This is a genomic window from Microbulbifer maximicatervae (SeqCode) (genome assembly GCF_052467385.1).
On sequence record NZ_CP174311.1, the window covers coordinates 2,017,229 to 2,074,899 of the forward strand.

The window sequence follows — 57,671 nt, forward strand, 5'->3', positions numbered from 1 at the left end:
ATAGTGTTGGTGGTGTTGGCATTCCTGGCCTTCAACTGGATGATGCGGGAAAAACCGTCGGTCAGTCGCGGTGAACGCAAATCACCTCCGCCGACAGTCGATGTAGCTGTTGCTGAGCAGGGTCGTTTTCCTGTAACTCTGAGCGCGCTGGGTAAAGTGAGTGCCCGTGAGTTAGCGGAGTTGGAGCCTCAGGTACAGGGGCAGGTGCAATGGCTCGACTATGATCTGGGCCCCGGAGCCGTAATGCCAAAAGGGCGGGTGCTGTTGCGTATTGATCAGGAGCCCTACCAGTTGGCCCTGATGACTGCCCAGAGTGCCCTCGCCGAACGCCGTGCTGAATTGCAGCAGGAGCAAGGACAGCAGCAAGTTGCTCAAGAGGAATACGAGCTTCTCGGCACAGCCCTGTCTGGAACGGATAAGGCTCTGGTGTTGCGCGAGCCTCAGAGAGCAGCAGCAGAGGCGGCAGTAAAATCCGCAGAGGCAAATGTGGCCTTGGCTAAACGCGATCTTCGGCTTACCGAGATTCGCGCCCCATTTGATGCCCTGGTAGTTGAGCGTGATGCCGACGTCGGTGATCGCGTCTCTCCGGGTGATACTCTCTACAGCCTCGCTAGTGCCGACCGTTTCCAGATAGCCGTTGAGATTCCCGCGTCACAACTGCACCGGCTCGGACGCGGTGATGTTGAAGTTCGAATTTATGGCAGCCAGTGGCCGCAGGGCGTCTACCGCCGCGGTGAGTTTGTCCGGGTTATCCCGGTACTGGAAGAGCAGGGTCGTCTCGCCAGTGTGTTGGTAGAGCTGGAAGACCCGCTTTCCGTCCAGGATCCGTCCCAGCCGCAGCTGCTTCTCAACGATCTGGCGAAAGTAGAGATCGTTTCCCAAAGTGAGGATGAACGTGTGCGAATCCCCCTCACTGCGTTGCAAGACGGCAACAATGTGTGGGTGGTTCGCGAGAACCGCACCACGGTTCTGCCGGTAGAAGTGGCCTATATGAGCGGCGACTTTGCAGTCCTGGAGCAGGGGCTCAGCGGTGGAGAAGCCTTAGTGACGACCCGGTTGGTAACCGTTACTGAAGGCATGCCGGTGCGAATTGCCGGAGACAGTAATCGCCAGCAGCGTCCGCCGATAGATGCGGCTGCCTCTGCGGAACGGCCGCCAAGACGCGGCCCCGGTGGACCCAACGCTGGGGGCGCAGATGACTGAGCAGAATAGATCCAAAGATAAGGTCGATACCCGCACGGGAGCCATCGCCTGGATGGCGCGCAACCACGTAACTGCCAATTTGTTGATGTTGGTCTTCTTGATTGGTGGTTTGATTTTTTCGACCATCGTTAAAAAGGAAGTTTTCCCGGAGTTCAGCCTGGACACTGTGAGCGTGTCCATTTCCTATCCCGGTGCCAGCCCTGAGGAAGTCGAGCGCGGTGTACTGGTGGCTGCCGAGCAGGCGGTGCAGGGCTTGGTAGGCATCAAAGAGATGACCGCGAGAGCCAATGAGGGTAGTGCCTCGTTAACCCTGGAGCTGGAAGGCGATGCTGATGCTGCCTTGGTGTACCAGAATATTCAGCAGGCTATCGATTCTGTTACCACCTTCCCCACAGATATTGAGCAGCCCCAGGTCAGTCTGGCCGAGCGCAAACGGGATGTGCTGGATCTGGTATTACACGGCGATCTTACCGAGCAAAACCTGCGCGCGTTGGCGATGCAGGTTTACGATAAGCTCGAAGCGCACAGTGGTATTACCCAGCTGGAAGCGCGAGGGATGCGGGACTTGCAAGTGGCGATCGAGATTCGCCGCGATGACCTGCGTCGCTATGGGCTTACCCTGCTGGAAGTGGCAAACATCGTAGAAAATGCAGCGGTAGATATTCCCAGCGGCAGTGTTAAGTCTGATGCGGGGGAGATATTGGTCCGGGTGACCGAGCGCCGCGATTGGGCTCGTGAGTTTGGCGATATTGTTATTGCCCAAGGTATTGGTGGCGGTGCCGTTTATTTAAAGGATGTTGCCAATATCAGCGATGCGCTTGAGGAAGAAGCGCGCAATATGGTGTTTAACGGCGAGCCAGCTATCAGCATCAAGATCTACCGAGTGGGCGACCAGACACCAATGAGTGTCAGTGAGGCTGCCCATGAAGTCGTTGATGAGGTCAGGGCAAGCCTGCCCCCGGGTGTGACCCTGACAGTTCGCGATGACGACTCGGAAATTTTCAAAGCGCGTCTGACCCTCTTGCTGAAAAACGGTTTTATTGGGCTCTTGTTAGTATTTGTTGTGCTCGGAGCCTTTCTGGAATTGCGGTTGGCTTTTTGGGTAACACTGGGCATTCCTACCAGCTTCCTGGGGGCATTGCTATTCCTGCCTGGGCTGGATATTTCCATCAGCATGGTAAGTATGTTTGCCTTTATTATCGCCCTTGGAATAGTGGTGGATGATGCAATTATTGCCGGTGAGAATATCCACGAGTGGCGACAAAAAGGCTACAGCAATCTGGAGGCTGCCGTTGCCGGTGCCCGCCAGGTATCGGTGCCGCTCACATTTGCAATCCTGACCAACATTGTCGCCTTCCTTCCATTGATGGCCTTACCCGGCTTTATGGGCAAGATCTTTGGTGTGATTCCCTTTGTGGTGGGCTCGGTATTTATTATTTCCTGGGTGGAAGCCCTGTTTATTTTGCCCGGTCACTTGGCCCACTCTCGTCGCGGCTATAAAAGTCGCCGGGCGCGCCGCTTTGCCGCGCGGCAGAAAATGCTGGCGCGGGGATTGGATCGTTTTGTACAGCAGCGCTTTAGGCCCTTCCTGGATATATGTATCAAGCATCGCTACACCACTATTGCGGTGGCAGTTGCGGCACTGATGGTGGTTGGTGGTTATGCCGCTAGCGGCCGTATGGGCTTCACCCTGATGCCCAGGGTGGAGCGGGACTCCGGTCGCTTTGCCGTCACCTTTCCCACCGGAACGGCCCAATCCCAGCTGGAAAAAGCGCGCTCGCAGATTATTACTGCTGCCGATAAGGTGCTCGAGCAATACGATAAAGAGAAGGTCTTCCTGGGGATTCGCGGTTTGATGGGTGATGACGCGATTATGGTGGACGCTTTCTTTGTTCCCGCAGATGAGCGCCCTTTTTCCACCGGTGAGTTTATTCGCGCCTGGCGCCAGGAAGTGGGGCCCATTGCCGGTGCGCTTAGCGCGACAACAGCTTCTGACCGTGGCGGTCCCGGCGCTGGCTCCTCGTTAACCGTGGAGCTTCGCCATACCGACACGGATACCTTGGAGCAAGCTGCGATACGTTTAGGGGATGAGTTGGAGAAATTCCCCAATGTCAGTGATATCGATCCCGGTATTTCCCTCGGTAAAACCCAGCTGGACCTTACGCTGACTGAAACGGCCAAAAGTTTGGGTATGTCTGCGGAGGATATTGGTCGCCAGTTGAGGGCAGCGTTGTACGGGGCTGAGGCCCTGCGCCAACAGCGCGGCCGGGATCAGGTGAAGGTCATGGTGCGTTTGCCTGAGGATGAGCGGGCCAATATCAATGATGTGAATAGCATTATGATCCGGGCAAGCAATGGACTTTGGATGCCCCTGCCAGATCTGGTAAAAATTGATAAAGGGCGCGCCTATGCCACGATTAATCGCCGGGCAGGCCGCAGGGTTACAACAATTACCGCCAATGTGGAGCCCAGTGACCAAGCGACGCTTGTGATTAATGAGCTGAATGAAAGTGTGGTCCCCCAATTGAAAGCCGAATTCCCCGGCCTAAGTGTTTCCTATGAGGGACGCCAAGCGGAGGAGCGAGAGGGATTGGCAAGCCTGGCGATGACCTTTGCCCTTGCGATGGCGGTGCTGTACTTGCTATTGGCAATTCCCTTAAAGAGTTATGTGCAGCCGTTGATCGTAATGGTGGCGATTCCCTTTGGTGTGATCGGTGCGTTACTTGGCCACTTGGGTATGGGGTACGGACTCAGTATGGTGAGTCTGCTGGGTATGGTGGCACTGGCTGGAGTTGTGATTAACGATACTCTGGTAATGATTGAGTACAGCAATCGTCTCCGAAATGATGGCGCCGATTTGGAAAGCGCGATCAAGGGGGCGGCAGCGCGGCGTTTTCGCCCGATCGTATTGACTACAGTAACGACTTTCTGCGGCTTGATGCCGATGATTTTTGAAAGTTCGGTGCAGGCGCGCTTTATGATTCCGATGGCGATCTCGCTGGGCTATGGAATACTCGCTGCCACAGCGATCTCATTGTTATTGGTACCCTGTCTCTATTTAATGATGGGTAAAGATATTCCCCAGTTGTTTGCAAGGTTGAAAAATATCATCGCTCGCCTTGGTCGTAGCGGTGCAATCGCACAGAAATAAATTCACTAGTAGCCGGTATCTTCTTATCGGCTATTTTCCTCAGAAATTTAATTTTATGACTGATATTTAACTATCAGTTTCCAAAATACGTTCCTGTCTCCCTGAATACCACCTTCATTTAATTTTCCTTTATGACTTGGAACTGCGTTAGCTGAAATACTGCTCCAGTTCAATGTTATGAAATTATTTCCCGGCATACTTCCAATTTAGCAACTGATTTTCAAGTAGTTCAAATAACAGAAAATTTTGACCAAATTTGAAAGACAGAGAAATGAATTGAAAGTTAGTTTTCGGATTTTAATAAGTATAAAAGGTAATGTTCAGTGTGCAGCTCAATAAACAAACATAACGCCCAGTCCTTAGATTTTGAATCGGGAGAAATGGGCGCTGTATCATCAGGAGATACAGTTTGCGATTTGATCGAAAGACAAAAGCTAAAGAATCCTGATCAGGTCGTTATTATCGATGGCAACACAGAAATAAATTTCACTCGCCTGATGAAACGGGTCGATGGGATTGCCGCTGATTTGGTAAATCGAGGGGTTGAGCCTGGTTCCTTGGTTGGAGTCTGTATGAGTCGATCCTGGGAGCTGGTCGCGGCTCTACTTGGCGTAATGCGTGCAGGTTGTGCTTATGTCCCACTGGACCCGACTTATCCGCTAGAGCGGGTACGATATATGCTCGAGCACTCCAGAGCTGCCGCAGCAATCGTTGATTGTGACGAAAATGCAAACTTGTGCCTTGGCGTGAAAGAACTAGTATGGATCGATGAGTTACGAGAGCAGGCACCGGAGTTTTTACCGGAACATACCAGGCCGCAAACGAGTGATTTAGCCTATGTAATCTACACATCCGGCTCTACTGGAAGCCCGAAAGGGGTTGCTATCGAACACCGAAGCCTTATCGCTCTCATTAAGTCCATGAGTGAGCTGTTGAGCGAAGGAGAGCTAGAAGGCGTTTTGGCTTCGACCTCAGTTTGCTTTGACCCCTCGGTGATGGAAATTATCGGGACTCTTTCTCTGGGCGGCCGAGTTATATTGTCGAAGAATATTTTGGAGCTGCCAAAACTTCCCTTTCGAGAGCAAGTGCGAACTTGTATCACCGTTCCATCTGCGATTCAGGCTTTACTTTCGATAGACAAATTACCTCAGGGAGTGCGTTGCCTGATTTTTGGGGGTGAAGTACTTAAGCAATCCCTGGTCGAGCAAATATACGCGGGGGCTGAACAACTGCGGATAGTTAATGTTTATGGCCCCACAGAGGACACGGTTTACTCAACTTATACAGAAGTTAGCCCCGATAGCGACCAAATTACGATCGGAAGGGCGGTTTCAAGTTCCCGCGCATATATTTTGGATGAGAGATTACAGCCAGTTGCTCCCGGCGAGGAGGGGGAGTTGTATTTGTCTGGTGATAAGCTAGCTCGAGGCTATTTAAATGATGAGCATCTGACCGAGGAGCGTTTTATACAGCCTGTCTCCAACCCCCGAATTTCCGACCAGCGCTTGTATAAAACGGGAGACCTGTGCCGATGGACAGCAAGTGGAGAAATAGAATACTTGGGGCGCGCCGATTGCCAGGTGAAGATTAGGGGCTATCGTATTGAACTTGAAGAAATAGAATCGGCAATTGAGTCTATACCGGGTATTGATGTTGCCGCTACTACCGTTATAGATGGCGGGGCGGGGCAGAAGATCCTGGTGGCTTATATTGTTGCTAGCGAAAAGACAATTACCGAGGTAGCAGTAAAAGAGTTTCTTGAACAGCGCCTTCCTAAATATATGGTCCCCCAGTTTGTCAAGCACCTGCAAGAGTTACCCCTGCTACCCAACAATAAGCTGGATCGTAAACGATTAGCCCTCCTTGAAGCGGAGCTTGTCGTTCCAACTGAAAGCAGTTTGGCTGCAAACGATGATATTAATCAAAGCAGTGGAATGCGCGAGCACTTCGCAGGTTTATCAGTAGACAGCGAGGCAATTTTTACTTCGATTATCCGTGGTGAGATGGCTTCCATCATGAACCACCCAGATCCGGAGGTTGTGCTCCCAGAGATAGCCTTCGACAAGCAGGGCCTGGATTCGCTGACAACATTAGAATTGGCTAGCCGATTGAGTCATTGCATTGGACACCCCCTATCTGCGCAAACAATCTTCGATTATCCCACACCGAAGCTATTGGCTGGCTATATGCTTGATTTGACGGAAGGTAAGATCAGTGGTGAGTCAGCTAATGAGGTTGCCAAATCTGAAATTGATGCGCTGGCTAATTTCCAGTCCCAGCTCCAGTTGAGCCATCCAACTTTCCAGGCCGCAAAGGCATCATCCTGGTCTGCCTCTGACAAAAGTAAGTTGGTGCAGGCGGTGATAGCCATGGCAAATAATCAGAAGAGGAATCCTTACAGTAAGGTTTTACGGACAGGTAGTGGGACCCACGGCACTGTTACAGATGTTTATAACGATGATACCCAGGATGCAATTATTTGGACGACCAATCTCTACCTTGGCTTGAATAGAGATAAAGAAGTTATCGAACAAGCATCATCTGCTGTAAAGCTTTTCGGAACAGGAATGGGCACTTCAGCGGCGGCATCGGGCCTGACGGACCTTCACCTCCAGTTTGAAACGGAGTTTGCTGATTTGGTAGGCAAGTCAGGAGCCTGCTTGTTTCCAACGGGTTATACGGCCAATGTCGGGGTGGTGGCAGGAATATTAGGTAAAGATGATGTTGTGGTTATAGACCAACTTTGCCATGCCTCAATTGTTGATGGGGCCCGTCTCAGTGGTGCCAAAATCAGAACTTTCCAACACAATAATGCCTCTGATCTGGAGTCGGTGTTGGAATCTGAAGCATCTCCCTACCGAACAACGCTAGTGGTGCTCGAGGGCGTTTACAGTATGGGGGAAGGTGCTGCGCCGGTAGCTGAAATCGTGCGTGCAGCAAAGAAATACAACGCCTTGACCTTAGTTGATGAGGCACACTCATTCGGTTTTTATGGTGAGCGTGGTGCCGGTATCTGTGCGGCTCAAGGTATTACTGATCAAGTTGACTTTATTATGACAACACTCAGTAAGTCGCTCGGTAGCCTTGGGGGTGTGGTTGCTGCGAGTAAGGAGTACGTTGACTTGCTGAGGTCCTCAGCCAGGGCATATATCTTTCAGGCTTCTATCAGTCCTGCAGATATTGCAGCCGCATTGACTTCTTTGCGTCGGATTAAATCTGACGATGGACTGCGTGATCAATTGTGGGATACGACCCGCTATATGCGCCGGAAATTCGAGCAGGCCGGATACGATTTGGGAACAGGTGATGGGCCTATTATCACACCCCATTTTAAAGATAAAGATAAACTATATGGGATAGTCCAAGCGCTTTATCAGCGCGGTATTCAAACCTCGGCTGTCACTTACCCGATAGTTGAGAGCGGCCGCGGCCGCCTGAGGTTGATCTGCTCGGCAGCTCACACGAGGGAGGATGTTGATAGGACCGTGGAAGCTCTTATTGAGGCTGAAAAAGAGGCTGATGCTCAATCCCAGGAAACAAAAGAGGAGGCTATGGATTTGGGGCAAGCCCTCGCTGAAATTGGTGAGTGGGCAAATACCTTTTCTAACTTCCTGCAGGAATATATCAATCGACTATCCAGCCTTGTGCCCAACTTGTGCTTGTCTGTGAGTGTTACTGAACAGTTTGAGCCGGTGAGAATTTTAATTGATGGCGGCAAAGTAACCTTGAGTGATCTCTCGGCCAACGACGTTCCTTTTTGCTCAGTAACGCTAAGAAACCAGAGGTCTGTCACGGCCTTACGGCTTCACGATGTTCAGTCGCTGCTTGATGATATTTGTACAGGTAGCTGCACCTTAAGCGGTCAGGTTGAGCCATTTATATGGTGGATCGCCCGTATTCTAGATTTAAGTGTGGAGGTAAATAACCCTGTAGACTGTGGATCAACTAGAGAGCGGGCGATTCATTAACTAATGAGGGGCGAGGTATAAAGTTATGGGCCTTTCAGCTTATCCTGAAGGGCCCACGTCTGGTGTCACTGGCAGAGTAGGTCGGTTACTTATTTGCCTGATTTTTCACTATGCTACGCCAGGGAGTTTGCGCCAGCTCCACCGGATTAAAACAAATACTAATATCGATGCAGCTGCTGTAATGTAAAACGGTAGGCGGATATCAACTTCCATTGCCATGCCCCCCGCGAGCGAAATCAAGCTTGCTACCAGCGTGAAGCCCGCAGTAGCTATTCCCATTACCCAACCCTGTTCCGTTTCATCGACACTATTGGCGAATATATTCAAGAGGGCGGGGTAAGCGAGCCCAAAGCAAAGGTACGCGAAGAACACACTGAGATAACATAGCCAAATATGGCTGCTGAATACGAAGACTAACGCACTCGCTCCCATCACTAAGGCGGAAACTGTAACTACCAGGGGTTTAGTCCAGCGGGACAAAACAGGCTTGACCATAAAGAGGCTGGAAATTGCCACCGCAATACCCATAGTCAGCATGGCCATACTGGTTATTAGCAGGCCAGCTTGGAATCTACTGCTTAAATAGTTTGTGATAAATATATAAAAGCTGAGATGCAGCAGCATGAAACAGAGGTAGGCAGGGCAAAGTCGGACAACCCGAGGACGGTCCTTCAGATGTATAAACTGAGTAAATAGATCCAGAAAGCGAAGCCTAAGCTGCATCGGGGCTTGCCGGGTATTGTGATAAAAGGTCAGGATCAAAAACAAAGTAATAGCGACAAGTACCAGAGCAAAGTAAAAGGGCAGTTGGATACTGGCTATGCTCCCCAATAGCTCCCTGTCTGCCAGGACTCCTGCCATAATCGGTCCAGCTACAGCCCCAGCACTCATTCCGGCTACCAATAACCCTAGGTTCTTGGAGGCTTCCAGCTCACTTTGGCTGGCATCAATCATTGCTGCTTGAGCAATAGGTTGGTTTCCCGCAGTAAAGCCGCTGATCACTCGTCCGAGAATAAGAAGCCAAAGGCTATTGCTTAGCAAAGAGAGGACAGTGATAGCGTATCCGGCCATGGCCCCCACCAAACACAGCACCATGGCAGTTTTGCGTCCAATACTGTCAGATAGTTTGGCGATATATACGGACCCAACAAACCACGCCAGAAAGAAGCTGCTGATCACAACTCCATAGTACAAGTGCCGAGTTGATTGTGGCGTATCAGTAGGTAGGAACTGGAATTTTGTCGACATAACCAATTCATTGATGATCGGGAACAGCAATCCCTGACCCATCAGATCTACAAAAACTACTGCCAAAAGGGCTAAACGGCACATGGCAGACATAACCACTTCCTCCCCCAGCTTCAGCTTTGCTGCCTAAAGCAAGATAGCAGGTGATGAATAGGTGACGGGGCCTGTCATTGAGCAGCGTAAGCCAGGTAAGAGCGATAGAGCTATTTGAGACTAAGCGCACGGTTAGTTACCCGGGAATAAAGGCGGTTAAGACAGTTGAGGCTTGCTCTATATATCAGAATTCAAGAGAAGCTTCTCCTATTTCTGGGGGTGACGAACTATCTCTTTGATTTTTATAGGGTTGATAATGTTATAAAGAGCAGAAAAAGCAGGTAGATATATAGCGCCTGCTTTATATCTACCTGTTGAGAATTATGTCAAAGCTCTTAACTTTTTGATATTATTGGGTTTTTGAGGTTATCTTGAAAGAAGTGAGTAGAATTATATAGAAGGGTGATATAAAAACGCTTCTTTTGAATTAACTGTTATAGGGCTAGAAATTGAGCCAAATTCACAAAGACCAAAAATTAAGTGTATATCTTTGGAAATTCATGGTTTGTCTTTTTGCTTCAAGCTTGATTCCCATGGCATATGTACTTTGGGCAGTTTCACCAGGGTTAAAGGGAAACTGGTTTGGTGTTGCTATGGTTTCAGCAGTTTGTTCAGCATTATTGACGGCGGCTTTACCGGTAAACAACGCTCGTTACTATGTTCCAAGTAGTGTTGTGGTGGGCGTGTTATTTTATGGGATAATTCAGGGTTACTTATTATACAATGGGGCCCCATAACTAGGCCAAGCAGGCTCGCCCAGCCCCTATGGGGCTAGGCTGGACAGCCTACGCGGCGCGCTTCGCACGCAAACGCTCCGGCTGCCCCTGTTGGCAACGTTAAGCGATAAAGGAGACTAAATGCCACCGAGCCACCATAGAGAATTAGCAATTTTCTTGAAGGAGATAGTTGGAGGTACTCCTACTGTTACTGCATATCGTGATAACAGTGGTAGTAGACCTATCCCAATTGGTCACTTCGGGGAGGTTTTTTTCTCGACAATTGGTGCATTTGAAATGGGGCTGTCATTACCTGCAGGTAATTTTGAGTTTACTGCGGTGGGTTCTGAACAATGGTTACCGAATTCGTTGGCAAGCTCTATATACTGGTTAGCTGAGCGTAGCTCCGATGAATGGCCTTTGGTTTGTGAAGATGTGATTAGAATAAATGGGAAGAGTGCCTACAGGCATATGGCTTATGTTCCGTCTCCATTTGATTTAAAACTATCAAATGGACAGTCGGTAAAATGGCTGTTGGGCGTGCCTATCACTGACAAGGAAATAAGTATTTCGGAAAAATCGGTTATGAATAAGGCAAAAGAAATATACCCTGATTGGCTGTTCGGTGAAGGCGCTTAACAAAGCCGGGCAATTTACTCCGGGCCTGCGGCCCTCCGCGGGACAGCTTACCTTGTGCACCTTTTGCGCAGGTCGCTTCGCTCCCATTTTCGCGCAAAACGCGCACAAGGCAAGCTGCCCCTGCCGGCGGCGTTATGCATCAGTAATGAAAAAATTCGTACTTACACTTAGTTTGGTCTTTTCTTCAGCGATCTCAGTTGCCCAAGAGGCAGTTGAGGAGGTAGAGCCAATCTACCCAATGCCTCCATTTTGTAGAGAGCTATCAGGATCAGTAAAGCTAGCCTTCCAAATTGATGAAGCTGGAGAAGCTAAAAACATAAAGGTCGTCAAGGCAGAAACGGAAATATTCAATAGAGCTGCCATCAAGACGCTAAGTAAGTACCGGTTCAAAAAAGGGACCTACGTTGTAGGTGACACGTACAACAAAGTCCTAGATTTTAAGCCCAAACATAAGTGCCAGCGCAATGCATAACAAGCAGCGGCAGAGCGACAGCCAACGCTACACACCTTTTGTGTTACTCGCTGGCGCACAAACATTAACACAAAATGCGCTCCGCGCTGGCTGCGCCTGCGCTGGGCGTTATTGTGGCGGTCAATATTTAGATGTTTTGTAGCTGCTGCAAGCATCAATCTCTATCTGAGCACACTTTTCCTGAGAGTTTTCTTGCAAGTTGGTACCGCGATTCCGTTCCAGTGCCTTCGCTTTCAGTCAGTAAGCCCTACAAGCCTGCTAGGCCATCGTTGAGTGCCAATCGGATAGTTATCCGTTGGGAAAAGTATGGTATTTTCTCCTGTAAATTTATCGGGCAATGGCCAGCCAAAGTTGGCTGGCAGAGAGCAAGTAGGTCGTTCAGTGCGCGCCAGCTATAACTAGGCCAGGCAAGATCGCCCAGCCGGAGGCTGGGCTGGACAGCCTACGCTCCGCTTCGGCTGCCCTTGCTGGCAACGTTATGTGTTTTAAGAAGGGACTGAGCTTTGCCAAAATATCAAATCCCCAGGTCAGCCGGAGAATTTGAGATTCTTGAATCTAAATCTGGTAATCCAATGATATGGAATCGGAAAAAAGGTAAAGGAAAGGTTATGATTCCATGCAGAGATCGTAATCATGCTGAAGAAATATTAGGGAAGTTAAAGGATCTCAAAAATGGAGGTGAACTATGGATTTAAAGCTTGAATTAGACGGTTCGGCGGGTACACATAACCAGTTGCTGTAGTACGTTCCGGCCACAAAAGACGTGGTCTCCACCGGACAGCCTGCACTGTGTTTCGGCTGCCGCTAAGCAAGGCGTTAAGCATCACGAGGGATCGAGTGGAAATCTACGAAATAATTACAATGACTTTGCTTTCTACCTGGCCGTCTCTTCTGGTTGCGATAGTCGCCGGATACAGCATCTTAAAGCAAAGCTCGTCCTCCTCCGGGTTGTTTATCATTGGCCTCACCATAATGCTACTGCCTAGCATATTAGCAATTCCTACAATGGAGTGGCTGTGGGCTACTTACCCTGATTCATTATCTAGCTCACCCACTTACACTGCTATTTCCGTAATGTCTTTTGATTTTTTATATTCCGTAGGGCTGGCTATGTGTGCCTATGCATTTTATAAGAGAGGTCATCATGCTTAACAAAGCAAGGCAACACCGCCCACTACGTGGGCTGGACCTACATTCCGCGGCTTCGCCGCTACATTTCGGCCGTTGCTTGCGGCGTTAAGTGGCTTTAGAGAGTATGCGCAAACCTTCGAGATTTATGCCAAAGTATGTCGAGAAATCAACTGGTATTTCAGGTTGGCTGATTGCTTCCGCATTTTTTTTGATGCTAGGCTGGTTTATCTACAAAGCCCCAGTAATTCTCGCGATTGTGCCAGTATTAGTTGCGGTAGAAATTAAAAACTCCAAAGCTAGAAAGTCTCACTTTTCAAAACTACGAGAGAAACGTAATAAAGATTCAATTTGTACATTTTCTCGTTATTTTGACTGTAAATCGATTGATACGTGGGTAATACGTGCTGTCTATGAGCAGCTCCAAAACTATATTAGCTCAGACAGCATCGCTTTTCCAATTAAGCCCACTGATAATGTATTCAAAGATCTTCTGATAGATGATGAAGACTTCGAACTGGACATAGTAGAAGAAATCGCACAACGTACAGGAAGAACGTTAGACCATGCAGAAAATAACCCATATTATGGTAAAGCTAATGTGGTCGAGAATTTGGTGTACTTTTTTAATGAACAGCCAGTCGCCACTTAACAAGGGCCAGCACAATCGCCAAATGCAAAAAGCGCATTTGGCTGGACTCGCTAAAAGCGCTCGCCTGTGTGGCCGGCGTTATGTGAGTACGGCAAAAAGATGAGTGGATTTAAATGGGCAGACTTACCGGAATTTGAGCAGAGAAATTATCTCTTTAGGTGGTTCTGGTCTGAAATACGTGAGGAAGGCGAAGTTAATCTTGTCAATATTCTCAAAGAACATCCTCCTCTGGCTTTGTTAATTCCGGAGGTTGTAAAAGATATCGCGGAACTCTTATGTGTAGAAGCAGATGAAGTAGAAAAACATATAGTGCGTTAAGATCAGTTGTGATATTGGTAGCGGGTACAATAAATTATTATCAATGAGCACATAACAAACCGCTCAAAGTTCAGCCGCGTTGCGGCTTGGACCTCCGTTCCGGCGCTCGTTTTGGGGTTTACGCTACGCTACCCCAAAAAGTTTGCCTCCACTACGGCCCTTTAGCGGGGCGTTAGGCTACCACTTATCTGAGAGCCAGGATTTTGAAAATAATTAACATATCTTTGTTTTTTCTCTCGAGTTTTGGCTTCTTCGCTCTGCTTACAATCGTGTCATATTTGTATTGGCGCATTCAAAGTACTGGAGTAGCGGATGGGACGGTCTATGCCGGTTTCCCGTTAAGGTTCATGTCTAGTGGTGGGATATCAGGTGGGGCTACTTTCTCACTTGTTTATCTGCTTCTAGATATTGCGTTTTCACTACTGGTAGTCGGTGCTCTATGGTACAAAGGTGGCCTACGTGCCAAGTACAAGCCTAACAATCACGGGCAGTGAAGCTCCGGCCCTTCGGGCCTCCGCGGGACGGCTTACCTTATGCACGTTTTGCGCGGTCGCTACGCTCCCATTTTTGCGCAAATCGCGCATAAGGTAAGCCGCCCCTGCCGTGGGCGTTATAGCTATTTAAAAAGCATCTCTTTTACCCAAAAACAGTCAAACACCCATAGCTGCTAATAGGGAGTACAGTGTTGAATCGTCAACCTTATCCGCTATTGAAAAATCACGCCCATATTGCCAGTACCAGATTGGAGGGCAGTTGCAGAATTACCGGATGTTGCCTGACCGATTTCATGCACATTAGATGTGCCAATCTGGGATTGACTGGCAAAGTTGGATATCCCCGTCTGATTGGTTAGTGCCATATTCATCATGCCAGTTTGGTTGGTATCAACTATGCCAAAATCAGAAGCATCTTGATTAACTTCCGACATATTCATCATGCCTGACTGGAATACGCTCACAGTATTATTATTTGAATTATTTAACTGTGTAACAATGCCATCATTGCTATCTCCGTCTTGTTGAATAAGTAAGCTATTAAAGTCGCCGTCGTTTTGAGCCATGCCAGCGATATTAGCAGTTCCATTCTGGATCATAACTGAGGTATTTGAGGTACCGCTAGATTGGAAACCAATAGCACTATTGGCCATTCCTGTCTGGTTCACTATAAAACTGTTAAAGGAGGTATTGAGTTGAGTATTACCGGAAATTTGGGAATCTCCAGATTGCAATACAGAAATAGTATCGCTATCTGACATTATCTGCGCACCGCCATAGCTATTGGTATCCCCAATTTGGTTAACAAAAACAGTACTTAACTGAGAGTCAACTTGCGACATGCCTACCTCATTAAGATTGCCCTGCTGAATTGCCGTAATCTGGGTAGAGACACTGTTATTTTGTAGTAAGGCAGGAGCGGTATTTAGATTTCCAGTTTGAATATGAATAATAGTGCCATTTTGAGTGGCATTCTCCTGTACCGGTGCAGATTCGTTGAAATCACCATCCTGGGTGATTGCGATCAAACTGTCCATCGTTGCGGGATCACTTTGGTCCGGGTTAGCCATATTACCATTTCCATTCTGGTTCACTATGGCAGTATTCCCATTTGCGAATGAATACCCACTAATTACTAAGAAGATAGCTGCCGCTATCGGGGTGAAAGCTTTCATGATGATCCCTTAAAAATCAAGCGATTAATTTTGTTACAGACTGTTGATCGATTTGGGACTCAGCTGAACAGCTAATTAGGCGGAGAATGCTCTCAAATCTTTGTCATTAAAGTTGAAGTGGAGTCACCAATACAGGATTTCATCCTTAGAGAGTTCCTACTGCTTGTCTGGCTGTCTAGGTAAAATAGAGGTGACACGGGAAGTATAGGGCTGGATTGCGGTAGTTATCTTTAGGAAGATGATCTCAAAAAGCTGGGAATAAAGTTTAAACATATAGGGATAACTAGTTTAGTAAGAAATTCCTATATTTATATTGTTTACAGAGTGCCAGGCTTGGCAATTTGCCTACATCATCGACGACCGCCACTGTACTGGTACGATTGTGCGATCTGCAATCACGCAAAAGGCTGAGCCCGCAAGCTCCGAAGCTCAAGCCGTCGCCGTGCTCAAGTGCGTTATTGCTGTGATTGATGATCAGAACAGCGTGCAGACCGATGCCCGATGGATCGGGTCTATGTGACAACGAAGGCACTCACCACAGATGCAGGGCAGGCGGTCAATGTGATTGACGAGGCAGCGGGCCTTGTTTCTGACTGCACTGGTGAAGTGGCGAATCGCATGACTGCGCACAGTTCTATTGCGGTGATGGCGATTCCGAGTGGTGAGTATGGTTGCAATTAACTGCGGTAAGCGAGTTTATGCGGATGATGGTGAGTGGGGTGTTTGTAACGATGAACTGACGCGCTTCTACAGATCGAAGTGCAGGGCATCCAAAATGATCCCCCCGACTCCCCCAGCGATGGCGACCGCTACATAGTGGCCAGCTATACCGGAGACGGGGCAAGCCAAGACGGCCAACTGGCCCGCTATGTAGCAGACCCCGGCTACTGGAAATTCTTCCCCGCTAAGGTCGCACTCAATCAGGCGGAGGGCCTGCTGTATATCAACGGCAGTAGAGGCTGGCAGGTAGCCAGCCGTCCGGCGACTCTGCCGCAGATCACTGGGGATACCAGCACGGATCTGGCCGGGGTGGTTGGGCAGGTGTTGGCAGCGTTAAACAATATTTACTGGGATAACCAAGTCACCTAGCCTGCTTCGTATATCTGGGATCAAAAGCATCTGCATCTTATGCACAGGAAAAAAGGTGTTAACTTTCTGACTTTTAAGGGGGTTCCAAAAATATATAGAGCACCCCAAATGTCTGGATATAATGCAGTTGCAATATGCCCATTTGTGTACATTGGTACCAACTGTCGATAGGTTAATGTTACTTAAAGGCTTTTTATATCGTGGTCGAAGGAATTTTGTGGGTATAGTGGTGGGTGATATATTGCAGCTGCTTTTGAATACACTGTTAAGCGTTCAAGGAAGAGCATTGAAGATAGCTACCATATTAGCGCTAGTAATAATTAGTAATCCTGTTTGGGGGAATAGTCTTAATACAGTCAAGAAAATACAGGAAAGTATTTCTGCTAATCTATCGCAAGGCGATAGCAAAGAAATAATTGAAGAATATTTAGCCTCAGCTAACATTGTGTATTCTTACGACAAGTATTCTTTTAGATATCAGGCCGTAGTACGAGAAAATGAGGCTGACTGTAACGTTGAATCTATATTTCTTTGGCTATTCTATGAATGTGCCATTCAAATATATATCAACTTAAATGAGCGAGGGGACTACAAAGATCATGAGGTTTTCCAAACTTATTCTGGCTTATAGCGTTGCAATGCTTAGCAAATACAAGCAGGTTGCTACGGGCCTTCGGCCGCCCCTGTTGTAGTCGTTCAGGCTGTAGAAAAACTAATTTATGTCTTTGCTTTCTTAGGTGTGATCAAATATTAACCATAAATGGTGGTTCTACGTGAATTCTGATCTAGCTTTCACTGATGAGTAGGCTATTTTTCACGTAGAAGCACAATACGAAAAGAGGGCTGAGTTTTTCTACACCCTCGTTAGGCAGTAAACGAATCCATGACTTCTCTAGATAAAGCGATAAGTAATCTTGGAATTAAACGCACCATAAATTTCTCTGGCAAGCAGATTAAACTAGCCTGCTTACTTCGGGAAGAGGATAGGCGCCCCTTACAAGCAGACTGGTGGAAAGGTAAGCAATCAACCCTGATCGGAGTTGATGATAATGGCAATTTTTTGGTCAGGCATTGCGGTGGCTATATATTCTATTGGTGCCATCAGGCACAATCCGAAGAGGTAATCGCAAAGAGCGAGGGTGAATTCCTCAAATTAATCGAGTTCGGAGAGTAGCCCATGCCTAATATATGCAGCAAGCAACGCCCAAGCAAGCTTGGGTTGGGCCTACATTCCGCAGCTTCGCTGCTCCATTTCGGACCGTGTTGGCGGCGTTAGGAGTAAGACTTACCCACGTTTAGTAGACACCCTGTATAGTTAGGTTTAGGCCTAACACGGAGGTGTATCATGGGTAAGAAAAGAACTCAGGCGTATACGGAGGAGTTCCGCAGAGAAGCAGTTAAGAGAGCGGAAAAGCCTGGAGCAACAACGGCTTCTGTGGCGCGAGAGCTAGGCGTCAGCGCACAGCAGATCTACAACTGGCGTCGTCAATTTAATCGACTGTCTGATAAGCAGTTCAATAGTTTAGACGGTGTCGACTATTCCAAACAGGAAAGCGCTGAAGTTCGCAAACTCAAGAAGGAGCTGCATGAAGCTCGTCAGGAGGTTGAGTTTCTAAAAAAGGCAGCTGCGTACTTTGCGAACCACCAAGAGTAAAGTACGCATTGATACAAGAGCATGTAGGGTCATTCCCGGTTAGCTTGATGTGTCGGTGTTTAGAAGTCTCAAGATCGGGTTATTATCGATGGCGGGGGCGATTGCCATCTGCTCGCACGATTAGAGAGATACGAACAATCGAGAAAATCCGAGAGACGTTTGCTGAGTTTAAAGGTCGTTATGGCGCGCCTAGAATTGCTTGCGAGCTTCAAGAGTTAGGTGAGCCATGCTCGCGGAACTACGTCGCTAAGCTTATGCAACAGGAACATATTAAAGCGAGAAACGGCAAAGGCTTTCGATATAGTCAGCCCGTGGAGGGGAGCATTAACGTCTCCGCCAACTTACTTAAGCGTTGCTTTGATGTGGATCGACCAAATTGCCGCTGGACCAGTGACATTACGTATATCTGGGTTCTGGATAGGTGGCTATACCTCGCGGTAGTTATGGATCTGTACTCTCGACGTATTGTAGGTTGGGCATTCGACTCGCAGATGACCGATGAATTGACACGTCGAGCATTGAAAATGGCCCTAGAGCGACGACCAATAAAGCCTGGACTGCTAGTTCACTCTGACAGGGGTGTGCAATATCGATCGCAGAAATACCAGGATCTCTTGTCCGAAAGCAAGTGCAAGCCGAGTATGAGTCGCCAGGCTAACTGTTGGGATAATGCGGCAATGGAATCATTCTTTAGCAGGCTAAAAGTCGAGCTGGTCTATGCCGGAACATTCGAAAGCGAAGAGCAAGCAAAATCTGAGGTGTTTGAATACATTGAGATTTTCTACAATAGGGTTCGTAGGCACTCTGCATTGGGCTATGTAAGTCCAGCAGAGTATGAGCGAAAATACGCATAGTTAGAGTGTCTACTTTTTGTGGGCAAGACCAGAGTCTCGATGGATCAAGAATTTGAAAATTTTAAAACGCTATATGATGAAGAGCTCCACCAGGAAACACCGACTGCTAATTTTATTGTGGACGCAGCTTTTGGATTTCTCACGGAAGGAAATGTTATAGATATTCTCAAACTTTTAGCCTCAGATGAGGTTGGGGCCAATGAGGTGTTCTGGAAAGAGATTAACAGATCGCCAGTCTCAGACGTAGACTGGGAGAAGTGGGTTTATATAGTGGGGGAGGTAAGCCATGAAGAGTATAAGAGAAACATGCGAGAAAAAATCGAACTCGTGAGGAATAATATTTTTTCGCTAGAAAAAAGCTGCAATTCAATGTTCAGGGCCCAGTGATGTGTGGAGTTCCTAACAAAGTGCTGCTAGGGCCAAACCTACGCTATGCCTCGGTTTCCCCAGAGCACGAGGTTAAATGTACAGAGAGCTATGACAGAACGACTTGACAAGTTGATGGGGCTAGTTGATCCAATAATTGATAAGTATTTGGAGGCTGGATCAGAGAGTCTAAATGAGCATGAGTTAGTGCTAGTTAGTGTATGGGTGTTGGAAGCGGAAGTGAATAACGGAGGGTTTAATCAGTTCTTTTGGAATTCCGCTGGAGATATCTCCAGCGAAACTGTTGCGTCTTTGCATAAAATTGGTGCGTCAAAAACGGCTAGTATTGTCGAAGCGGCGAATGCTAATTTTGGTGAGATGGGTCCACCTAAAGACCGAGAAGTTCGTCAACAGGAACTTGTGGCGCTTGAGGAGAGTGGGGCTCTAAAATTAGATTCACTAGATTCTGATTTTTATAAATATCCTAACAACTTGGAAGAGTTGATGTACGCATATGCAAAAAACAACAATCTCCTGTAAAACATTTAACAAAGCTAGACAAGTTCGCGCTTCGCGCTGGACCTCGTCGCTTAGGCTCCTCAGCCCTTGCTAGTGGCGTTAACACTCATGAATAGATTGGTGGTTAGATCCCTCAGTATTATCTTCTTTCTGTTGCTCGCTTATGGATGCACACAAAGCGGTCAGGTGGTAGATTCTTCGGGCGTAGAATATAGTGAATATTTTCAGTGTCTTATCTACTCAGAAGACAATACCATCAGCTTTGACGCATTCATCACCCTGGGTAAAGAGCGCCTACCAAATACATATGCTCTTTCCCCGGGCCAAGAGGAGTACCTCTCATCCCCGGACACTATTCTCTCGGTGAATGAAGTCTATATCCGAAATCATAGTGAGGATCCAGTTCAGCTGTCCAATTTAGTTATTGGGGAAGGGGTAGGAAGCTTCACTAGGCGGTACCAACCTCAAGCAATTAGGGTGCCATCAGGGGCAGTAGTCTTATCTAGCCCTATCGTAGATGTCACATCAATATATGGTCCGTCCGAATTACCATGCAATATAAGCTACGAAATCCAGGGGGAGTCCTACTCACTCACAGGTAAATGGAAACGGCTTACTATCAGAGAACTTAAGCGTTAACAAAGCAAGGCATGGGACAAAATGCTGCGCATTTCGCCTATGCTCGCAGCGTTAACCAAAAAAATAAAGCATGATTTCTGAGAGAGAAAATACGATTATTGCGGCAGCATTTGAATACTGGATCGAAAAGTGGAGCTCGGAATGTCTGGCTTTGTTTGGTTTTGAGAAAGAAACGCTGGAATCGATAAGAGCCGCTTGGCCACAAAGTATATCGGAGTGCTCATGTGAGTGTGCATTAGCCATAAATAGTTCATTCGGTGAAATCTTGTATGGAGCTTCTGCGCTAAACGTAACTAAGTTCCATTCTATCTTGGGTTTTGAGCGTAATGAGATTGAGGTGTTGTTTAAAGCCCTTCGGCCAGAATTGGAATGTAAAATTGATTAACAAGACGAAGTAGCATCGACCCTCCGGGGCTGGACCTCGCTATGCTCGGCCACTATTGGGAGCGTTATCCCAACCTCTTCCAGAGTTGCTAGCTACTCTCAATGACCGAATGAATATGCTTGCGAAAATTCTCCGGTAGTTGCGAATAGAGTCGAGCAGTAAAAGGGGGAAATGGAATCTGTGCAAAATAGTGCAGGTTCTCCACTCCGTAAATCTCCACCAAAGTAATCCCCACGGCCTCACACCATACCGGCAGCAGGTCCGCCGGAACTCTTTGTACGCCCGTTTCCATTTTCGAAATTTGAGATGACGCAAGCCCCAGCTGTCTTGCCGGCTGTGCAATCATCATCCTCTCCCGTTTCCGTACGTTGCTCAGGAGATCGCCTAGTGATCCGGCCTCAAATATCGAGGTGCGTTTGGCGGCTTGTCGTCATAAGGCAATAAAGATGGCCGGTGTTAGGTGACACAAGATTGAGATAGGGCTAGCAGTTACAAGGAGTTGCGCATGCCTATAAAAGCGCAAGTGGAGCAATTGCAGCGGGTCGCAGGCCTGTGTGTGGCCCTGGAGCGGGTAACAGGCTGCCCTGATTTAGCGGGAATGGATGCCGTGTTAAAGCTGATAGGTGAGGAAGTGAGCACCACTATCCAAGGTGTTATCTATTCGGCTGAGTCAAAAGGAGGTGGCGGCGCCGAGATGGCTTGAGTACAAAAGTACCTGTGAGGCCCTGGAGTCACACTGGCTACTTGTCTTTAGTGGGTGCTCGCTAATACACTGTATAAAGATACAGTATATTGCTAGAACACATGAAACTTTCCCCTCTATACGGCAGTGGCGTTAGCTGCGGCTTTCCTTCGCCAGCGGATGACCACAAAGAAGCGGCACTGAGCCTGGATCAACACCTGATAACCAGCCCGGCGGCGACATTCCTCGCCCGCGCCAACGGCGACTCTATGCAGAACCTCGGCATCTTTGACCGGGACCTGCTGGTAGTCGACCGATCATTAACACCAATCCACGGAGATGTGGTGGTGGTTGCCCTGGATGGGCAGTTAACGTGCAAGGTGCTCGACCGCCAACAGGGCCGCCTGCTATCAGCCAATGACAAATACGCACCGATTCCCATTTGGGAGGGGCAGGAATTGATTGTTGAGGGAGTGGTCAAGGCTTCCGTGCGGTACCACCGGTCCTGCTGATGTTGGCACTGGTTGATTGCAACAGCTGCTATGCCAGCTGCGAACAGATATTCCGCCCCGACCTGCGCGGGCTCCCGGTGGTAGTCCTTTCCAATAATGATGGTTGCGTGGTGGCTCGCTCGAAAGAAGCCAAAGTGTTAGGTATTCCCGACTTGCAGCCGTTCTTCAAGATTGAGCATCTATTGCGAAAGCACGGGGTAAAGATCTTCTCGAGTAACTACGCCCTGTACGGCGATATTTCCCACCGGGTAATGATAACGCTGAAGCAGTACAGTCCAGAGGTTGAAGTCTATAGCATCGATGAGATGTTTCTGGATCTGCATGGGTTGCAAGAGTGTCTACTGGATTACGGCCAGCAAATAAGGCAAACCCTCTGGCGGGATGTTCGCATGCCGGTGGGCGTTGGCATTGCTCCCAGTAAAACCCTGGCCAAGCTGGCAAATAGAGTTGCCAAGAAGATCCCCAAGTGTCAGGGCGTCTGCGTCTTGGACTCCCCCGCAAAGTGGCAATGGCTGCAGCGGCGCACTGAAGTAGGTGATGTGTGGGGTGTAGGCAGGCGCCTATCAAAGCGACTTGGGCACCTGGGTATCAAGACAGCCTATGACCTAGCACAAGCCAACCCGAAAATTCTACGCAGCCATACGAACGTAAATATTGAGCGCACGATAGAAGAGCTAAATGGCATTAGTTGCTTAAGCCTGGAAGAGCAGCCACCAGCCAAGAAACAGATCTATTGCACGCGCTCATTCGGCGAAAAGCTCACCGATCTGCAGCCGATACTGCAGGCGGTCACCTTGTATGCGAGTAGGGCAGCAGAGAAGTTGCGGGCCCAGGATTCCCTGGTGAAGTCTATCCATGTCTTCCTGCATACCTCACCCCATGAACCGCATTACTACAGCCGCAGCACCGTAGTGCAAACTCCATACCCTACGGATGACACACGGTTGATAGTGCAGCTGGTAAAGCGTGCGATTACAGAACTGTTCCTGCAGGGGCATAGATTCCTGAAAGCGGGGGTGGGGCTGGTAGAGCTTATCCCCCGCTCGCTGGGCCAGGGCGATATGTTCACCACAGGTCAGCCAATACGATCAGGTGAGACCATGCAGGCTATCGACCAGATCAATCAGCGGTTTGGCCGGGGCACCTTGTTTCTGGGGGCTGAAGGTATCGACAAGAAGTGGAAGATGCGACAGGAGCATCGATCGCCAGCCTATACGACTCAGTGGGACCAGCTACCGGAGATTACGGTCTAGCTGCTGCGTAAGCGTATGAGGTCTTTGTAAGGTTGAGGGTCGAGCGGTTGTGGAGCCTGCAAAAGAGCTAAATCGATCTGGTGTTTACGTGAAAGGGCAGGCGGTAAAGACGTTGGTGCGCTGCCGCAGTTGGTGCGTATAGAGTTTGCGTCGTCTGAAGCGTTATGGGCCTACAAAAGATAAGTAGGGGAACTAGTGGGGGAATAAAAATAGCAGAAACAAAAAAGCCCTGAAAAATCAGGGCTTTCTGTATGAAAAATGGCGGTGGGGCAGGGATTCGAACCCTGGGACCTGTTACAGTCAACGGTTTTCAAGACCGCCGCTTTCGACCACTCAGCCACCCCACCAAATTGTGCTGCGCATTATACATAGCTTCTCGGGATGTACAAGCGCCATTTTGATTTTTTTTATATAGTTCAATAAGTTAGGTGATTTATTGACCAGCTTAAGGCTTGCTGTCAGGTTGATAAGGCCGCCCCGGCCATTGGCTGGGGCGGCTTGGCAGCTATCGCTTAGCTCGCTTCTGCAGAGTCGCGATCGATATCTGCGTTGGCATCAACTTCCACGGCCTTGCGGCTGATACGCGGGTCGTTGGCCGGGCGGGCGAGGGCACGTGGATTGTGCTCAATCGCTGCCGGCTGCGCGGTATCCAGAGGCTGCTGGGAGCCCACTTCACGGCGCTCAGTAACAATTGAGAATTCACCCAGTGGTTTGGGGTTGATGCGCGGATCATTTACTGCGCGTCCCTGGCTGGGTGCGGTCGGTTCCTCTTCAGAGGCTGCCTGCTCGGCGGCAACAATTTCTTCCTGAGCTTCCGGCTCGCTGGTGCCTGCCTGTTCCTGTAAAGCTTCAGCTGCAGCTTGTGCTTCTTCAAGCACGATTTCTTCTGCTGCTTCTACTTCTGGCTTGGCAGGAGTGGTTTCAGCTTTGGGGGCAACCGGAACTTCTGCCGTGGTGGCTTTTTGTTCTGGCGCTTGCTCTACAGGCTTGGCCGGCTCGGCAGCTGGTCCAGCTGCTTTTTCTACCGGGGTAGCTTTGGGCTTGGGCTGAGTAGGCTGCTGTTGCTGCCCGGAGGCGGCTGCTTTGGCTGCCTGCGGGGCGCTTTGCGGTTGGGCTGCAGGCTTCTGGGTCTCTCGTGCTTCAGATTTTTCCTCGTGAGCAGTTCGCACCGGCATTGTGATGGCGGGCTGAGCTGCTTGCTTGGGGGCTCTCTGAGGCTTGTGAGAGTCTTTCGCTTTTGGCTTGGGCGCCTCGGTACGAGCCTCTTTTACGACTTCCTTGGTCTTGCGGGCTTCGCTTTCAGCTTCGTCGATGGCTTCGTGAACTTCGCGATTCAGCTCTTCCTGGCTGTGAGCTACCGCGGTTGCTGCGGTGTTCTCATTGCGACGTCCGCCGCGACGGCGCGCTTGGGGGCGACCGCGCACATTGCTTGGGCGACGTGCTGGGCGTTGCTGATCAGAAGTGTCTCCAGCCTGTTCGTTGGTATCAACGGTATTTTTGGCTTCAGCAGTTTGAGTGCGGTTGTCGCTGCGGCGGTTGTCGTTGCGGCGGCGGCGACGTCTGCGCTGACCTTCACCTTGGCGATCAGAGGCGCTGTCATGCTCGTCCAGCTTGGCGCTGCGCTTATCTTCGCGTTGGTCGTCGCGCTTATTGTCTTCGCGGCGATCATCCTTGCGGCGCGCGGGGCGGCCACTGCGGTTGTTGCGATTTCCGCGCTGGTTGCGATTGCGATTGCGCTGCTGGTAGTCCTTGCCACGGCCTTTGGACTTTTGATGCTTCTTCGGCTCTTCCTCTTCTGCGGTGAAGAAGGAGGCGATAGCGCTAATCAATCGGCTGAAGAGTCCAGGCTCTTCCTTTTTCTCCGGAGTGGGTGCTGGAGCGGTGTGGGCAATTTGCTGCACGGCCGCTTGCACTGGAGCTGGACGCTGTGGCTTTTCCTCTTTCTTGGTCACTGTCTCTTCGGCAGTGCCAGAAATCTTGTAGGAAGTTTCCAGGGTTGCAGTGTCATCGTCACGCAGGCGCTGAACTTCAAAGTGCGGCGTTTCCATTTCTGCGCTGGGCACAACTACTACGCGAGTGGAATTGCGGGACTCGATCTGGGAGATCGTTTTACGCTTTTCGTTCAGCAGGTAGGTTGCGACATTCACTGGGGTGATTGCACGGATTTCGGCGCTGCGCTCTTTCTTCGCTTCCTCTTCTACCAGGCGGAGAATGGAGAGGGCCAGAGACTTGGTGCCGCGAATGGTGCCTTGGCCGCTACAGCGGGGGCAGACGCGGAATGTGGTTTCACCCAGGGATGGGCGCAGGCGCTGGCGGGACATCTCCAACAGTCCGAAGCGGGAGATGCGGCCAACCTGAACGCGGGCGCGGTCCATGCTGAGGGCCTTCTCCATGCGCTTTTCAACTTCGCGCTGGTTGGACTTGCTCTGCATGTCGATAAAGTCGATGACAACCAGTCCGCCCATATCGCGCAGGCGCAGCTGGCGAGCGATTTCGTCGGCGGCTTCCAGGTTGATATTGCGCGCGGTCTCTTCGATATCGCCGCCCTTGGTTGCGCGGGAGGAGTTGATATCGATAGATACCAAGGCCTCGGTCACATCGATAACGATGGAGCCACCGGAGGGGAGCTTCACTTCGCGCTCGAACGCTGTCTCAATCTGGCTTTCAATTTGATAGCGATTGAACAGTGGGATGGCGTCCTCGTAGTACTTCACCTTATTGGCGTAGTGGGGCATTACCTGGCGGGCAAACTCTGCGGCCAGCTCAAAGGCGCCTTTGTCGTCGACAATAACTTCGCCGATATCATCGCGCATGTAGTCGCGGATGGCGCGGATGATGACGTTGCTTTCCTGGAACAGGAAGTGTGGCGCCTTGGAGGTATCAGCTTCTTCCTTGATGGCGTTCCAAAGTTGCAGCAGGTAGTTGAGGTCCCATTGCAGTTCGTCACCGCTGCGGCCAACGCCGGCGGTACGCACGATGATGCCCATGCCTGAGGGGACATCTACACTGGCCAATGCATCGCGGAGCTCGGAGCGCTCATCACCTTCAATGCGGCGGGAGATGCCACCGGCACGAGGATTGTTGGGCATTAATACCAAGTAGCGGCCGGCGAGGCTGACAAAGGTGGTGAGGGCAGCGCCTTTGTTGCCGCGCTCTTCCTTGTCCACCTGGACAATAACTTCCATACCTTCTTTGACGACATCTTTGATTTTGATGCGGCCTTCGATGTCTTTGGGCTGCTTTAGGAAGTACTCGCGAGAGATTTCTTTCAGGGGGAGGAACCCGTGGCGCTCTTCGCCGTAGTCGACGAATGCAGCTTCGAGGGAGGGTTCTACACGGGTAATCTTACCTTTGTAGATGTTCGCTTTTTTCTGCTGGCGGGTTCGGTTCTCAATATCTAAATCATAGAGCCACTGGCCGTCGACCAGGGCAACACGCAACTCTTCAGGTTGGGTTGCGTTGATTAGCATTCTTTTCATGCGTGTCGTTTTCCTTGCGTTGCGCAAAGGCGTGACACCGCTACTCACAGGCTTGCTTGTTGGCTGCTAGGTGGAGAGGACCACCAGGCAGGGCAGGGAAAATAAGGTATGCCAGCTCTACCGCGCCATGGATCTATGCGGCTTGTTGAGACTGGCGTTTGCCTATTATTCGCTCTGCAAAAACTCCGGATACGCGCTGTTATTGTGCTATCCGTTGGTACCTTTAATACCTTTTGTTAGTACTGCCCTGTACCTGTGCTGCAGGCTTCTGCAGCAGGGTTGGGCGCCGCCCCTTGGTTTGTTTCATGCTGGGCGGCAAGGTTTGCGTCAATCATCAGAGGTTCTGCAGTTCAGCTTTTGGCTGATACCCATTCTTCTTAATTTTTTTACCAGGCTTGCGGAAGCTGTGCTGCCCTGGTTGCCAGTTCGGTTGCTGGCTCGTCGTATTCTGCAAAACCGGACGCAAGTTTGAGTCGTCCTTTCAAGCGCTGCGGGTCACGGCCCGTCTTACCTTCGCGATAATTACCCGCATAACCGCGGGCTGTTGTTGCCGGTGAGCTCTCCTCTGGTTCTGGTAATTGGGGGACATCTCAACGGCTAAGTTTTATCAATGACGCGGCATCCCCGCGCACCGACCGAATGGGGTATTTTCGTTGGGGTCACGGCTATCTCTTCATGTGGGAAGTCGCCTTTGACCGAAAATACGCCGAATTCAGGCCGGCCGAATATAGCATGGGCAGGGAGGTGCTTCAATTGTATCCCTGGCAACGCTATGATGCGCGTCATGCGAAGTATACCCCACCCTAAGAAGGCTCCGGCCGAGACCCCATCAAAGACCTCGAATCCATCTGGCGGCGTGCAGCTTTTAACTGTACCTGAAGAGCTGGCGGGACAGAGGATCGACAATTTCCTCCAGGCGCGCCTCAAGGGTGTGCCGCGTTCACGTATATACCGAATCCTGCGTAAGGGTGAGGTAAGAGTAAATAAAGGACGAATAAAGGCTGAATACAAGTTAAAGGCGGGCGATGTGGTGCGAGTGCCGCCAATTCGTGTTGCCGAGCAGGCTGAGACCCCTCTCGCTGGTGAATCTCTGCGCCAGCTGATCCAAGAGTCCATACTTTATGACAAACACGGGCTTATGGTGATCAATAAACCGTCGGGCCTTGCGGTCCATGGCGGCAGCGGTGTCAGATTGGGCCTGATTGAAGTTTTGCGCCAGATGTTTCCGCAAAGCCCGTTTATTGAGTTGGTGCACCGCCTGGACCGGGATACCAGTGGCGCCATCATGGTGGCCCGCAAGCGCGCGGTATTGCAGCATGTTCAGTCGGAGTTGCGGGCGGGAAAGATCGGTAAATCGTATCAGGCATTGGCGGTGGGCAAGTGGCCCCGAGGTCGCCGCATTGTTGAGGCACCTTTGCGCAAGAACACTTTGAAAAGTGGCGAGAGAATGGTGTCAGTGCACCCCGAGGGCAAGCCTTCAGAGACCCGCTTTAAGTTGATTGAGAGATTTAAGGCGGCGACTCTGCTTTCCGCAGAGCCAGTCACCGGGCGAACACACCAAATTCGAGTTCATGCACAGTTTGTTGGTTGTCCTCTGGCGGGCGACAACAAGTACACCGCGGACGAAGTTAATCGTGAATTTCGTGGTCGCGGTCTGAAGCGTCTCTTTTTGCACTCGGCTTCAGTGCGCTGCTCTTTGCCAGATGGCTCCAAGGTTGAGGTGGAGGCTCCACTCCCTGCGGAGCTGAGTGCAGTGCTGAATAGGTTAAGGGAAGAGTAGGGCGTTCTTTTGTTATGTTGGTAATCCTCGATTGGGACGGGACGGTTTGTAACTCTGAGGCGCGTATCGTCGATTGTATGTTGCGGGCAGCAGATAGAGCCGGTTTGCCGGTGCTTGCCCCGGAAGCGGTTAGCAACATTATCGGGCTTGGTCTGCCGGAAGCGATATCCTCTCTGTTTCCCGAGGCTGCCAGTGAAGAAAAGCTCACGTTGCGCCAACTTTACTTTGATGAGTGGATGGCGGCCCGGGTTGAACCCCTGCCGTTATTTGAGGGAGTCCTGGATACCCTGGACCAGTTGCTGTGCGGTGGTCACCAGTTGGCGGTAGCGACCGGGAAGAGTCGGCAGGGGCTCAACCGGGAATTTGAGGAGCACGGCCTCGGCCACTTGTTTGCCGCCAGTCGTTGTGCGGATGAGACCGCTTCCAAGCCTGACCCGCTGATGCTGAATGAGTTGCTACATGAGACCGGAACCGGTCCGGAGCAGGCGGTAATGGTAGGGGATACCGTATACGACTTGGAAATGGCGGCGGCGATCGGTATGCCCTCTATCGGGGTGAGCTATGGCGCTCATTGCCCAACCCGACTGCAGGGGTGTGGCCCCAAGGTTGTTATCGATCGTTTCTCTGAGCTGCTCCGCTGGCCGCCACTCCTTTAAGTGGCCTGCGGGCCCAGTGGATCTATGCCAAAGTGGTTCAACATATCGGTAAGGCGGATTAGTGGCAGCCCAACCAGGGTGTTGAGATCTGCCCCTTCAAGCCTCTCAAACAGGGCGATACCTAGCCCTTCCACCTTAAAAGAGCCGGCGCAATCGTAAGGTTGTTCCAGCTCTAAATATCGTTCAATTTGCTCTGTGCTCAACTGCCGAAAGTAGACGGTGAAGGTTTCCGTATCGCCCAACTGCTCTCCGCTTGCGCTATTCAGCAGGCTCAAGCCGGTGTGGAATATCACTTTTTTGCCGTTGCAGGCTTGCAGTTGGGCGATGGCGCGCTCCCTACCGCCTGGCTTGCCAAGTATTTGACCGTCGCAAGAGGCAACTTGATCTGAACCGATAATCAGTGATTTCGGGTGGCGGCCTGCCAGGGCGCGCGCTTTCTCTTTGGCGAGGCGCAGGGCGAGTGCAGCTGGCGCCTCCCCCGCCTGTGGTGCTTCATCTATATGGGGCGAATCCTGCTGAAAGGGGATGCCAAGCTGTTGTAGTAGGGTTCTGCGGTAAGGGGAGCTGGAGGCTAGTATCAGAGGGTGGGGCATTCTGGTGGATTTTCCGCTGGGTCGAATAGTGGTTTGTGACCGGGCGATACTGCAATGCCTGATTTGTTTTGACAAGGCTAAGGTGAGTCCATAGAATTGCGCGCTTATGTCGATAGCCCCCTCTAAATCAGTATTGCCAAAGAGCATTGATGCTCGGAAATTGGTACAGCGAGAGCAGTTGCTCGATGGTGTTTTGCCGTTGGAGTCCCTGCCTCGGGTTGGTAGCGCAGTTGAGTCTGTCTACGGAGAGATTTCTGCTGAATTGCAGTTTGAGCGAGACTTGCAAGGTCACCAAACGGTGAGTGGCAAGGTTCAACTTGCAGTTGACCTTTTGTGTCAGCGCTGTTTGTCACCGGTCCATGAGCAGATCGAGGCACAGTTTAGCTGGGGTATCGTATGGACTGAGGAGCAGGGTAAGGCCCTGCCCAAAGATCTGGACCCGGTGATCCAGGACGGCGATGAGCTGGACTTGCACCAGATCCTTGAAGATGAAATTTTGCTCAATTTGCCAATGGTGGCTTATCACCAGGAAGAATGTGTCTCCAAGGAGAGCTTTCATTTTGGTGGCGGGGTTGCCGAGGCGGATGAGCAACAGGCAAACCCCTTTAAAGTGCTGGAGCAGTTGAAGGGTTCGTCGGGTAAATCCTAGGTTTCCCGATGAGTTTGGGCTCGCCGGTAGGCGCCCCGGTTCCAGCGAAATTTGTTTATTTTAGGAGCTAGCAATGGCTGTTCAACAAAACAAGAAGACTCGTTCCCGTCGCGGTATGCGCCGTTCCCACGATGCGCTGGGCGCAGGTGCTACCCTTTCCGTCGATCCGACTACCGGTGAAAAGCACCGTCGTCACCACGTGACCAAAGACGGTTTCTACCGTGGTCGCAAAGTGATCGAAGTTAGCGGCGGCTCTGAAGAAGAGTAAGCTTTGTCCAGCCAATTGCGATTGGCCGTGGATGCAATGGGCGGGGACTTAGGTCCCCGCTCTGTCGTTCCGGCATGTATTAGATTTCTTCAAAACTTCCCTGAAGCGCAGCTAAAGCTATTTGGTCCGCGCGCAGAGCTTCAAGCTCTGGTTCATCAAGAGCTGCAGCGCCATCGCCGCCGCGTTACCCGCCGTCTCGAAATTATCCATTGCGAGCAAGTCATCACTCAAGAGTGCAATCCGTTGCAGGCTGTTCGCCATAAGCGCGATTCAACCATGGCGATGGCCTTGAAGAGTGTTGCATCGGGAGATGTGCAAGCTGCAGTTACCTCCGGCAATACCGGTGCCTTGTTGGCGTTGAGTCGCAGTATTCTCGGTAATATCCAAGGTGTTAGGAAGCCGGCGCTCGGTAAGTCTGTACCTTCGGGTATGGGTTCCTGCTATCTTTTGGACCTTGGTGCCAATGTGGATTGCAGTGCTGAGGATTTGCTTCAGTTCGCCCGTATGGGGATTGAGGCTCAGCGGATTCATACTGCCCGAAAGAGTGTGAAGGATATAAAGGTGGCACTGCTCAATATTGGGGCGGAAGCACATAAGGGTAGCGCCGAAATACGCCGTGCAGCGGAGCTGCTCGATGCGGACCCCGGGGTCAATTATGTAGGCTTTGTTGAGGGGCATGATATTTTTACCGGCTCGGTAGATGTGGTTGTTTGCGACGGCCTGATGGGTAATGTCGCGATGAAATCTGCCGAGGGTGTGATTCGACTAATGGGTCAAAAAGCGTTCACAATCGAGAAAAGAGGGTGTTTCAAGCGTTTTTTTGGCCAATTGGCCATAAAGCTGTTGCGAAAATGGCGTACACAGGTGGAACCTGCTCGCTATAATGGCGCCAGCTTTGTAGGGGTAAAGGGCAACGTGATCAAGAGTCACGGCGGTGCCAGCAGCGAAGCTTTTTATCGGGCGATGGTTACGGCGAAGGAGTGTGCCGATGCTGACCTGGCAGCCAGGGTCGATGCCGCTATGGCACAATCCGGCGAAAGACGCTCCATGGATGAAGGGTAAAAAAGCAGTTTTCCCTTACTGAAATCAGCCACATTTAGGTTAAGGATATCTTATGACCAATGCCGCACTCGCATTTGTCTTTCCGGGGCAGGGTTCCCAGAAAATAGGTATGCTCTCTGAGATTGCCCAAGAGGCGCCTGAAATTCAGGCCACTTTTGCCGAAGCATCCAATGTGCTCGGCTATGACCTCTGGGACCTGTGCCAGAATGGCGAGCAGGAAGCCATTAATCTCACCCAGCGTACCCAGCCTCTCTTACTGACTTCCAGTGTTGCCCTTTATCGCATGTGGCGCTCTCGCGGCGGTGCCCAGCCTGCATTCATGGCCGGTCACAGTTTGGGCGAGTGGTCAGCACTGGTGTGCTCTGGCGTTCTGGCATTTAAGGATGCGGTTCATTTGGTTCGCGAGCGCGGCCGCTTGATGCAAGAGGCGGTTCCCGTAGGGGAGGGCGCTATGGCTGCCATCATCGGTCTTGATGATGCAGTTGTCGAAGAAGCTTGTGCTGCTTCTGCTGAGGGTGAAATAGTCGCTGCGGTGAATTACAACTCTCCCGGCCAGATTGTTATTGCGGGAAGTGGCGCGGCGGTGCAGCGCGCCATCGAAGCCTGTAAAGCTGCCGGTGCAAAGAAGGCTATGCCTCTTCCGGTCAGTGCCCCATTCCACACTGAGCTGATGCGTCCCGCGGCGGAAAAGCTGACCCCTCAAATAGAGACAACAGAATTTAACGCGCCAGAAATACCCATCGTGCACAATGTCCACGCTGAGCTTGAAGCGGATCCGGAAAAAATTAAGACCCTGATGATCGAGCAGATTTATCGCCCGGTTCGCTGGACTGCCTGCGCACAAAAAATTATTGGTTCCGGAGTGGAGCAAATGGTTGAGTGTGGTCCGGGTAAGGTTTTGTCTGGCCTGATTAAACGTGTCGATCGAAGTGTTTCCTGTCACGCAATCGATAGCCCCAGTAACTTTAATGAAGCTCTGCGAGCTACAGCGGTATAAATCGCTCAAAAAGTAGTCCAGTAGTCGAATAAGGATAAGTGAGAATGACCTTACAGATGTCCCTTGAGGGTAAAGTTGCCTTGGTGACAGGTGCAAGTCGCGGTATTGGTGCGGCAATTGCAGATATGCTCGGTGGAATGGGTGCCACAGTTATTGGTACTGCCACCAGCGAATCCGGCGCTGAAAAAATAAGCGCCCGCTTCGCAGAAGCCGGTATCGCAGGTGCCGGTAAAGTTCTGGATGTGGGCAATGCGGAAAGTATTTCCGGGCTTCATGCAGCAATAAAAAATGAGTTTGGTGCTCCTGCGATATTGGTTAATAATGCTGGCATCACCAAGGACAACTTGTTGATGCGCATGAAGGATGACGAGTGGGATTCAGTCGTCAATACGAATTTGACCGCGGTCTATCGCATGAGTAAGGCTTGCTTGCGCGATATGACCAAGGCGCGATGGGGGCGGATTATTAATATCAGCTCCGTCGTAGGTAGTATGGGTAATGCCGGTCAGAGCAATTATGCGGCGACCAAAGCTGGTGTGGGAGGGTTTGCCCGCTCCCTGGCTTCAGAGGTGGGCTCCCGAGGAATCACGGTTAATACCGTAGCCCCCGGCTTTATTGATACTGATATGACAAAAGTCTTGCCTGAAGCGCAACGCGAGTTGCTTCTGGGTAAGATTCCTCTCGCGAGGCTCGGGAAGCCGGAAGAAATTGCTTCGGTGGTTTCCTTCCTGGCGAGTGATGCGGGAGGCTATGTCACCGGCGAGACAATTCATGTCAATGGCGGTATGTACATGGCGTAGTTTGTGTTTCAAAATGTCTCTTTAACTTATTGATTTTAGAGATATTTATGTTTTTGCTGATGGTGTTGAGGGGCCGCACATTACATCCCGAAAAACTTGGGGTACAATGGCCTCTGAATTATCCAAAAGCTGTGTGAGCCGGTCGTTATCACCAACAACATTGGATACGGTGAAAAACAATAGCGACTAAAACAGATTTTTACCCACTAGGAGTTAAATTGAATCATGAGCAGCATTGAAGAGCGCGTTAAAAAGATCGTTGCTGAACAACTGGGCGTTAAGGAAGAAGACGTTAAGCCTGAAGCCTCTTTTGTTGAAGATCTGGGCGCTGACTCACTCGACACAGTTGAGCTGGTTATGGCTTTGGAAGAGGAATTCGAAACTGAAATTCCCGATGAAGAAGCTGAAAAAATCACTACTGTTCAGCTGGCAATGGATTACATCAAGGATAACCTTGGTTAATTCCTGCTGGGTAGTTTAGGCACGGGCAGCTCAATATGCTGTACCTAGCCGAGCGATTCTGAAAGCCGTTCTATGTTTCATAGCGCGGCTTTCTTGTTATTGGTACTACGGAATTGTGACTGCTGACCGGATGTTGTTCTTTTAACTACATTGGTGAAGGACGGTAGCAGAAAATTTCAGGGGGGAGCGCAGTGTCGCAAAGAAGAGTTGTTGTAACCGGAATGGGAGTCGTTAGCCCGTTAGGTAACACCCTAGAGGATACTTGGTCTGGGGTACTACAGGGAGCTAATGGTGCTGCTCCGATTGAGACATTTGATGTCTCGGCTTTTTCAACCCGCTTCGCCGCTACTGTAAAGGATTTTGATCCCACGCCATACATGCCCGCAAAAGAAGCGCGCAAGATGGATACTTTCTTGCAGTACGGACTGGTTGCCGGTATTCAGGCTATGCAAGATAGCGGCCTGGAGGTAACCGAAGAGCTGGGTCCGCGCGTGGGTACCTGTATTGGCTCTGGTATGGGCGGTATCCTGGCTATCGAAGATAATTCATTGCTGATTGCCGAAAAAGGCCCTCGCCGTGTATCACCTTTCTTTGTACCTGGCGCCATCATTAATATGGTTGCGGGTAACCTCTCGATTAAATATGGCCTCAAAGGCCCCAATCTGGCAGTGACAACAGCCTGTACCACAGGAACCCATGCGATTGGTCTCGGAGTTCGTGCGATTCAGCACGGTGATGCTGATGTGATGGTATGTGGTGGTGCAGAAATGGTTACCACCCCGGTAGGGCTCGGCGGTTTCTGTGCGGCAAGGGCGCTGTCCACCCGCAATGATGATCCGCAATCAGCAAGCCGCCCCTGGGATAAAGACCGTGATGGTTTTGTACTGGGCGAAGGGTCTGCGGTACTCGTTTTGGAAGAGTACGAAAATGCAATCGCTCGCGGAGCCAAGATTTATGCAGAAGTAGCTGGTTTTGGTATGAGCGGTGATGCCCACCACATGACCTCTCCTCCGGAAGATGGCGCTGGCGCTGCTCTCTCAATGGAAAATGCCTTGAGAGATTCCGGTATGAGCCCAAGTGATATCCAGTATATCAATGCTCATGGTACTTCTACTCTGCTGGGAGACACAGCTGAGATCCTGGCGGTTAAAAAAGTATTCGCGGGGGTGACGGACTCCCTCGCTGTGAGTTCTACCAAGTCGATGACCGGTCACCTGCTGGGGGCTGCCGGCGCTATTGAAGCCGTTTTCTCGGTATTGTCATTGCGCGACCAGGTTGCGCCCCCAACTATCAATCTCTTCTCCCCGGATGAGGCCTGTGCCGGTATTAACCTGGTGCCCCAAGAGGCCCAGCCGATGGCAATCAATGCAGTCCTATCCAATTCCTTTGGTTTCGGTGGCACCAATGGGTCACTGATATTCAAGCGAGTCTGATTCCCGTGCCCACCGCGAGGTGGGCGCACCTGCCTTGGGAGCTCCATGTACCAGTTACCTCAAATGTACTTTCGGGGGCTGGCCGTTGATCAGTTGCCAGATGATGCTGATTACTCGGGTGGAATCCTCGAAACAATGCGCTGTCACAACAAAGGTCTACCGCTTTGGTCTTTCCACCGCGCTCGCCTGGAGCGTTCGGGAGTGTTGGATGAGGCCTGTCTGGGAGAAATTGAGCAGTCGACGTTAAAATTGACAGCCGGCTGTCGCTGGCCTGAGGCGATTGCGCGCCTGCGTGTTGGCAGTGTGCTCGGGCAGCAATGTTGGGATTTGGTGCTGCGGCCGCTGATTGAAACCGCTGAGGGGCAGGTGGGCACTAGCCTTTTCCCTTGTTCGGCGAGCTTGCCGATCGGTAGTAATTCGAACCAGGGCTGCAAAACTTTACTCCGTAACCGATATAATGCGGCAAAAGCAGAGCTGCCGGTGGGTCAATTTCTCGATGGATTGATGCTGGATTCGGCGGGAAGGGTCATCGAAACCCTGCGCTGTAATATCCTGGCCCGATTTGGTGGGAAGTGGATGACTCCATCCCTGCACCGGTGTGGTGTTCATGGTGTGATGCGGCAGTGGCTCTCGAGCCATATCCACTGGCAAGAGGAAGACATGGAGCTTTCCGAGCTCTGTGAGGCCGATGAGTTGGCTCTCTGCAACAGTGTTCGAGGTGTATTACCGGTAGTAGAGGTAATCGGTTACAAAAACTGGCCTGTGGGTGCCGAGACCCGCAAGCTACAGAAGCTGATATTGGATAAATTGTGGTGAAGAAAAAGCAAGCGAGTTTCGCTTGGAGAGTGTTGAAGCTGTTATTTGGTGGGCTGGTATTAGCCTGCTTGGTTGCAGTTGCCTCTCTATATGTGGCAAAGGAAGCCTTGGAATCCCCCCTGCCGATTGCACAAGATGGGCTTACGCTTCAGGTGGAAAAGGGCGGAAGTTTGTCCCGGACGCTGCGAAGCCTGCAGGGCGAAGGGATAATCCAGTGGCCGCAAATACTTCTCGCCTATGCCTATTGGGAGGGCACAACAGAAATCCATTCCGGCGAGTATTTAGTTCCCTTTGGCAGTAACGCGCGGGACTTGATTGCGCGCCTGAATCGCGGTGAAGTTACCCGCTATCGCATTACGCTATTAGAGGGCTGGACCTTTCGCCAGGCCCTGCGACAAATCCGCTCCGGTGAAAGAATCGTTCAGTCCGAAGAGGGGAGCAATGTCAGTGCCGCTGCCCGGGCTTTGGGTTTAAAGGAAGATGAGGTCGAGGGTTGGATTTTCCCGGATACTTATGTCTACCTGTCCGGTACCACAGATATTGAGCTGCTGCGTCAGGCCTATGATCGGATGCAGAAGGTACTGGATGAGGAGTGGCAGTCAAAAGGGGATGATCTGCCCTATAAGTCGCCCTATGAAGCCTTAATCATGGCTTCAATTATCGAGAAAGAGACAGGGCAGCCATCTGAGCGCAGTGAAATAGCCGGTGTTTTTGTACGCAGGCTGAATAAAGGTATGCGCTTGCAGACCGACCCCACCGTAATTTATGGCTTGGGTGAGGACTTTGACGGAAACCTGACTCGTACACACCTGCGCCAGGCAACACCTTATAATACTTATGTTATTAATGGCCTTCCCCCTACGCCGATTGCCCTGCCTGGGCGAGCGGCAATTCGGGCCGCTTTAAATCCAAAGCCCGGCAAGAGCTTGTATTTTGTTGGCAAAGGGGATGGATCTCATCATTTCTCAGCGACTCTGACAGAGCACAACCGTGCGGTGCGGGAGTATCAGCTGAAAAGGCGCGCGGATTACCGCTCGAGTCCGGCAAAAGGAAAGAATTAGTGTCGCACGGCAAGTTCATCACCCTCGAGGGTGTAGAGGGGGTGGGGAAATCTACCAATTTACTCTTCATCACCGAGTGGCTCAAAAAGCACAATATTAACTTTATCCAAACCCGGGAGCCGGGAGGCACCCCATTGGCAGAACAGCTGCGCGAGCTGTTATTGGCCAAGCGGGATGAATCTGTTGATCCCACGGCGGAATTATTGATGGTGTTTGCCGCCCGCGCGCAACATCTGTCTCAGGTTATACTGCCCGCCTTAAAACGTGGGGATTGGGTGATCTGTGATCGCTTCACCGATGCTACCTATGCCTACCAAGGCGGTGGTCGCAGACTGGATCGACAGTTGATCGAGCAGTTGGAGCAGACAGTTCAAGGGGATTTGCGCCCAGATAAAGTGCTTTTATTGGATCTCGACCCAGAAGTGGGGCTACAGCGAGCTGCACGGACTGGGGAAGCGGATCGGTTTGAGAGTGAGCACCTGGAGTTTTTTCAGCGGGTGCGTGCGGCTTATCGCGATCGAGCTGAAGCTGCGCCTGCCCGTTACGCGGTTGTGGATGCCGGCCAATCTCTGGAACAGGTGCAGATGGATCTAGCCAAGCAATTGGAGCTGTTGCTTTAAGCTATCTTGCCCCAGAATCTATTTTTAAATGATAAGAATTGTGGCTGATGTCTGTGCCTGAAACTTTTGAGTATAAATCGATACCGGTACCTCTTCCCTGGCACTCCGAGCAATGGCAGCGGTTGGGGTTGCAGTTGCAGGCGGGCCGCTGCCCGCACGCTTTGCTGCTGACTGGCCCGGAGGGGTTGGGAAAGCGACAATTCGCGGCTGCTTTTACCGCGTTGGCCCTATGTGAACAACCGAGGGCAGGTCAGGCCTGTGGAAAGTGTAAGGATTGTCGGTTGTGGATGGCTGGCTCGCATCCTGATTTCCTACAAGTTGAACCTGAAAAGCCCGGTGGCCCGCTGAAAGTGGAACAGATCCGTCAGCTGGGCAACTTTGTTTCCCGCACCAGTGGGCGGGGCGGGGCGCGTCTGGTTTGTTTGTCGCCGGCGGAGGCGATGAATGTCAACGCAGCCAATGCCCTGTTGAAAAACCTGGAAGAGCCGGCACCCTCCGTTATCTTTGTGTTGATCACCGATGCTCCCACAGGCCTTTTGCCAACCATTCGAAGTCGCTGTCAATCTATAGCTTTTCCGCCCCCAACTGGAGAGGTGGCGCTACAGTGGCTATACAGCAATGAGCTGGAAGAGCCGCTGGCACAGCGTGTCTTAACTCTGGCAGGCGGGGCACCATTATTGGCGGCGGAGCTGGCCGAGCCCAAGTCGAGAGAAGTACGCGAGCAGTTTTTTAAAGATTTGGTTGCTGTAGCTCAGGGTACGGCAAGTTCAGTCTCTACTGCGGGCCGTTGGGAAACACCGGCCGAGGGTGTTGAATTGGTTCAACTACTGCTTTTCTGGCAGCACTGGTTAACCCAGATGGTGCAGATTCGCAGTTGTGATCTCAGTGGAGATGCCCAGCTAATGGTTCTTTTGCAGAGGTTGCCGGGGTCGAGTGAGCAAAGCTTGCAGCCAGTATTTGCGTTCTACGATCATTTGCTTCAGGCGCGGAAAGGGTTACTGGGCACAGCTAACCCCAATCGTCGTTTGCTGCTGGAAGAATTATTTATTCGTTGGGCGAAGCTTTTTGCTTAGGCGTCTTGCACAAGTCGGGTAGGGTAATTGACGTTGCCTGGACACAGGCAGCGGGCTTAGATAAGTTAGCGCATCATTTAGAAATATAAACATTGAGGTTGTCCATGAAAGCCATGGGAGGCGGTGCCCGCAACGGCATCCTGTCACTGAAAATCCAGGATAAATCTGTGCTCTATGCGGCCTATATGCCCTTCGTAAAGAATGGTGGCTTGTTTATCAGTACGGATAAATCGTACAACCTTGGCGATGAGGTTTTTCTGCTTCTGAGCTTAATGGATGAGCCGGAAAAGATTCCGGTTGCCGGTAAAGTGATCTGGATTACCCCCAATGGTGCTCAAGGCAACCGCACTCCCGGAATCGGAGTTCAATTTGGCGATAAGGACAATATCGCGCAAAACAAGATTGAAACCCACTTGGCGGGAACCTTAGAATCCAGCCGCCCAACCCATACGTTGTAACTCTCTAATGCTTGTTGATTCTCACTGTCACCTGGACAGACTTAAGCTCGATAAATTTGATGGCGATGTGGATGCTGTATTGGACCTGGCCCGCAGTCGCGGTGTTGGCAAGTTCCTCTGTGTCGGTATCAGTTTGGAAAATGCCGATGCGGTTGTTGAAATCGCATCCCGCCATGAGGACGTAGTCTGTTCCGTTGGGGTGCACCCGCTGGATGTCGACTCTGGCATGGCGGATGTTGAGCGACTGGTAGAAATGGCTAACCAGCCCAATGTTGTTGCATTGGGGGAGACAGGCCTGGATTACTACTACAGCACTGACACCCAGGAAATCCAGCAGCAGAGCTTTATTGCACACCTGAAAGCGGCAGGGCAGGCAGAGCTTCCGGTTATTGTGCATACGAGAGATGCGCGGGAAGATACTATCGCTCTCATTAAAGAGCACGGTAATACCAATACTGCAGGTGTTCTGCACTGTTTTACCGAGAGCTGGGATATGGCCAAGGCTGCCCTGGATCTCAATTATTATATTTCTTTGTCCGGCATCGTGACCTTTAAAAATGCCGAAGAGTTGCGGGATGTCGCCCGCAGGCTGCCTTTGGATCGGTTGCTCGTTGAGACTGACTCCCCTTATTTGGCTCCAGTGCCCTATCGGGGTAAGCCCAATATTCCGGCCTATGTGCGTGAAGTGGCAGAATTTATCGCTGATTTACGCGGTATTCCCTACGAAGAGCTGGCCGAAATCACCTCAGAAAACTTTTTCAGATTATTCCCCCGGGCAGTTTGATCCGGGTCTATTGGATGTTCCCCTATGATGAAGCAGCAGTTGCAAGTCATGCTGACTCTGCAAGACCAGATTAATACAGTAGTAAATGAAAACTGGCGTGAGCAAAACTTTGCCTGGTACCGCGCTATTTGGGTAGAAAGTGCAGAGTTGTTAGACCATTACGGTTGGAAGTGGTGGAAGAAGCAACTTCCAGAAATGGATCAGGTGAAGCTTGAATTGGTGGATATCTGGCATTTTGGTTTGAGCCTTGAATTGCAAAAAGGCTCTCCGCAGGAAGTGGCTGAGATCATGCTGAAGGAGTTTGCCGGTTCCGAGCGTACGGCGGGTGATTTCCGTGAAAACCTCGAGTCTTTCACCTTGAACACCCTGGCCACTAAACAGTTTGATGTTGCTGGCTTTGCTCAACTATTGGCCGATGCAGAAATGTCTTTTGCTGAGTTGTACCAGCGATATGTTGGTAAAAATGTACTCAACCGATTCCGTCAGGATAACGGCTACAAAGATGGCAGCTATGTAAAAAACTGGGCGGGCCGTGAAGACAATGAACACCTAGCGGAAATTGCCGGACTTTTGGATTCATCTGCTGCTGATTACAGTGACCAGGTTTACAAGGCACTGCAGGCGCGTTACCGGGAATTGGCGCTGACATAAACACTCGCAAAGAGTGTCCAATACAGTCTGAGAGGTTTTGTCATACAAATTGAGCCGCTATTTCGCTTGTGTAAGATGAAATTTACTCGCGAGGCCCTATAATGCGGCCGCTTACAAACGAGGGAGAACTATCGTGAAAGCACCTGTACGTGTTGCTGTTACCGGCGCTGCCGGTCAGATTAGCTATTCGTTGCTGTTCCGCATCGCCTCTGGCGAAATGCTGGGCAAAGATCAGCCGGTTATTCTGCAATTGCTGGAAATCACTCCGGCATTGGAAGCGCTGAAAGGCGTTGCTATGGAGCTTGAAGACTGCGCTTTCCCGCTGCTCGCGGGTATTGTTCAGTCCGATGATGCTACTGTTGCGTTCAAAGATGCAGATTACGCTTTGCTGGTAGGCGCGCGTCCCCGTGGACCGGGTATGGAGCGTAAGGACCTGCTGGAAGCTAACGCTGCTATCTTCTCTGCACAGGGTAAAGCCCTGAACGACGTTGCTTCTCGTAACGTAAAAGTACTGGTTGTTGGCAACCCGGCTAACACCAATGCCCTGATCGCTCAGCGCAATGCGCCAGACCTGGACCCGCGTAACTTCACCGCGATGACCCGTCTGGATCACAACCGCGCTCTGTCTCAGCTGGCAAATAAAACTGATTCCAGTGTTAACGACATCACCCATATGACCATTTGGGGCAACCACTCTTCCACTCAGTATCCAGACCTGCACCAAGTGAAGGTTTCCGGTGCTGCAGCCATGGATAAAGTGGAGCAGGAGTGGTACGAAAACGACTTCATCCCGACTGTTCAACAGCGTGGTGCAGCTATCATCAAGGCGCGCGGTGCTTCCTCTGCGGCTTCCGCTGCCAACGCTGCCATCGACCATATGCGCGATTGGGCTCTGGGCACCGCTGAAGGTGACTGGACCAGCATGGCTGTATTCAGCGATGGTTCTTACGGTATTCAGGAAGGCCTGATTTACTCTTTCCCTTGCACTTGCAAAGACGGCGACTGGGAAATTGTTCAAGGCGTTGACATCAACGACTTCTCCCGCGAGAAAATGTCTGCTACCGAGCAGGAGCTGGCGGAAGAGCGTGATGCAGTAGCACACCTGCTGCCGTAATAGGGAGTGACAGGTCCCAGGCCTTGGCCGCAGGCCTCTCCCAAAAACCCACACTGAGGTGTGGGTTTTTTTATGCCTGAATTTTGTAAACCCCGGCCCGGACCAGGAAACTTTCCCGGTCAGTATCTTCGTGTGAGCTGCCGCCATCGGCACTACACTGATTTTATATATCTGCCGGATGTCCCTGCTATGGTCACTGAAGTTGGCCGCAACACCGCCCGTTGCGCCTGTATCCTGCTGCAGCCTAACCAGTCCCTGTCCCTCTCCGGCAATCTATGGGTGTTTTTCTCCCTGGTTGGGGTATCCCTTGGAATCAGCCTCGCTTTTGCGATGGCGGGAGCCTGGATGATTCTTCCCTTTGCCGGGCTTGAAATGATCCTGCTGGGCATCCTGTTTACCTACGTGTACCTCGAAGGGACCCGCAGAGAAGTAATACGCATCAATGAGGAGTTGGTAATTCTGGATTGCTGTAAGGGGTTCAGGCAGCAAACGGTGTATCACCGGGAGTTCGCTCGCGATAAGTTGGCAGTACTCGTAAGGATGGGGAGCAGTGCTACCGAAATGGCTTCGGTAAACTTTAGTGGTCCTGAGGGGTGCCTTGAAGTCGGGGAGTTCCTCACCGAAGCTGAAAAGGCGGAGCTGGTGCAGAAGTTAGGTCGTTTTGGCATTTGTGCCAGGAAAGAGAAAGAGTTTCGTCTGCAGCAGTTCTGATTTCTCTATAGAACTGGCGTCTCGTTTGTTTCTTTTCGCTATAATCCCCGCTTTACTCTTAACTGTTCCACAGGGGATATCAGATGGCTTTTCCGAAGATCGGTAATTTGGCTCCGGCTTTTACGCTGACCAACCAAAGTGGCGAGAAAGTGTCACTTAAGGATTTTCGTGACAAAAGTAATGTCGTCCTCTACTTTTACCCGAAAGCACTTACCCCCGGTTGTACCACTCAGGCATGTGGGATTCGCGATAGTGCGGCTGAATTTAAAAAAGCCAATACTGTTGTGTTGGGGGTGAGCCCGGATCCAGAAGCAAAGTTGCAGCGCTTTATCGACAAGCACGAACTGAATTTTGATTTGCTGTCTGATGAAGAACACAAGATTGCTGATAAATATGGCTGCTGGGGCTTGAAGAAATTTATGGGCAAGGAGTACATGGGGCTTCTGCGAACAACTTTTATTATCGATAAGAGTGGGCGCCTTCGCCATATTATCGACAAAGTTAAAACCAAGACCCATGACACTGATGTTTTGAATTGGATTGGCGAGAACCTGGATTAATTGCCAGACTCTGAGGGGCGGGGCTGGACTGGACTGGTGCTTGGTCTGCTGTAGCCCCTACCTTTCGGACTCAAAGGCGACATGTGGGTACCGAAAGTAAGTATTTTTGGCCCTTGGTACACAATAAGATGAAAAAAAGCACTGTCGCCCCTTGCTTTCTTAATTCTTGGTCTATACTGGCAGTTGTAAAGGAAAGGTGCGCCGGCTAGAGAGAGTCTCTCTGCGGGAATTGCCGGAGCGGTTAGTTTAAAAATTGTACATCTCTGTGAAGGATTCGATGTCTGTTTTTTGGTGCATCCCGCATCACGTAGTCGTCCGCCGAAGTTGATGTTGTGTTGGTGTGGGCAGGGGCAACCGGGATTCGCTGGATGCGGACATAGAAAAATAACTGCGGCTCACGGAACTCAATAGGAGCAGCTCGATGAACCATACTCAGCCCGACCAGACTTCGCTCTCTGAAGACAAATCACTTCAGCAGGCCAGAATATCCGGAGACCCGAATATTCTCGACCAGCTGCTGGCCCCCCCCGAAGCAACCAGTTTTGGTATTGCCGCACGGGTAATAGATGTGCTGGAGCAGCGTATCGGTAAGGCCTCTCTCGCTATTCGCCCGGTAGCGTCCGACCTAAGTATGTCCACCCGGACTCTGCAACGCCGGTTGCAGGAACACAACCTCAGTTTTGCATCTTTACGTGACCATGTTCGTTTTCGTCACGCGGTGCATTTCCTCAAAGATACTGCGCTGAGCGTTGATGGAATCTCACGAATTCTCGATTTCTCTGATCGAACCAGTTTTACCAGCGCGTTCAAACGCTGGACCGGGATGTCTCCTACTGGCTACCGCCGGCAGGTCCGCCAGAGGTTCTGAGTGTGGATTGGTTTGGCCGGTCTCTACGGGATCGGCCCAATCCGTTGCCTCGGCGGGGCAAACCCGTTAGAGTTGGCGGCAATTTAATAGGCTGACTCTTTGAGGTTTTGCATGAGCTTTTTTATCCCCTCCGCCATGGCACAGGAAGCGGCGCCGGCAGCACAGGGTAATCCGATGATAACCCTGCTGATGTTTGCGGGTTTGTTTGCATTCATGTGGTTTTTCATTATTCGCCCACAGCGCAAGCGCCAGAGAGAGCACCAAGAGCTGGTTGGCGCTCTGAAAAAGGGTGACGAAGTTGTAATGAGCAGCGGGATGCTGGGCCGCGTCGACAAGGTCGATGAGGACTACATCGTATTGGAAGTTGCAGACAGCATGTCTTTGAAGTTCCAAAAAGTAGCTGTGCACGCAGTATTACCCAAAGGTACGATTAAAAAGATCTAATCCTATTCAGGGTTTATCTTTGAATGTCGTAACTAAAAAAGCCTGGCAATTGCCGGGCTTTTTTATTGCTGCCAGCTTTATGTTTTGAGGGCTTGGTCTAATTTTACCTTGTTGATAGATAGTCTCAGGTGAGTGCTATGTCGTTTACGGGTGAAAAAGAAGAAAAAATCAGTATTGTTAGAAAAGTCCGATCATTGCCCACTTTACAGGAAGTCCAGGTAAAGGAGCCGCAGAAGGATGATGGAAGCTTCTATTTTCAGGTAAATCTTTCCGCTAAAACTTCTGTTGGAGATGGGTTTCTGAAAACAGGGGTTGTTCAGGCTAGTGTGCCAGGTTGTAGTGCGTTTGAATTACGATGTGACGAGGGCAGTATTATAGGTGGTGCGGATAGTGCCCCAGCTCCGCTAGATTATCTGTCAGCAGGAATTGCATTTTGCTTTCTCAGTCATATTTCTATATACATTAATTCAGTCAAGCTCAAGGTTGATAGTGTGCGCCTGGAGCAGCAGATGCGCTTTAAAGCTGAAATTTACAACTTGCAAAACTCCACGGATGACCAGCCTCATAAGGGGCTTTGCGAGGGTATAGATATCTTTGTGTTTGTGGAATCAGAAGAACCAAGGCAGTCTATTGAGAGGATGGTGGCCGCCTGTCGGACTGCCTGTATGGGGCTGCAAACGGCAATAAATTCAGTTCCGGCTGAAGTATCCTTGATTTATAACGACCCTTGATCCCCCAGCTGTACACCTATGTTGGTGCCAGCTTTTAGTTGCTCGCATTTTTAGATTGCTAACATGGTGCTCACATTGCCGAAGAGTTTGCCTATCAAGCTGCCCGATCGCGTTCGCCTTGCAAATCTGCCAACGCCACTACAGCCGCTGGACCGTATCACTGAGCGTTATTCCTTGCCTTTTAATGGGCCGAGAATCTGGATAAAAAGAGACGATCTTACCGAATCCGCAATGTCCGGAAATAAGCTGCGCAAGCTCGAATTTGTTTCAGCAAAGGCGCGGGCTGTGGGAGCGGAGGTCTTGATAACCTGCGGTGGAATTCAATCCAATCATTGCCGTACCACTGCTTTGGTGGGGGCTCGCTTGGGGTTTAAGGTTCAGTTGATTTTACGTGGCGAGTGCACTGCAAATCCCGATGGCAACCTTTTACTGGATGAGTTGGCAGGCGCTGAAATTGCGGTTTACTCACCGGAGGAATACTCCCGGAATTTACAAAGCCTCTTTGACAGCTGGGCTGCTGAGTATCTGTCCAGAGGGCAGAGGTCTTTCTGTATCCCCACTGGCGCCAGCGACGGTTTAGGCATCTGGGGTTATATTTCGGCCTCTCAGGAATTATTGGCAGACTGTGCAGATAGGGGCTTCTCGCCTGATCATATTTTATGCGCTACTGGCAGCGGTGGGACCCAAGCGGGTTTGACCTTGGGGTGCCACTTGCTGGAAGCCGGTACGAATGTTACGGGTTTCGCCGTTTGCGACAGTGCAAATTATTTCCAAGTGAAAGTGCGTGAGGATATTTCGCAGTGGATGGCACAGTCTGGCGTATCGCTTGATTTGGAGTCCCTCAAGATTTTGGTTAATGCCGACTATAAAGGTCCCGCTTACGGGGTGGCGGAGCCAGAGGTTTACCAAACTATTAAAGAGTTGGCTTGCCTGGAGGGGATTCTTCTCGATCCTGTCTACACCGGCAAAGCATTTCATGGTCTGTTACAGGAGTTAAAAAAAGGAAATTACCAGGGCTCAGATAACCTGGTTTTTATTCATACCGGAGGGCAATTTGGCCTCTTCCCCCACCGAACTCACTTCTTCCCAGTGGCCGAATAATACGACATTACTGTTCTCGTGCCGCGTAAGCTGCTAACCTGCGCAACAAATTACAGTTGTATCTGTATATAAAACAAACAGAAATAAGTCAGAGTAGTGGGGGGTTAGTTTGGATTCCTTTAACAATCTGCTGTTGTTAATAGACGGCATGCTCGGCTCAGCACCTTGGTTCCCCTGGGTGTTACTTGGAGTCGGTTTCTTTTTCACCATTTATCTTGGTTTTCCGCAGCTTCGTTATTTTGGGCATGCGATCAAGATTGTACGCGGTAAGTACGACAAGCCCGGAGACCCGGGTGATACCTCCCACTTCCAGGCATTGGCCACAGCACTGTCGGGTACCGTAGGTACCGGTAATATCGGTGGCGTTGGCTTGGCTATTTTCCTCGGTGGTCCCGCTGCGCTGTTTTGGATGTGGATGACCGCATTCCTGGGTATGACCACAAAGTTTGTGGAAGTGACCCTGTCACACAAATACCGTATTAAAGCAGCGGATGGTTACTACGCGGGTGGCCCCATGTTTTACATGGAGCGTCGCTTGAATATGAAATGGCTTGCGGTTCTCTTTGCAATCGCGACCGTTATCTGTTCATTCGGTACCGGCAGCTTGCCCCAGGTGAACAATATTGCCCAGGCAATGCACGATTCTTTCGGTGTCGAGAAGGCTCTGACTGGTGGCATCCTGGCGATTTTGCTGGGCATGGTGATTATTGGCGGTATTACCCGAATCGCTAAAGTGACCTCCACCATTGTTCCCACCATGGCAGTTATCTATGTAATAGGTGCCTTGGGCGTTATTATCTACAACTACGAAAATATTCTGCCGTCCTTTGGGGCTGTTTTCCGCGATGCCTTCACCGGCAGTGCGGCCGTAGGTGGATTCCTGGGTGCGAGCTTTGCCTATGCCTTTAACCGTGGTGTGAACCGCGGCCTTTTCTCCAACGAAGCGGGTCAGGGCTCTGCACCTATTGCTCACGCCGCCGCTCGCGCGGACGAACCGGTTTCTGAAGGTATGGTTTCCCTGCTGGAACCCTTTATCGACACCATTATCATTTGTACCTTAACCGGACTTGTGATTCTTTCTTCTGGTGTTTGGACTGAGAAACACGAGAACCTGTTTGAAGGTGCAGATACCTACGTTGTAGCGGGTAGCTACGATGAGAAGAATACCCAGGATGTTGAGCAGCTGTTCAAGTATTTGAGCGGTCAGGAGAGTGATGTTAAAGCCTATAACGGCTCCATTGTTGTGACTGACGGCCACCCGCTGAACAGCCAGGACTTTACCCTCATCCATGCCCGTTCTATTGCTGAAGACCTGGACTTCCGTGTGGGGGATGACAGCTTCAGCGGTGTTCTGGATGTGAAAGATGGTAAGTTTGCCAATGAAGATGTGGATATTTGGGGTAAGTCCCTGGTGCACTCTGTGGCCCTGACCAATCTTGCCTTCCAGCGCGGTTACTTTGGTGAATACGGTGGTCTGATTGTTACTCTGGGAATTCTGCTGTTTGCTTTCTCTACAGCAATTGCCTGGTCATACTACGGCGACCGCTCAATGATTTACCTTTTCGGCCCCAAGGCAGTAATGCCTTACCGAATAGTTTACGTTATTGCATTCTTCTGGGCTGCGATTGAGGACACCACAGTTATTTGGAACCTCTCTGCGGTGGCCATTGTGATAATGACCTTGCCCAACCTGTTTGGTATTACTGTGTTGGCCAAGGAGATGAAAGATACCGTGAAGGACTACTGGAAAGACCCAAGCCATAAATAATTTGTCTGGGTTTGATTAAAAAAGGCGGCCAATATGGCCGCCTTTTTTGTTTGTGCACCGCCGATCCTTTGATCGGTCTAGAGCTTGCCCACCACCCAGCAGAGACCTGCTGGGTGGAAATCAGCTCAATTACTCAGTGCTTGCACTCAGGGTAACGCCAGAGTAGGCAGAGTAAGCGCGGATACTGATATACCAGGTTCCAGCATCCGGATTACTGATGGTGCAGCTTTCGTCATTGCCCCACTGGTAGGGACGGCAGTCGTACGCTGTACGGGTAGGCTCTTGGCTGTGGCGAACATAGAGATCTGCATCTCCGCTGCCACCTTCCATTACGGCGCTTAGGGTAGAAGCTCCAGCGTCAACCTCAATGGTGAAGTGCTGCCAGCTGTTGCGAGAACCAGAAAGGTTGGTTTCTTCCCAGCTGTCGCTACCGCCACCGCCACCACCACCACCGGTGTAACTGCCTACCAGGGTGACATCGGAGAAGGAGGAGTAGCCGCGCACCATGACGTAATAGGTTCCGCCCTGTAGGTCAGCGTCAGCGATATCACAAGTTTCATTGTTGCCTGAAGTGTACGGACGGCAATCATAAGTGCTGGTGGTTGGAGCATTGCCGAAGCGAACATAGAGGTCGGCATCACCGCTTCCGCCTGACATTGCAAAAGACAGGCCTGTGGCATCTGCGGGTACATCCAGGGTGAAGTGAACTTCATCACCACTGCTGCCCTCGATGTCGGTCTCGGTAACCCCGTTTTCGAGTTCTCCGCCTTCATTACCACCACCGCCACCACCACCGCCGCCACCGCAGCTGCTGGTGGAAACGCCTACCGTGGAGAATGCGGCAACAACATCATCAGTGTCGTAGCCTAAATCTGATGCTGCAGAGAAAACACCACAGGCACCATCTTCAAAATCAGTATTGGCACTCCAATACATCTGGTTGGCAAGAACGAAGGGGTCGAATGCTGTGCGGGTATTCCAGCCACTGGTATTCGCCAGTAGGTAGAAGGCCCGGTTAAAGACGCCGGAGCTGTAGTGCACGTCCATGCCGTTGTAGTAATCATCGGCATGACCGATGGAGCTGCCATCGTCAGTTGGATCTTCAAAGTAGCGGAGTGCTCCGCTGGACTTAAAGATTTCGGCCCCTACCAACCAGTCATTGCTGCCGCGCATATAGTACTCGGCAGCTTCACCGGCAATATCAGAGAAGGCTTCATTGATACCGCCGGACTGATTGTAGTAATTCAAGTCCGAATTTTGCTCGGTAAAGCCGTGGCTGACTTCGTGAGCGGAAACATCGAGGCTAACCAGTGGATAGAAGTAGCTCTGGCCATCACCAAATGTCATCTGGCTGCCATCCCAGAAGGCATTCTCGTAGTTGTTGCTGTAGTGCACCCGCATTCTCAGTTTTTGTGTGAGAGGTGATGTGTTGTACCAGTCGCTATAGAGATCAAAGACCACACCGCCAAAGAAGTGTGCGTCATTGAGTGGTGAGTAAGCGCCGTTGATTGACTTATAGTCATTGTCCGGGCAAGTGAACGAGTGGATACTACCGCCATTCGTGCTGTGGTTCATATCAACGGTTTCTACATTGTCCGTATCCATGGCACAGCTGTCGTCAACAATCATGTGGGGGTAGTCAGTACCGTACTCGTAGCGCCCGGTCTTTGAATTGCCCCCTGGGCCTGTCGCATTTTGTGCAAAGTTCAAGCCGTCCCAATGCTTGAGAACTTCGCCAGTCATTGCATCGATAAAGTAGAAGGGGCGTGTGGGTTCATCGCCGTACTCAACCCAGTTGACCAGGTAAGCCAAGCGGGCATTGTCTTGCTCATCGATATAGACGTAGAGTTTCTTTTTGGGGTTATGTGCTTCCAGCTTCAAAGCCTGAACTGACAAAGCTCCCTGGATAACGCCCTGCTGCGTGCGCCAGTTGATCTGGTGGTCCATTGCCCGCTCAATAGCATTATCTTCATTGATAAATGCTTTGATATTGGGTACTTCCAGTTCCAGCCCAGTGATGACATTGCCGCGAACCTCAGTAATCAGACCCTGCCCGGAGCTGGTTACTGTTTGGCCGTAGACAGGAATGCCTTTGTGAGTCTGTTGGTAGCGGGCTACGGTTTTGCCGTTGACGAGAGTGCGCTCACGAACTTTTTCGAGCGCCATATCCGATCCGCCGGTGGCAGCTAAAGTTTGTGGTGAGAGCATGTCCGCCGTGGCGGGGACGCGCTCAACAGCATGTGCACTAATAGCCAAGGCTAAAGTGCAGCTTAGTCCTACAAAATGCTTCATTGCTAGCTTTCCCTTTTATAGCTTTTTTATATATGAATCCGCCGGTATACAGCCGTATTTCCCTTGTGGGGACCGTATTAAATCTGGTTGGCCAATACAGGCTGGATTTTTATGTGGTAAGACAGCAGAAGATAACCGTCGCCAGGAAGGGACCGCGGTAGCGGCAGTGGCGTTCGCTTTCTCAAACCGGTTGCCCTAATTAATTGGGCAACTTGAGATTACCCTGCATACGCATCTAGGCAACAAAAAGGTGATGGCAAACTAATATATTTGAATTGTTTTCGATATTTTTGCTCGGATCGTCACAAATTAGGAAGTGATGTTCTGCCTGTGAGGTGGAAAAGATGAGTTGTTTTTTCCGAAAAAATAAATTTGGCGATAACAGTTTATTATTTCTGTTAGCTTTTAGTGGAACGGTTATTTATACATTTAATAATAGAAATTCCCTCTCCCACGAACTGATCACACGATTAAACTCTTCATATTCATTTCTCTTGATTGCGCTCCAGGCTTTTACGAATTTACTGCCAAACATTTCTGTCGCTTCATCACAATCTGATAGGAGTGTCAGGGCATGTTCCTGGGTGCGGGGAAGTGTAATTGACTCTTTGGAGCAGTCGCCCTGATAAGGTGCGCTCGGTGCGACTTTATTGGTCATTCCTAAATACCCGCAGGCAAGAGAAGCTGCTATGGCAAGGTAGGGATTGCAGTCTGCTCCGGGAAAACGATTTTCAAGACGTTTACTTTGTGGCGAGCTGTCGGGAACCCGAAGGCCTGTTGTTCGGTTGTCGTAACCCCAGTGGAGACTGGTGGGTGCGGCCATTTCAGGTGTAAAGCGGCGATAGGAGTTTACATTTGGAGCAAAAAAACTAATAAAACCGGGAGTGTATTTCTGCATGCCGCCAATAAAATGCAAGAAATTATTGCTCTCTTTTCCTGTATTATCGACAAAAATATTTTCACCGGTTTTTCTATCCGCCACACTCTGGTGTAAGTGCAGCGCGCTTCCAGGTTCGTCTTCCATCGGTTTTGCCATGAAGGTTGCATAAATGCCGTGGCGCAGAGCCGTTTCGCGCACTGTGCGTTTAAAGGTAAAGACCTGGTCAGCTAAATGAAGTGGATCTCCATGTAGAAAGTTAATTTCCATCTGGGCAGTGCCTGATTCGTGGATCAGTGTGTCGACATCAAGCCCCTGAGCTTCACAAAAATCATACATGTCTTCAATGATGGGCTCGTATTCATTGGCCGCATCAATGCTATAGGATTGTCGGGTTTTTTCTGTGCGTCCCGATCTTCCCACAGGCGCGGATAGCTTTTCATCCGGGTCCAGGTTTCTTTTTACAAGATAAAACTCTACCTCAGGGGCGACAATAGGCTTCCATCCTCTGTCTGCATATTTTTCGAGGACAAATTTTAAAATATTACGGGTGCTGATAGGGTGAGGGTCCCCATCTCGAGAATGGCAGTCATGAATGATTTGTGCTGTCGGATCATTGGCCCAAGGGTTTAGGCGCACTGAGTTGGGGTCAGGGATTAGGAGCATGTCGGTGTCTGCTGGATCAACAAGCTCATTGTGTTCGTCGACATAATCCCCCGTGACAGTTTGCACCAAAATGCTTTCCGGTAAACGGCTGTCTTGAGTTAAGAACTTATCGGTGGGGGTGAACTTTCCTCTGGCGTTACCTGACATGTCGGGAACAAGGCATTCAACTTCTGCAATATTGTGATTTGCCAGCCAGTTTGTAATTTTATCCATTGGATAGCCATTGCTTACTTTTTCTTCCTGAGTGAAATTCTATGATCAGTGCCGGAAAGCGTTGCGCTGAAAATAATTCCTCCTGTGTAAAGGAACTATATACTGCCGATTGGAACAGGGCCGTTTATTTAAATGGCATTGAGGGTATCTGGTAGAAATATGAAGGTGATGAATAGGTTGGATGAGCACACGGAATCCTATTATGCCGCTACAGCTAACGACCTTCAGGAGTATCCATGCCTGGAAGGTAACGTGGAGGCAGATGTCTGCGTTATTGGTGGTGGTTATACGGGACTTTCCAGTGCTTTGCACTTGGCAGAGCGCGGCTACCGTGTGGTGCTTCTGGAGGTTAATAGGATTGGTTGGGGCGCATCAGGAAGGAATGGAGGACATGTCGGTGTTGGACAAAGGCGAAGTCAGGGTGATCTGGAAGCCATGTTCGGATTCGACACCGCTAAGCAGCTCTGGGATTTGAGTATCAACGCTGTTCAACTGGTGGAAAGTCTTATAGTCAGGAATCAGATTCAATGTGATTTAAAACGCGGGATCATGCATCTTGCAGCAAAATCCAGTCACGATAAATATCTGCAGGATGAAACTGAAGAACTCAGAGAGAAATATGATTACAGGCAAGTTGAGTATATAGAGAAAGAAGAAGTTCGAGAGCTTGTAAGTAGCAAACGATATCTCGGCGCACAGCTGGATTTTGGTTCGCTACATCTTCATCCTCTCAATTTTGCATTAGGTCTTGCCCGCGCAGCAGTTTCTGCTGGTGCCAGGTTTTTTGAGTGTAGTGGTGTGCAAGGGTATTCGAGCTCTTCTCCCTTTACGGTGAAAACTGCACGAGGAAAGGTGAAGGCCGAAAAGTTGATTTTAGCTTGCAATGGTTACTTGAAAGATCTTGAGCCCCGCTTAGCGGGGCGCATAATGCCAATAAATAATTTTGTGCTGGCAACAGAGCCCTTACCGGAGGGGCTCGCTAGGGAAATCATAGCCAATGACTTCGCACTGCAAGATACTTTATTTGTTATAAATTATTGGAAATTATCTGGCGATAACCGCTTAATTTTTGGGGGAGGGGAAAATTACACTAGGCGTTTCCCCAAAGATATTCGCAGTTTCGTCCGCAAGTATATGTTGAGGGTTTACCCGCAGCTGGAAAATACTGCTGTTGATTTCGGCTGGGGGGGTACGCTGGCCATTACTATGAATCGGATGCCCTGTATAGGACAGTTGCAGTCGGGCCTATATTACAGTCAGGGGTATTCTGGACATGGAGTGCCTACGGCGACTTTTGCCGGCAAGCTTCTGGCTGATGCAATTTATGGGGAGAGTGAGGGTTACAACGTGTTTTCTTCTCTTCCTAAAGTAGAGTTTCCAGGTGGCACTTTATTGAGGTGGCCGGGGTTGGTGTTGGGGATGCTTTACCACAGTTTGTTAGATAGGTTTGGAAGCTAGTCTTTGAATGATGTGATAGAGAGTGCCGACACACTAATGTGTCGGCACCGGCCTTAAATATTATTGGCTCTGGGCGGAAAGAGTTACCCCTCTGTATGAAATATAGCCTTGCACACTGATGTGCCAGGTGCCTGCAGCTGGATTGCTAAAGCTACAGAATTCATTATTGCCGTCTACGTAAGGACGACAATCCCAGCTGTCGCTGGTTGGGGTGGCACCATAACGGACGTACAAATCGGCATCGCCATTGCCGCCGAGCATTTCGACGGTCAAAGATGATGAGCCTGATGGTACATCCAGAGTGAAGTGCTGCCAGCTATTTCGGCGGCCTGATAAGTTGGTTTCTTCCCAGCCTTCTGAGTTTGAACCACCATCATCGCCACAGTTGCTGGTAGATACACCTACGGTGTCGAACGCTGCGATTACTGTTGCAGTATCGTATCCGAGATCTTCAGTAGCCGACAGGGCTCCGCAAGCACCTTCAATATAATCAGTGCTTTGATTCCAATAAGTTTGGTTAGCAAGCACAAAAATATCGAAAGCAGTTTGGGTGTTCCAGCCGCTTGAGTTGGCGATCAGGTAGAAAGCCCGGTTGAATACGCCGGAGCTGTAGTGTACGTCCATGCCGCTATAGTAGTCGGAAGCATGGCCAATGGATCTGCCATCTTTGGTGGGGTCATCCATATAGCGAAGAGCGCCATCAGCCTTGTATATATCGGCCCCCACCATCCAGTCGTTAGTGCCCTTCATGTAGAACTCGGCAGCTTCACCGGCCATGTCAGAGAAGGCTTCGTTGATGCCGCCGGATTGGTTGGCGTAGGTCAGATTGGAGTTTTGTTCAGTAAAGCCATGGCTCACCTCATGAGAGGATACATCCAAGCTGACAAGAGGGTGGAAGGTTGTGAAGCCATCACCAAATGTCATTTGGCTGCCATCCCAGAAGGCGTTCTCGTAGTTGTTGCTGTAGTGAACTCGCATTCTTAATTTTTGTGTGAGCGGCGATGTTCCATACCAGTCACTATACATATTGAAAACGACGTTGCCGAAGAAGTGGGCATCATTCAACGGGGAATAAGCACCATTGATTTCTTTGTAATCATTTTCCGGACAGGTGAAGGAGAAAACGCTACCTCCGCTTGTACCGTGATTCAAATCCACAGTCTCTACGTTAGCAGTGTTCATGGAGCAGTTATTGTCAACTTCGAGGGCAGGGAAGTCCGTTCCATATTCATAACGCCCGGTTTTTTCATTGCCACCGGGGCCTGTGGCATCCTGGAAGGCAAGGCCGTCCCATTGCTTGATAACTTCGCCAGTAAGTGCGTCTACAAAATAGAACGGTCTGCTCGGCTCATCTCCGTATTCGACCCAGTTAACCAAATAAGCTAATCGCGCCTGGTCGTTTTCATCGACATAGACATAGAGCTCTTTTTTCTGGTTTTGTGCGTTGAAGCGCATGGACGACATTGAGAGGGCTTTTTTACTATCACCATCCTGAGTGCGTAGATTCAACTGATGATTCATGGCTCGATCAATAGCATTATCGGCATCAATTGTTGCGCGGGCGGTAGGTACCTCCAGCTCTAGGCCTGAGAGTACGTGGCCTCTCACTTTTTCAGTTAAGCCTTGCCTGGAACTGGTTATGGTTCTCCCCCAAACGGGTATGCCTTTATGAGTTTGCCGATATCGGGCAACCGTTCTCCCATTGGCAAGCGTGCGCTCGCGAACCTTTTCCAACTTCATATCTGAGCCAGCGATTGAGGCTAGGGACTGATTGGAAAGTAACTCTGGTGTGACATTAATACGCTCCGCCGCTTGGGCGCTAATAGCGAGTGCGAGTGTGCTAGCGGCTCCTAACAAATATTTCATTAAGTAATTCTCTTTATGATTATAATTTAATGGCCATAGTTAACCGGGAGCATAAATTAAACGCTCAGTGGTTAATGCTGTCTGGTTAAGCGGCCAATTGAATCACACCCCAAGAATATCTCGCGCTATGAGCTGAGGGCTGTATGGAGTTTATGTGCAAAATTTTCTTGGGGGTTGTTTGCCGTTGTCAGGCGAAATAACGATATCCCTTGTTGTTATTCCTGACAATAATTTTTTTGTAGTGGATGTAAACTTGAAAGGTCAAATTGTTTTTTTGATGTGTATGTCACGAATTCTGATATTTGCAACTTTGGTTATTTGAGGGGTTTTAATTGGTTAGTTTATAGCTTTTTTCTGAGTGGCAAACTTTTTTTGAATTGTATTTAAACGGTAAAGCTTTCTGTGGTTTTGTTATTTTTGTTTATTTCTGGTGCGAAATTCTTCAATTTAATTCAATTTGCATGAAGAGGGTGCTATATGTTTGTTAAGTTTGAAGGGGTGTATTAGTCTGGGTTCTTTAAGGGGTTGTCAAACTAAAGGATTAAAGTATTAATCCTTTCTGAATTTGATGGGGGTGGATATTAACTCTACCAAAACTTTACTGTAGAAAAATGCACGCGGTAGTTTGGGGCGGTTTCAATTTCGAGTTTTGAAATGTTTTGCTCCATCGTCTTAGTCCCGCAGTCAAAGCAACTTTGACTCCCTGGACACTTGTGCAGCGCTCTGGAGGTAACATCGGGAAGGGCTGGCATTCTTATCTGTACATATCGCTCAATTTGTGGAATATAAGTTTGAGATTTGTCGCAGACTCTCACTGCCCTCAGTGAAGCTGCGGTGTCGGTGGATTAACGATGTAGAGGCTCCCTAATGGCTGTGCGTCCAGATAAGTTAGTAATCGCTATTTCCTCTCGCGCTCTGTTTAACCTTAGCGATAGCCACAAGGTATTTGAGGAGCAGGGATTGCACGCCTTTTCTCATTATCAAGTTGAGCGTGAGAACGATGTTCTGGAAAAAGGGGACGCATTCCCTCTGGTTGAGAAGTTTCTAAAGATCAATGAGCTTCTTGGCGGTGAGCCACGGGTGGAGGTGATTCTGCTATCAAGGAATAGTGCCGATACCGGATTAAGGGTATTTAACTCGATAGAGCACTATGGACTCAATATTACTCGTGCGGCCTTTTGCAATGGTGGAAGCCCTTACCGTTATATTGGCCCATTTGGATGCAACCTGTTTTTGTCTGCTGATGGTGTAGATGTCCGCCAAGCGTTGGAGCAGGGGGTTGCTGCGGCAACCTTGGTTGCCGGAGGAAATCGCGAATATCGTGATGATGTGTTGCGATTTGCCTTTGACGGCGATGCGGTAATCTTCTCTGATGAGGCTGAGCGAGTCTACAAAACGGAAGGCCTGGCTGCTTTTACTGAGGCAGAGCGTGCCTCAGCACAGAAGCCACTGGGGGGAGGGCCCTTTAAGGGGTTCCTTGAAGCTTTGCAGAGATTGCAGGCTGAATTTGAGATGGATACCTGCCCGATACGAACGGCTTTGGTAACGGCACGTTCCGCTCCGGCCCATGAGCGGGTCATCAGGACATTGCGCGCCTGGGATATTAGAGTGGATGAGTCAGTTTTTCTCGGCGGGCTTCCTAAAGGTGAGTTCCTGCGGGCTTTTGGCGCCGATGTCTTCTTTGATGATCAGCCTAGTCACTGTGTTTCTGCAGGTGAGCATGTGGCTACGGGCCATGTTCCTCATGGAATCGCAAATGCAGAGGTATAAAAAGTTCAAAAGTGATAAAGGTGTACGTTATCACTCAGTGCTTTCTATGCTGATAATGTTCGAACTTTTCCCGGTCCTCATCCGAGAGGCTTAGCTCTAATTATTAGAAAATAAAGCCGACAGAAAGTCCGGGATCCCCCAAAGTTGATTGACACTTTCGTCTCTACCACGGATATTCAACCGTCCATTGGCCCTGGCTTTGATTCACTGCTATTCTTTTCTCGTATAACTCAAGATAGTTTTTATAACTATCGATCAAAAAATGGTATTACTCGCTCTCGGCCATGAGCGAACTTAATGAAAGGGAGGATCTATGAAGCTGCAGCAGTTGAGATATATCTGGGAAGTGGCACATCACGACCTCAATGTTTCTGCTACAG

The 57,671-nt window shown here is 50.2% G+C and carries 55 protein-coding genes, 1 tRNA gene and 1 pseudogene (2 of these 57 running past the window's edge); 47 read left to right on the forward strand and 10 right to left on the reverse strand.

Going from position 1 to position 57,671, the window contains the following annotated elements; all coding sequences use genetic code 11:
• The 3 genes from ACJJIR_RS08635 to ACJJIR_RS08645 form a co-directional block, all read left to right on the forward strand.
• A protein-coding gene (locus ACJJIR_RS08635; RefSeq protein ID WP_444908035.1) for an efflux RND transporter periplasmic adaptor subunit crosses the window boundary here: on the forward strand, positions 1-1,203 show its 3' portion. Its footprint begins 36 nt before the window's first position; 1,203 of the gene's 1,239 nt are visible here — the last part of the coding sequence; its start codon lies off the left edge, out of view; the stop codon is at positions 1,201-1,203.
• Positions 1,196-4,354 (forward strand): efflux RND transporter permease subunit, encoded by a 3,159-nt coding sequence (locus tag ACJJIR_RS08640; RefSeq protein WP_444908036.1) that lies wholly within the window; start codon positions 1,196-1,198, stop codon positions 4,352-4,354. The genes ACJJIR_RS08635 and ACJJIR_RS08640 overlap by 8 nt, the downstream gene beginning before the upstream one ends.
• A gap of 416 nt (positions 4,355-4,770) precedes the next feature.
• Positions 4,771-8,322, forward strand: a complete 3,552-nt coding sequence (locus ACJJIR_RS08645) for an amino acid adenylation domain-containing protein (RefSeq protein ID WP_444908037.1) — start codon at positions 4,771-4,773, stop codon at positions 8,320-8,322.
• Between the two features lie 108 nt (positions 8,323-8,430).
• Here the strand turns inward: ACJJIR_RS08645 and ACJJIR_RS08650 are convergent, their stop codons facing one another.
• Both ACJJIR_RS08650 and ACJJIR_RS08655 read right to left on the reverse strand, forming a co-directional pair.
• Entirely contained in the window at positions 8,431-9,663 is a 1,233-nt protein-coding gene (locus tag ACJJIR_RS08650; protein WP_444908038.1) for an MFS transporter, read from the reverse strand.
• Positions 9,664-10,123: 460 nt separating this feature from the next.
• A complete protein-coding gene (locus ACJJIR_RS08655; protein ID WP_444908039.1) occupies positions 10,124-10,309 on the reverse strand; it encodes a hypothetical protein in 186 nt (61 codons plus the stop codon).
• A 211-nt stretch (positions 10,310-10,520) separates the two neighbouring features.
• Between ACJJIR_RS08655 and ACJJIR_RS08660 the strand changes: the two genes are divergently transcribed.
• From ACJJIR_RS08660 to ACJJIR_RS08675, 4 genes are all read left to right on the forward strand, one after another.
• Positions 10,521-11,018, forward strand: coding sequence for a suppressor of fused domain protein (locus tag ACJJIR_RS08660; protein ID WP_444908040.1), 498 nt, complete (start codon positions 10,521-10,523; stop codon positions 11,016-11,018).
• Positions 11,019-11,163: 145 nt separating this feature from the next.
• Positions 11,164-11,490 (forward strand): TonB family protein, encoded by a 327-nt coding sequence (locus ACJJIR_RS08665; protein WP_444908041.1) that lies wholly within the window; start codon positions 11,164-11,166, stop codon positions 11,488-11,490.
• A 1,240-nt stretch (positions 11,491-12,730) separates the two neighbouring features.
• Entirely contained in the window at positions 12,731-13,270 is a 540-nt protein-coding gene (locus ACJJIR_RS08670) for a hypothetical protein (RefSeq protein WP_444908042.1), read from the forward strand.
• Positions 13,271-13,369: 99 nt separating this feature from the next.
• Positions 13,370-13,588, forward strand: a complete 219-nt coding sequence (locus tag ACJJIR_RS08675) for a hypothetical protein (protein ID WP_444908043.1) — start codon at positions 13,370-13,372, stop codon at positions 13,586-13,588.
• A gap of 706 nt (positions 13,589-14,294) precedes the next feature.
• Here ACJJIR_RS08675 and ACJJIR_RS08680 read toward each other — a convergent pair.
• Entirely contained in the window at positions 14,295-15,257 is a 963-nt protein-coding gene (locus ACJJIR_RS08680; protein WP_444908044.1) for a hypothetical protein, read from the reverse strand.
• Positions 15,258-15,570: 313 nt separating this feature from the next.
• Between ACJJIR_RS08680 and ACJJIR_RS08685 the strand changes: the two genes are divergently transcribed.
• The 10 genes and pseudogenes from ACJJIR_RS08685 to ACJJIR_RS08730 all read left to right on the forward strand — a co-directional run bounded on the left by ACJJIR_RS08685 (position 15,571) and on the right by ACJJIR_RS08730 (position 20,763).
• On the forward strand, positions 15,571-15,777 hold the full coding sequence (locus tag ACJJIR_RS08685) for a hypothetical protein (protein WP_444908045.1): 207 nt from the start codon (positions 15,571-15,573) through the stop codon (positions 15,775-15,777).
• Positions 15,774-15,938 carry a hypothetical protein gene (locus tag ACJJIR_RS08690; RefSeq protein WP_444908046.1) on the forward strand — a complete coding sequence of 55 codons (165 nt, stop codon included), beginning with the start codon at positions 15,774-15,776 and terminating at the stop codon, positions 15,936-15,938. The genes ACJJIR_RS08685 and ACJJIR_RS08690 overlap by 4 nt, the downstream gene beginning before the upstream one ends.
• A gap of 69 nt (positions 15,939-16,007) precedes the next feature.
• Positions 16,008-16,346, forward strand: a pseudogene (locus ACJJIR_RS08695) (hypothetical protein); the annotation flags it as partial.
• A gap of 121 nt (positions 16,347-16,467) precedes the next feature.
• Complete coding sequence (locus ACJJIR_RS08700; RefSeq protein ID WP_444908047.1) at positions 16,468-16,977, forward strand: hypothetical protein; 510 nt, start codon at positions 16,468-16,470, stop codon at positions 16,975-16,977.
• Positions 16,978-17,229: 252 nt separating this feature from the next.
• Complete coding sequence (locus ACJJIR_RS08705; protein ID WP_444908048.1) at positions 17,230-17,520, forward strand: hypothetical protein; 291 nt, start codon at positions 17,230-17,232, stop codon at positions 17,518-17,520.
• Between the two features lie 171 nt (positions 17,521-17,691).
• On the forward strand, positions 17,692-18,000 hold the full coding sequence (locus ACJJIR_RS08710) for a transposase (RefSeq protein WP_444895975.1): 309 nt from the start codon (positions 17,692-17,694) through the stop codon (positions 17,998-18,000).
• A gap of 8 nt (positions 18,001-18,008) precedes the next feature.
• Positions 18,009-18,854 (forward strand): IS3 family transposase, encoded by an 846-nt coding sequence (locus ACJJIR_RS08715; protein WP_444905485.1) that lies wholly within the window; start codon positions 18,009-18,011, stop codon positions 18,852-18,854.
• Between the two features lie 39 nt (positions 18,855-18,893).
• Positions 18,894-19,241, forward strand: a complete 348-nt coding sequence (locus ACJJIR_RS08720; RefSeq protein ID WP_444908049.1) for a hypothetical protein — start codon at positions 18,894-18,896, stop codon at positions 19,239-19,241.
• A 90-nt stretch (positions 19,242-19,331) separates the two neighbouring features.
• On the forward strand, positions 19,332-19,760 hold the full coding sequence (locus tag ACJJIR_RS08725; RefSeq protein ID WP_444908050.1) for a DMP19 family protein: 429 nt from the start codon (positions 19,332-19,334) through the stop codon (positions 19,758-19,760).
• A 688-nt stretch (positions 19,761-20,448) separates the two neighbouring features.
• The gene (locus ACJJIR_RS08730; RefSeq protein WP_444908051.1) at positions 20,449-20,763 is read left to right on the forward strand and encodes a hypothetical protein; all 315 of its coding nucleotides are present in this window, start codon (positions 20,449-20,451) and stop codon (positions 20,761-20,763) included.
• 88 nt (positions 20,764-20,851) lie between these two features.
• On the opposite strand, the gene ACJJIR_RS08735 is transcribed toward ACJJIR_RS08730, so the two are convergent.
• Complete coding sequence (locus ACJJIR_RS08735) at positions 20,852-21,112, reverse strand: helix-turn-helix domain-containing protein (RefSeq protein ID WP_444908052.1); 261 nt, start codon at positions 21,110-21,112, stop codon at positions 20,852-20,854.
• A gap of 156 nt (positions 21,113-21,268) precedes the next feature.
• Between ACJJIR_RS08735 and ACJJIR_RS08740 the strand changes: the two genes are divergently transcribed.
• From ACJJIR_RS08740 to ACJJIR_RS08750, 3 genes are all read left to right on the forward strand, one after another.
• The gene (locus ACJJIR_RS08740; protein ID WP_444908053.1) at positions 21,269-21,466 is read left to right on the forward strand and encodes a hypothetical protein; all 198 of its coding nucleotides are present in this window, start codon (positions 21,269-21,271) and stop codon (positions 21,464-21,466) included.
• Between the two features lie 101 nt (positions 21,467-21,567).
• Entirely contained in the window at positions 21,568-21,957 is a 390-nt protein-coding gene (locus ACJJIR_RS08745; protein WP_444908054.1) for a LexA family protein, read from the forward strand.
• Positions 21,957-23,210, forward strand: coding sequence for a Y-family DNA polymerase (locus ACJJIR_RS08750; protein ID WP_444908055.1), 1,254 nt, complete (start codon positions 21,957-21,959; stop codon positions 23,208-23,210). The genes ACJJIR_RS08745 and ACJJIR_RS08750 overlap by 1 nt, the downstream gene beginning before the upstream one ends.
• 259 nt (positions 23,211-23,469) lie before the next feature.
• Here ACJJIR_RS08750 and ACJJIR_RS08755 read toward each other — a convergent pair.
• Positions 23,470-23,557 (reverse strand) — tRNA-Ser (locus ACJJIR_RS08755).
• A gap of 165 nt (positions 23,558-23,722) precedes the next feature.
• The gene (gene rne, locus ACJJIR_RS08760) at positions 23,723-26,689 is read right to left on the reverse strand and encodes a ribonuclease E (protein ID WP_444908056.1); all 2,967 of its coding nucleotides are present in this window, start codon (positions 26,687-26,689) and stop codon (positions 23,723-23,725) included.
• A gap of 784 nt (positions 26,690-27,473) precedes the next feature.
• Here rne and rluC point away from each other — a divergent pair.
• Both rluC and ACJJIR_RS08770 read left to right on the forward strand, forming a co-directional pair.
• Entirely contained in the window at positions 27,474-28,469 is a 996-nt protein-coding gene (gene rluC, locus ACJJIR_RS08765; protein ID WP_444908057.1) for a 23S rRNA pseudouridine(955/2504/2580) synthase RluC, read from the forward strand.
• A gap of 14 nt (positions 28,470-28,483) precedes the next feature.
• On the forward strand, positions 28,484-29,125 hold the full coding sequence (locus tag ACJJIR_RS08770) for an HAD-IA family hydrolase (RefSeq protein WP_282932471.1): 642 nt from the start codon (positions 28,484-28,486) through the stop codon (positions 29,123-29,125).
• Here the strand turns inward: ACJJIR_RS08770 and ACJJIR_RS08775 are convergent.
• Positions 29,122-29,718, reverse strand: coding sequence for a Maf family protein (locus tag ACJJIR_RS08775; RefSeq protein ID WP_444908058.1), 597 nt, complete (start codon positions 29,716-29,718; stop codon positions 29,122-29,124). The two genes, ACJJIR_RS08770 and ACJJIR_RS08775, sit on opposite strands and share 4 nt — an antisense overlap.
• 106 nt (positions 29,719-29,824) lie before the next feature.
• Between ACJJIR_RS08775 and ACJJIR_RS08780 the strand changes: the two genes are divergently transcribed.
• The 22 genes from ACJJIR_RS08780 to ACJJIR_RS08885 all read left to right on the forward strand — a co-directional run bounded on the left by ACJJIR_RS08780 (position 29,825) and on the right by ACJJIR_RS08885 (position 48,149).
• Positions 29,825-30,367, forward strand: coding sequence for a YceD family protein (locus ACJJIR_RS08780; RefSeq protein WP_444908059.1), 543 nt, complete (start codon positions 29,825-29,827; stop codon positions 30,365-30,367).
• A gap of 73 nt (positions 30,368-30,440) precedes the next feature.
• A complete protein-coding gene (gene rpmF / locus ACJJIR_RS08785) occupies positions 30,441-30,635 on the forward strand; it encodes a 50S ribosomal protein L32 (protein WP_108733564.1) in 195 nt (64 codons plus the stop codon).
• A 3-nt stretch (positions 30,636-30,638) separates the two neighbouring features.
• Complete coding sequence (gene plsX, locus ACJJIR_RS08790) at positions 30,639-31,697, forward strand: phosphate acyltransferase PlsX (RefSeq protein WP_282932473.1); 1,059 nt, start codon at positions 30,639-30,641, stop codon at positions 31,695-31,697.
• A gap of 52 nt (positions 31,698-31,749) precedes the next feature.
• Entirely contained in the window at positions 31,750-32,694 is a 945-nt protein-coding gene (gene fabD, locus ACJJIR_RS08795; RefSeq protein WP_444908060.1) for an ACP S-malonyltransferase, read from the forward strand.
• A gap of 56 nt (positions 32,695-32,750) precedes the next feature.
• Complete coding sequence (gene fabG / locus ACJJIR_RS08800) at positions 32,751-33,494, forward strand: 3-oxoacyl-ACP reductase FabG (protein ID WP_413665872.1); 744 nt, start codon at positions 32,751-32,753, stop codon at positions 33,492-33,494.
• A gap of 225 nt (positions 33,495-33,719) precedes the next feature.
• Complete coding sequence (gene acpP, locus ACJJIR_RS08805; protein ID WP_020415205.1) at positions 33,720-33,956, forward strand: acyl carrier protein; 237 nt, start codon at positions 33,720-33,722, stop codon at positions 33,954-33,956.
• Between the two features lie 191 nt (positions 33,957-34,147).
• Positions 34,148-35,389, forward strand: a complete 1,242-nt coding sequence (fabF, locus tag ACJJIR_RS08810; protein ID WP_413662282.1) for a beta-ketoacyl-ACP synthase II — start codon at positions 34,148-34,150, stop codon at positions 35,387-35,389.
• Between the two features lie 45 nt (positions 35,390-35,434).
• Positions 35,435-36,205: an aminotransferase class IV gene (locus ACJJIR_RS08815; protein ID WP_444908061.1), complete on the forward strand. Its 771-nt coding sequence runs from the start codon at positions 35,435-35,437 to the stop codon at positions 36,203-36,205.
• A 29-nt stretch (positions 36,206-36,234) separates the two neighbouring features.
• Positions 36,235-37,266, forward strand: coding sequence for an endolytic transglycosylase MltG (gene mltG, locus ACJJIR_RS08820; RefSeq protein WP_444908413.1), 1,032 nt, complete (start codon positions 36,235-36,237; stop codon positions 37,264-37,266).
• Entirely contained in the window at positions 37,266-37,886 is a 621-nt protein-coding gene (gene tmk / locus ACJJIR_RS08825) for a dTMP kinase (RefSeq protein ID WP_282932477.1), read from the forward strand. Before mltG ends, tmk begins: the two co-directional genes overlap by 1 nt.
• A 47-nt stretch (positions 37,887-37,933) precedes the next feature.
• Positions 37,934-38,959, forward strand: coding sequence for a DNA polymerase III subunit delta' (locus ACJJIR_RS08830; protein ID WP_444908062.1), 1,026 nt, complete (start codon positions 37,934-37,936; stop codon positions 38,957-38,959).
• 104 nt (positions 38,960-39,063) lie between these two features.
• Positions 39,064-39,417, forward strand: a complete 354-nt coding sequence (locus ACJJIR_RS08835; protein WP_413662279.1) for a PilZ domain-containing protein — start codon at positions 39,064-39,066, stop codon at positions 39,415-39,417.
• 7 nt (positions 39,418-39,424) lie between these two features.
• A complete protein-coding gene (locus ACJJIR_RS08840) occupies positions 39,425-40,201 on the forward strand; it encodes a TatD family hydrolase (RefSeq protein WP_444908063.1) in 777 nt (258 codons plus the stop codon).
• A 27-nt stretch (positions 40,202-40,228) separates the two neighbouring features.
• Positions 40,229-40,852 (forward strand): dUTP diphosphatase, encoded by a 624-nt coding sequence (locus tag ACJJIR_RS08845; protein WP_444908414.1) that lies wholly within the window; start codon positions 40,229-40,231, stop codon positions 40,850-40,852.
• A 133-nt stretch (positions 40,853-40,985) separates the two neighbouring features.
• Positions 40,986-41,966, forward strand: coding sequence for a malate dehydrogenase (locus ACJJIR_RS08850; RefSeq protein WP_282932481.1), 981 nt, complete (start codon positions 40,986-40,988; stop codon positions 41,964-41,966).
• Positions 41,967-42,038: 72 nt separating this feature from the next.
• A complete protein-coding gene (locus ACJJIR_RS08855; protein ID WP_413662277.1) occupies positions 42,039-42,677 on the forward strand; it encodes a DUF2244 domain-containing protein in 639 nt (212 codons plus the stop codon).
• An 83-nt stretch (positions 42,678-42,760) separates the two neighbouring features.
• The gene (gene bcp, locus ACJJIR_RS08860; RefSeq protein ID WP_282932483.1) at positions 42,761-43,237 is read left to right on the forward strand and encodes a thioredoxin-dependent thiol peroxidase; all 477 of its coding nucleotides are present in this window, start codon (positions 42,761-42,763) and stop codon (positions 43,235-43,237) included.
• A gap of 421 nt (positions 43,238-43,658) precedes the next feature.
• Positions 43,659-44,105 (forward strand): helix-turn-helix domain-containing protein, encoded by a 447-nt coding sequence (locus tag ACJJIR_RS08865; protein ID WP_020415217.1) that lies wholly within the window; start codon positions 43,659-43,661, stop codon positions 44,103-44,105.
• Positions 44,106-44,216: 111 nt separating this feature from the next.
• Positions 44,217-44,549: a preprotein translocase subunit YajC gene (gene yajC / locus ACJJIR_RS08870; protein ID WP_444908064.1), complete on the forward strand. Its 333-nt coding sequence runs from the start codon at positions 44,217-44,219 to the stop codon at positions 44,547-44,549.
• A gap of 137 nt (positions 44,550-44,686) precedes the next feature.
• On the forward strand, positions 44,687-45,280 hold the full coding sequence (locus ACJJIR_RS08875) for an OsmC-related (seleno)protein (RefSeq protein ID WP_444908065.1): 594 nt from the start codon (positions 44,687-44,689) through the stop codon (positions 45,278-45,280).
• 75 nt (positions 45,281-45,355) lie between these two features.
• The gene (locus ACJJIR_RS08880) at positions 45,356-46,381 is read left to right on the forward strand and encodes a D-cysteine desulfhydrase family protein (protein WP_444908066.1); all 1,026 of its coding nucleotides are present in this window, start codon (positions 45,356-45,358) and stop codon (positions 46,379-46,381) included.
• Between the two features lie 109 nt (positions 46,382-46,490).
• Positions 46,491-48,149, forward strand: coding sequence for an alanine/glycine:cation symporter family protein (locus ACJJIR_RS08885; RefSeq protein WP_413662275.1), 1,659 nt, complete (start codon positions 46,491-46,493; stop codon positions 48,147-48,149).
• A gap of 129 nt (positions 48,150-48,278) precedes the next feature.
• On the opposite strand, the gene ACJJIR_RS08890 is transcribed toward ACJJIR_RS08885, so the two are convergent.
• The gene (locus ACJJIR_RS08890; RefSeq protein ID WP_444896982.1) at positions 48,279-50,441 is read right to left on the reverse strand and encodes a M4 family metallopeptidase; all 2,163 of its coding nucleotides are present in this window, start codon (positions 50,439-50,441) and stop codon (positions 48,279-48,281) included.
• Between the two features lie 421 nt (positions 50,442-50,862).
• On the reverse strand, positions 50,863-52,197 hold the full coding sequence (locus tag ACJJIR_RS08895) for a glutamine synthetase family protein (protein WP_282932490.1): 1,335 nt from the start codon (positions 52,195-52,197) through the stop codon (positions 50,863-50,865).
• Positions 52,198-52,365: 168 nt separating this feature from the next.
• Here ACJJIR_RS08895 and ACJJIR_RS08900 point away from each other — a divergent pair, with 168 nt between their 5' ends.
• Entirely contained in the window at positions 52,366-53,655 is a 1,290-nt protein-coding gene (locus ACJJIR_RS08900) for an NAD(P)/FAD-dependent oxidoreductase (protein ID WP_444908415.1), read from the forward strand.
• A 60-nt stretch (positions 53,656-53,715) separates the two neighbouring features.
• Here ACJJIR_RS08900 and ACJJIR_RS08905 read toward each other — a convergent pair whose 3' ends face one another.
• Complete coding sequence (locus tag ACJJIR_RS08905) at positions 53,716-55,521, reverse strand: M4 family metallopeptidase (RefSeq protein WP_444908067.1); 1,806 nt, start codon at positions 55,519-55,521, stop codon at positions 53,716-53,718.
• 867 nt (positions 55,522-56,388) lie between these two features.
• Here ACJJIR_RS08905 and ACJJIR_RS08910 point away from each other — a divergent pair.
• Both ACJJIR_RS08910 and cysB read left to right on the forward strand, forming a co-directional pair.
• Entirely contained in the window at positions 56,389-57,291 is a 903-nt protein-coding gene (locus ACJJIR_RS08910; protein WP_413662270.1) for a 5'-nucleotidase, read from the forward strand.
• Positions 57,292-57,604: 313 nt separating this feature from the next.
• Positions 57,605-57,671, forward strand: the start of a protein-coding gene (cysB, locus tag ACJJIR_RS08915; RefSeq protein ID WP_282932493.1) for an HTH-type transcriptional regulator CysB. The gene runs 905 nt beyond the window's last position; 67 of the gene's 972 nt are visible here — the first part of the coding sequence; the start codon lies at positions 57,605-57,607; its stop codon lies off the right edge, out of view.

Coding starts and splice junctions, on each gene's coding strand:
- rluC (WP_444908057.1), top strand. CDS start 27,474: ATGCGAAGTATACCCCACCCTAAGAAGGCTCCGGCCGAGACCCCATCA.
- ACJJIR_RS08700 (WP_444908047.1), top strand. CDS start 16,468: ATGCAGTTGCAATATGCCCATTTGTGTACATTGGTACCAACTGTCGAT.
- ACJJIR_RS08705 (WP_444908048.1), top strand. CDS start 17,230: ATGACTTCTCTAGATAAAGCGATAAGTAATCTTGGAATTAAACGCACC.
- ACJJIR_RS08650 (WP_444908038.1), bottom strand. CDS start 9,663: ATGTCTGCCATGTGCCGTTTAGCCCTTTTGGCAGTAGTTTTTGTAGAT.
- rne (WP_444908056.1), bottom strand. CDS start 26,689: ATGAAAAGAATGCTAATCAACGCAACCCAACCTGAAGAGTTGCGTGTT.
- ACJJIR_RS08895 (WP_282932490.1), bottom strand. CDS start 52,197: ATGGATAAAATTACAAACTGGCTGGCAAATCACAATATTGCAGAAGTT.
- ACJJIR_RS08725 (WP_444908050.1), top strand. CDS start 19,332: ATGACAGAACGACTTGACAAGTTGATGGGGCTAGTTGATCCAATAATT.
- ACJJIR_RS08780 (WP_444908059.1), top strand. CDS start 29,825: ATGTCGATAGCCCCCTCTAAATCAGTATTGCCAAAGAGCATTGATGCT.
- yajC (WP_444908064.1), top strand. CDS start 44,217: ATGAGCTTTTTTATCCCCTCCGCCATGGCACAGGAAGCGGCGCCGGCA.
- ACJJIR_RS08815 (WP_444908061.1), top strand. CDS start 35,435: ATGTACCAGTTACCTCAAATGTACTTTCGGGGGCTGGCCGTTGATCAG.
- ACJJIR_RS08865 (WP_020415217.1), top strand. CDS start 43,659: ATGAACCATACTCAGCCCGACCAGACTTCGCTCTCTGAAGACAAATCA.
- bcp (WP_282932483.1), top strand. CDS start 42,761: ATGGCTTTTCCGAAGATCGGTAATTTGGCTCCGGCTTTTACGCTGACC.
- ACJJIR_RS08665 (WP_444908041.1), top strand. CDS start 11,164: ATGAAAAAATTCGTACTTACACTTAGTTTGGTCTTTTCTTCAGCGATC.
- ACJJIR_RS08750 (WP_444908055.1), top strand. CDS start 21,957: ATGTTGGCACTGGTTGATTGCAACAGCTGCTATGCCAGCTGCGAACAG.
- rpmF (WP_108733564.1), top strand. CDS start 30,441: ATGGCTGTTCAACAAAACAAGAAGACTCGTTCCCGTCGCGGTATGCGC.
- fabD (WP_444908060.1), top strand. CDS start 31,750: ATGACCAATGCCGCACTCGCATTTGTCTTTCCGGGGCAGGGTTCCCAG.
- ACJJIR_RS08730 (WP_444908051.1), top strand. CDS start 20,449: ATGATTTCTGAGAGAGAAAATACGATTATTGCGGCAGCATTTGAATAC.
- ACJJIR_RS08835 (WP_413662279.1), top strand. CDS start 39,064: ATGAAAGCCATGGGAGGCGGTGCCCGCAACGGCATCCTGTCACTGAAA.
- ACJJIR_RS08735 (WP_444908052.1), bottom strand. CDS start 21,112: ATGATGATTGCACAGCCGGCAAGACAGCTGGGGCTTGCGTCATCTCAA.
- ACJJIR_RS08890 (WP_444896982.1), bottom strand. CDS start 50,441: ATGAAGCATTTTGTAGGACTAAGCTGCACTTTAGCCTTGGCTATTAGT.
- acpP (WP_020415205.1), top strand. CDS start 33,720: ATGAGCAGCATTGAAGAGCGCGTTAAAAAGATCGTTGCTGAACAACTG.
- ACJJIR_RS08830 (WP_444908062.1), top strand. CDS start 37,934: ATGTCTGTGCCTGAAACTTTTGAGTATAAATCGATACCGGTACCTCTT.
- ACJJIR_RS08660 (WP_444908040.1), top strand. CDS start 10,521: ATGCCACCGAGCCACCATAGAGAATTAGCAATTTTCTTGAAGGAGATA.
- ACJJIR_RS08900 (WP_444908415.1), top strand. CDS start 52,366: ATGAATAGGTTGGATGAGCACACGGAATCCTATTATGCCGCTACAGCT.
- fabG (WP_413665872.1), top strand. CDS start 32,751: ATGTCCCTTGAGGGTAAAGTTGCCTTGGTGACAGGTGCAAGTCGCGGT.
- ACJJIR_RS08875 (WP_444908065.1), top strand. CDS start 44,687: ATGTCGTTTACGGGTGAAAAAGAAGAAAAAATCAGTATTGTTAGAAAA.
- ACJJIR_RS08855 (WP_413662277.1), top strand. CDS start 42,039: ATGCCTGAATTTTGTAAACCCCGGCCCGGACCAGGAAACTTTCCCGGT.
- ACJJIR_RS08840 (WP_444908063.1), top strand. CDS start 39,425: ATGCTTGTTGATTCTCACTGTCACCTGGACAGACTTAAGCTCGATAAA.
- ACJJIR_RS08770 (WP_282932471.1), top strand. CDS start 28,484: ATGTTGGTAATCCTCGATTGGGACGGGACGGTTTGTAACTCTGAGGCG.
- ACJJIR_RS08720 (WP_444908049.1), top strand. CDS start 18,894: ATGGATCAAGAATTTGAAAATTTTAAAACGCTATATGATGAAGAGCTC.
- ACJJIR_RS08910 (WP_413662270.1), top strand. CDS start 56,389: ATGGCTGTGCGTCCAGATAAGTTAGTAATCGCTATTTCCTCTCGCGCT.
- ACJJIR_RS08680 (WP_444908044.1), bottom strand. CDS start 15,257: ATGAAAGCTTTCACCCCGATAGCGGCAGCTATCTTCTTAGTAATTAGT.
- ACJJIR_RS08675 (WP_444908043.1), top strand. CDS start 13,370: ATGAGTGGATTTAAATGGGCAGACTTACCGGAATTTGAGCAGAGAAAT.
- ACJJIR_RS08710 (WP_444895975.1), top strand. CDS start 17,692: ATGGGTAAGAAAAGAACTCAGGCGTATACGGAGGAGTTCCGCAGAGAA.
- ACJJIR_RS08905 (WP_444908067.1), bottom strand. CDS start 55,521: ATGAAATATTTGTTAGGAGCCGCTAGCACACTCGCACTCGCTATTAGC.
- ACJJIR_RS08845 (WP_444908414.1), top strand. CDS start 40,229: ATGAAGCAGCAGTTGCAAGTCATGCTGACTCTGCAAGACCAGATTAAT.
- ACJJIR_RS08775 (WP_444908058.1), bottom strand. CDS start 29,718: ATGCCCCACCCTCTGATACTAGCCTCCAGCTCCCCTTACCGCAGAACC.
- ACJJIR_RS08745 (WP_444908054.1), top strand. CDS start 21,568: ATGAAACTTTCCCCTCTATACGGCAGTGGCGTTAGCTGCGGCTTTCCT.
- ACJJIR_RS08740 (WP_444908053.1), top strand. CDS start 21,269: ATGCCTATAAAAGCGCAAGTGGAGCAATTGCAGCGGGTCGCAGGCCTG.
- ACJJIR_RS08640 (WP_444908036.1), top strand. CDS start 1,196: ATGACTGAGCAGAATAGATCCAAAGATAAGGTCGATACCCGCACGGGA.